The sequence below is a fragment of the Rickettsia australis str. Phillips genome, from assembly GCF_000273745.1.
In the GTDB taxonomy this organism is placed as follows: domain Bacteria; phylum Pseudomonadota; class Alphaproteobacteria; order Rickettsiales; family Rickettsiaceae; genus Rickettsia; species Rickettsia australis.
The window spans coordinates 1-42,859 of sequence record NZ_AKVZ01000026.1 but is presented as its reverse complement, the minus strand read 5'-3'; the positions used below and the strand labels follow the sequence as shown (position 1 = coordinate 42,859).

The following is a 42,859-nucleotide window of genomic DNA, read 5'->3' as shown; positions in this document are numbered from 1 at the left end:
GTGATCGTCTGCCACTACGGCTAGCATGTAAGTAGCAGTGCCGTCTGCCCTTAGTAGTACCATATCGTCTATATGAGAGTTTTCAATTACTACCTTGCCTTGTAAGGTATCATGAATTGTGATGCTGCCCTCTCTTGGAGTTTTTAGACGTATTACCGGCTTAACATCAGTAGGATAGGCGTCAGGTTCTTTATCACGCCACTCGCTATTAAAAATGAAATGCTGTTTATTTGCTAAAGCTTTTTGTCGCTGCTTTTCTATTTCTTTTTGGCTAGTAAAACAATAATATGCCTTACCTTCTTTCAGGAGTCTTAGTGCCACTTCTTTGTAAAGATCATTACGTTTAGACTGGAATATAACTTCCTCATCCCAATCAAGCCCTAGCCATTTTAGACCTGAGAATATAGCGTCTACCGCTGCTTCAGTTGATCTTTCTTTATCGGTGTCTTCAATGCGGAGCAGAAACTTACCGTTATTATGCCTTGCGAACAAGTAGTTAAAAAGGGCAGTTCTTGCCGAACCTATATGTAAAAACCCCGTCGGTGACGGAGCAAATCTAGTAATTACGTTGGTCATGTATTATCGTTTTTAAATATATACTAAGAACTTTGTCATACCGTGGCTTGATGTCCTAGTGTATGAACGTTCAAGATGTCATTCCTGCAAAAGCAGGAATGACATTAATTGAGTTTGTCTTCTTTGCTCCACAAACACATAAAATAATTTACGTCTATATCATCACTTAATTTCCATTCATTTTTAGCAGGATCATATACCAAGCCTTTCAGCTCTTTAATTTCAATGTCGGTATCCGTAAGCATTTCGTAAATTTCTGATGGTTTTAAGAATTTGCTATAATCATGAGTATTTTTAGGCACCCAGCCTAAAATATATTCAGCCACTATTATTCCAAGTGCATAAGCTTTTTTAGTGCGGTTAATCGTAGAAATTATTGCCATACCGTTTGGCTTAATATGCTTCACCAAATTTAGTATAAATTGCTGTACGTTTTCTACATGCTCAATAACCTCAAGACAAATTACCACATCATATAGCTTGTCACTTTCTAATTCTTCTATAGTAGATTGTAAATAATTTATCTTTACACTGTTTTCCTTAGCATAAGTGCTTGCCGTTTCAATATTACTTTGTAGTGCATCAATGGCTGTAACGTTAAAACCTTGAGCTGCTAAAGGTGTTGCAATTAATCCTCCACCGCAACCAACATCTAATATTTCTAGTTTGGAAATGTGTCTATTGTAATGCGTAGTTATTTTCTCTATTATATATTCAAGGCGAATAGGGTTTATTCGGTGTAATACACCGAATTCCCCGTCCTTATTCCACCAATTATGAGAAATTTTTTCAAATTTTGCTAATTCTTTTTTATCGATTGAAGACATAGTCTATGATTCTTTCCAATGCCATCCCGTGGCCCACCCACGGGATGACAAGAGGCCATACAACAAACATATATAATATACTCAGATGACTTTAATAATACTAGCCTTAATTTTAATTAGCTGCATATTTGCTCCTCTTGGCTGCATTGCCCTATGGAAGAGATATATTTATTTTGGCGATGGGCTTGCTCATAGTAGTTTTTTAGCGGTTAGCATAAGCATTATAGTACATTTCCCATTAATATATTCAGGAATAATAGTGGCAATTCTTTTTTCGTTTTTTGTGTTTATTTTTAAAAATAATTCTGAAAAAAATGCAGTTATTAATTTGATTTCTAGCTTTATGCTAGCTGTTGCTTTAGTTATTAATTATTTTACTTCTTTGCAGAATAATATAGTGAATTTGTTGTTTGGGGATATTTTATCCGTGTCTTTTAATGATTTGATTATACTAGGGATAGTGCTAATAACTATTATAAGCTTTATAGTATATTTTTATAATCAAATTCTTCTTATCATTATTAATAGAGATATTGCAGTCATAAAAGGCTTAAAGGTTAATATTATTGAGCTAATATTTTTACTTCTTCTTTCATTATCGGTATTTTTTGCTATAAAGATTGTTGGCGTAATTATGGTTACTGCTATTTTACTTATTCCTGCAATGATCGCACGGTTTGTAGCATATAGCCCCTCTCAGATGATTATAATATCAATTCTTATCTCTTTATTTATTAATTTTTGTGCCGCATTTAGCTCTTTCTACTTTGATTTACCTTTAACTCCATTGTTTATTATATTAGGTACATTTATTTATGGTTTGTTGTATTTAAAGCGATTATTATGAACAAAAATGAATTGACTAAATATGTTTAAGAACTGTTAGAACCATATGGTGCAGTAGCCGTTCGTGCAATGTTTGGTGGATATGGTATATATAAGGGTGGGGTTAAGGTAGGAATTATTAAGAGCAATGCATTATATTTTAAGTCAGACCTAAGCACTTATGAATCTTTTCAATCTTGCGGTTCTGAGCCATTTGTATATCAAAGTAAAGGTAAACTTGTAACTCTTTCATATTGGAAGGTGTTACCTGAAATTATGGAGGATCAAGAGTTATTAGGTAAGTGGTTTAAATTAGCTTTGAATGCTGCTATTAATAAGAAAAATAAATGTCATCCCGTGGCTTTACCAGCGTTGTTGCATAGCTCGTTTATGTCATTCCTGCGTAGCATTGTTGTGTAGATACCAAAACCGTCATTGCGAGGAGAGCGACGCGACATATCAATCCAGAAAAAGATTAAAAAAATTCTGATTTACAGAATTTTTAACTGGATTGTTTCGTCAAAATTTTCACTTTTTCCTCGGAATGACGGAAAACCGGTCCACGCAACAACGCCTTCCCGCCTACGCGAGAATGACATAAAACAAGCCATGCAACAAGGCTTCCAATCGTTCGCAAGGATGTTAGAATCTATCCACATTCTTCATAATCTCAAGATAGTCTATTTTACCGCTTGCAAGCAGAGGTATTTCTGAATCGGTAATAATTACTTTCGGTAAATGTAGTAAAGAAATTTGAGCTTTAGATACAGTATCTGCAACATTTTCTCTATTTATATCAGAACCGGTAGTAAGTAAAATAATTTTTTCTCCGTGCGTTTTATCGGGCATAGAAATAGCAGCGTGCAAGGAATTAGGATCAATTTCACTCGCAAGTTCTTCAATTTTTGTAAGAGATATCATTTCCCCTGCTATTTTAGCAAAGCGTTTTAAACGTCCTAAAATTGTTATATATCCTTCAGAATCGATTTTGACTATATCGCCTGTGTCGTACCATTCTTTATAAGTACGATGACCTTCTAAGTTTAGGTAACCAAGCATGATGTTAGGACCTCTGATGAATAAACGCCATCCTTCATTTAGTCCCTCTACTTTCTCAAGCTTATAATCAATTTTCGGTAATAATCTTCCTACCGTGCCTGCTTTATTATGCATAGGGGTATTGCAAGCTATAATAGGTGCGGCTTCGGTAATTCCATACCCTTCAAAAATACGTATACCGTATTTGTTAAGCCAAAATTGTCTTGTAGATTTTTTTAATTTCTCGCTACCGGCAAATATATAGCGTAATGAGTAAAAATCATATGGGTGAGCGTAATGAGCATAACCGTTTAAAAAAGTATCGGTAGAAATTAATATAGTTGCTCCGATATCGTATATAACTTCAGGAATACTGCGATAATTTAGTGGTGAAGGATATAGAAACAGCTTAATACCGTTTAAAGTTGTAATAATTGCACCTCCAAGACCAAAACAATGAAATAAAGGTAATGAGTTAAATACTATATCTTCGGGGCTAAAAGGTACTTTAGCAGTTATTTGATATCTATTAGTTTGTAAATTTCTGTGAGATAGTAATACGGCTTTAGGCTCACCTTCAGTACCCGAAGTAAAAATTATCACTGCCGGTTTTTCGTCATCACGATTACGACAAAAATAATTGTAATAAGTTTGAGAAAAATAACTTCCTATTTTTGCTTTTAGTTTTAGAGCTGTACTAATTTTTTTTTAAAATCTTCTAAATATATTATTTTAATACCGAAATCTAATAAGTTAGTTATTAATTCATGTAAATTTGCTTTCTTAATAAATTGTTTTGAAGTGTAAACTACTTTAATTTGTGCAAGTTTACAGGAGTTAATAATAGTACTTATGCCGCTGCTCCAGTTAATTATAGCAGGAACATAACTGCTAGATTGCATGGCGTAAAAAGTAATTAACGTATTCGTGGTATTAGGCAACATTAAGCCTAAATTTCTGCCAAAGATATTATTCTTTTTGATTAAATCACCTAGGATAAAAGATTTTAATATTAAATCTCGATAAGTGACCGTATTTTTTTCAAAATCATCAACTATTTTTTTCTTAAATCCATGAATTTTAGCAGCTTCTATAAGAGATGAGAATAAAGTATTTTTGTAGTCTGAACTCTCAAACATCATATCAGCCATGATATCATAAAGAGCCCTAGATATATAACTGCGTCGTTCTTGATTACTTGCAGCATCCATATTAGCGAATTTTACCGGCGGTAAAACTGTTATAGTAATTTTAGGGAATATTTTTCTTTTTAATATGTTTTTTAATTTTGATAAATGAGTAAATTGAGTTCCATCTATTCTAACTGGTAAAACGGTAGCACCTGCTTTATCGGCAATCATTCCCGGTCCTTCGTATATTTTCATTAAAGAGCCGGTAACGCTTATTCTGCCTTCAGGGAAAATTGCTACTTTCTGATTCTTTTGTACTTCTTTTACTAAAGTCTTTATTGCCATTGGGTTACTTGGATCAACCGGCAAAGTTCTTGCCATACGTAAAAACGGTTTAATCCACCATATTTTTTGTATATCGGGACTAATTGCAAAAGTCATTTCTTCCTTTAGATAAGTAGCAATTAGGGGAGGGTCAAGATATGAAATATGATTGGCTACTACTACTACTTTTTTACCTGCTTTTTGAAAATTTTCAAATCCCTTAACTTCAACCTTATACATAAGATCAAAACAGATTTGAAATATTCTTCGCAATAGTTTAAATGGAATAATTTTAACATCAGGTATTAAGCGGTAAATATATATAGTGACGATTATATTAGCTAGGCTAATAAATAATATAATCCAAGGGATAGTGAAATTTAGATAAAATAATAACGATAGAATAATTGTTGATCCCACCATGAAAATGGAATTAATGAGGTTGTTAACGGCAATAATTCGGCTACGATGAGCAGGATTTGCGTAATGCTGTAATATCGCAAAAAGGGGAACGATATATAAACCGCCTATTGCTGCTAAGAAAAATAAATCGATAACTATTCGCCAATTATGTCTTTTCGATAAAAATACTAAAATACTTTTTAGCTGAGTAGGTTCGTAGTTAACTGAGCTAATTCTACTTGCAAAGAATAAATCAATACCGAAAATACTAATGCCTAGGGCTGAAATAAATAGATATTTAACGGTAATCTCATCTTCAAATATTTTGCTACATAAAAATGAACCGATCCCAACACCAAGCGAGAAAACTGCTAAAAATAAGTTAGCAACATTCTCATCAGCTTTAAAAGTTATCTTAGCAAGTAAAGGTATTTGAGAAATTATAGCAGCTCCGATAAACCAAAACCATGAAATACCAAGTATAGCTAAATATATCTGTTTTTTTGCTTTGGCATATTTAATCATATTTATGCTTGCATCTATAATATTAAAATTTATTTTAATATCACGATTTGCATTTTTAGATTTTGGAGAAAAAAGGCTTGTAATGAAGCCGAGAAAAGCGATGGTAATTAAGGAATAAATTATCAAATTATTACTGACTGTATAATAACTGCCGATTATTATACCGATAAAAATACCAATAAAAGTTCCGGCTTCAACAAAGCCGTTAGCTCCAAGTAGTTCGTCTTTATTTAGGTGATCAGGTAATACGCTATATTTGATTGGACCGAAAAAAGTAGAGTGTATACCCATTAAGGAAATAGAACAGAACAGGATTAGCAGATTATGATGATGAAATCCGTAAATTGCAAAGGCAATTATGCCGATTTCACAAATCTTAATAATCTTAATAAGACTCGTACGTTCGTATTTATCAGCAATTTGTCCTGCTATGCTTGCGAATATTATGAAAGGTAGTACAAAAGTAGCATTAGCAATTAAAACAAGTAGATTATTATATTTACTTAAAGCTCCTGAAATACCGTAAGTAATAAGGATTACTAGAGCATTTTTTAATATATTATCATTAAGACAACCGCATAACTGCACTATAAAATTCGGTAAAAATCGTCTATCTTTGAAAAGATATAATTTGTTTGTGTCCATATTATGTTAAATATTTAAAATACCGATTTTGTTAGATTTTGATGTCATTGTTGCAAGGTTGTTGGCTTTGCCCTCATGGCTTATTTATGTCATTCCTGCGAAAGCAGGAAGCCAAAAAATAGTCTTAATATTGATAAAATAAACCTAAAAAAACAAGTTTTTTGTAGGTTTTACTGGATTCCTGCTTTCGCAAGAATGACATAGGACTCAAAACAAAACCTAAACTCTCCAAATATTAGCAATTTATATTAATATGTCAAATTGCATATAGATCAATACTTTTTAATGAGGGTTATTTAAATCTTCATAATAATCACGCATTGCTTCTCTATTAGCAGGAATATTATTATTAGATTCTTCTATATTGTGTTTGGGAATAAAAAGAGAAAAAATTTTACTGATTTTAATTATTACTTCATGTACACTCATATTGATTATCCTAAAAATTATTTTCTATTCTATCACTCTTTATAGATATAAGACCTAGTATCAATATTTTTCTTTGTTATTCTTTTCTTTTTGTACTTTCTTTCTTCTTTGTAAATTCTTTTTTAAAGCAGTTGATAAGTTATTAAATTTAGCTGTCGGTTTGTCTTTTTTCGGTTTTTCTTTAGTATCGTCGGTAGATGACATAAATAATTATCTTTTCACATTAGCATTATTATATTATATTATGGATATTTTGGAAATAAAACTATAAATAATCTATGAATCAAAGTAATATAATCTCCCCTGAGTTATTGGATGAGAAAAAAAATATTGCAAGGCAAGGGGGCGGTGAAGCTAGGATCAACGCACAACATCAAAAAGGTAAGTTAACTGCACGAGAACGCATAGAAGTATTATTAGATCCAAATAGTTTTACCGAAACTGGGATGTTTGTAGCACATAGATGCGATAATTTTGGGATGCAGGATAAAAAGTTTTTAGGTGACGGCGTTGTAACTGGGCATGGTACGATAAACGGTAGATTGGTATTTATTTACAGCCAAGATTTTACCGTACTAGGAGGTTCTCTCGGCGAATATCATGCTAAGAAAATCTGCGATATTATCGATCAAGCTATAGCAACCGGTGCTCCCGTAATAGGTATTAACGACTCAGGGGGAGCAAGAATTCAAGAAGGGGTTGATGCTCTTGCCGGATACGGTGAATTATTTCAGCGTAATGTTTTAGCGTCGGGTGTTATCCCTCAAATTACCTTAATTATGGGACCTTGTGCCGGTGGTGCAGTATATTCCCCTGCCTTAACCGATTTTATATTCATGGTTAAGCATAGTTCTTATATGTTCGTAACCGGTCCTGATGTAGTAAAAACCGTTACGGGTGAAGCAGTAAGCCAAGAAAAGCTCGGCGGTGCTAGAATGCATACCACTAAAAGCGGTGTTGCCGATCTTGCATTCAATAATGATATAGAAGCATTGCTCGAAATCCGTAAGTTCTTTAATTTCCTTCCGTCATCCAATCGTAGTCCTCTTCCTGTTCGTTCGACTGTTGATCCTGCCGATAGAGTCGATATGTCTCTTAGCACGTTAATACCTAACACTCCTAATAAGCCTTATGATATGAAAGAGCTTGTTGAGCGTATTGTTGATGAGGGAGAATTTTTTGAACTACAATCTGATTTTGCAAAGAATATCATTATCGGCTTTGGTTATATGGAAGGTTATCCAGTAGGATTTGTGGCTAATCAGCCTTTGCATTTAGCAGGATGTTTAGATATAAACGCCTCAAGAAAAGCAGCAAGATTTATTAGATTTTGTGATGCTTTCAATATTCCTATAGTAAGCCTTGTTGATGTACCTGGATTTCTGCCTGGTACATCCCAAGAGCATGACGGTATTATTAAACACGGGGCTAAGCTGTTATACGCGTATGCAGAAGCTACAGTGCCGAAGATTACCGTAATTACCCGTAAGGCTTACGGTGGTGCTTATATAGTTATGAACTCCAAGCATCTTAGAGGCGATATAAACTATGCTTGGTTTAATTCGGAAATCGCTGTTATGGGGGCAGAGGGAGCAGCCGAGATAATATTTAAGGAAGAATGTAAAGACCCTGAAGCTAAAAAACAAAAAATCGATGAATATAGAAAAGTAGTAACTTCGCCTTTTGTTGCGGCATCTAGGGGATATTTGGATGACATTATAAGACCGCAAAATACTAGATGGCGAATATGTAAGGCGTTAAATTTCCTGCGTACTAAAAAAGTAGAATTGCCTTGGAGAAAGCATGATAATTTGCCGTTGTAATGTTTAATTGTCGTTCCCGCGAAAGCGGAATCCAGAAAAAAACATATATACAGCAAATTTTTGAAATTAAAAGCTCGATTTATCTCGCTTTATGCTGGATTTCCGCTTTCGCAGGAATGACATCGACAGCAGTATAATAATACAGATTACTTTATAATAAAAACTATGAATAAACCATTATTTGATAAAATTCTAATTGCTAATCGTAGCGAGATCGCCGTTAGGATAATACGTACCTTAAAAAAGATGGGAATAAAGTCGGTTGCAGTATATTCTGAAGCAGATACAAACTCAATGTATGTGCAGTATGCAGATGAGGCTTATTATATAGGTGATTCCCCTGCAACGGAAAGTTATTTATCTATTAAAAATATTATCTCAGCAATTCGTGAAAGTGGCGCAAGTGCAGTACATCCAGGTTACGGTTTTTTATCGGAAAATCCGAATTTTGCTAATATTCTTAAAAGAGACGGTGTTGTTTTAATAGGACCGAGTGCTGGAACTATTAAAAAAATGGGTGATAAAATCGAAGCAAAAAAGATAGCAATAGAAGCCGGAGTTAGCACCGTTCCTGGTTATATGGGAACTATAAACGATGTTAAGCAAGCGGTGGATATTGCTAAAGAAATTGGTTTTCCGGTAATAGTAAAAGCGGCTGCCGGTGGCGGTGGACGTGGTATGAGAGTAGTGAATAATCCCGCTGAAATGGCAAATGCTTTTGAGTCGGCAAAGCTTGAAGCAGCAAATAGTTTTAGTGACGATAGATTATTTATTGAGAAGTTAATTCAAACTCCCCGTCATATTGAAATTCAGTTAATTGCCGACCAATACGGCAATAGTGTATGTCTCGGAGAGCGTGAATGTTCAATACAGCGTCACCATCAAAAAGTAATTGAAGAAGCACCAAGTGCTTTTATTACTGAAGATATCAGGCAAGAAATGTATCGGCAGGTAATATCCTTATCTCAAAAAGTTGGATATTATTCGGCCGGTACCGTTGAGTTTATAGTAGATAGCAATAGAAATTTCTATTTTTTAGAAATGAATACTAGGTTACAAGTCGAGCATCCTGTTACTGAGCTAATTACCGGTATAGATATCGTGGAAGAGATGATAAAAATTGCAGCCGGTGAGAAATTATCATTTACGCAAGATGACATAAAATTAAAAGGTTGGGCATTTGAATCACGAATTTGTGCCGAAAACCCAAGCCGAGGTTTCTTACCTTCTAGCGGTAGAATTATCGCTTATTCTGAACCTGCCAAGAGTCCTAATATCCGTATAGATACAGGGATTGGGCTTGGTGGTGAAGTAAGTATGTTTTATGATTCAATGATTGCGAAATTATGTACTTACGGTGAAACAAGAGAGCAGGCAATTGAGGTAATGCGTTCTGCTTTGAGTTCTTATATAATTAACGGTATTGCTCATAATATTAGTTTCTTAGAAGCGGTAATGCTACATCCACGCTTTGTTAGCGGCGATATTTCTACTGCCTTTATTCAAGAAGAATATCCTGACGGTTTTTCCGGAGCTAGTCTAACTTCAGAAGTCACTACCGTATTTTTATCAACGGCTATTTTTATTTATATATCGGAACAAAGACGTGCTTCTTTAATTTCCGGCAATATTAACAATCAGGCTAACAAAATAGGTACAAGGTGGGTAGTAACTATAGATGATAAATTATTTCCCGTATTAATTACACCTGTTGAAAACGGCTATAATATACGTCACGAAAGCGATAGAATATATATTCGTAGTAACTGGAATTTAGGTAATGAACTTTTTACGGCTATAATTAATGGTAAAAAGACAAATGTAAAAATTGAGAATATCAGAACCGGTTATTTATTATCGCATGCCGGTATTAGTGTAAAAGCCTTTGTTCGCTCTCCTCGTATATCAGAACTTGAAGCGTTGATGGTCTCAAAAGTAGTAATAGAAGAAAGCTCCGAACTTGTGGCTCCTCTAAGCGGTCAAATTGTTGCAATAAAGGTAAAAGAAGGGCAGGCAGTGACGGCAGGGCAAGAAATTATGATTTTAACTGCTATGAAAATGGAAAATCTTATTTTAGCTGAAAGAGACGGAAAAATAGCTAAAGTTTTTGTTAATGAAAAGGATAATGTTGTAAGAGGGCAGGTATTATTAGAATTTGCTTGATATACTCTGATATCGCCATTGCAAATGGGCATTATTGCGTGGACCTGCTTTTCCGTCATTGTGAGAAGAATTACACAGTAATTCGACGAAGCAATCCAGTAAAAAATTCTGATTTACAGCATTTTTTTATTATTTTTTCTGGATTGCCGCGTCGCTTTGCTCTTCGCAATGACGGAAAAGCCTATCCATGCAATAATAGAAAGCAGTCTACTATATTCATTTATTCACGTACATCCATTAAGTCAAAATTTTCTCCTAAAATACTACAGTTAGTATCTTCCTCAAGACATAAAATATTAAAGTTAGTATCTTCCTCAAGACATAAAATACTACAGTTAGTATCTTCCTCAAGACATAAAATATTAAAGTTAGTATCTTCCTCAAGACATAAAATATTAAAGTTAGTATCTTCCTCAAGACATAAAATATTAAAGTTAGTGTCTTCTTCGAGAATATATGCTATTAAGTTAAAACTTTCTTCAATACCTGAAATCTTTGATTTATCTACCTTATCAGCCATGTCTATAGCTGCAAATTGACACTCTCTTAAATAATGTTGTGCTTTTTGATAATAACTAGAGCTTTTGTGTATTTTACTATACATTTCTATAGCTTCAGCATATTTATTTAGATTGTAAAAAGAACTACCACAATTAAATAAAGCACTTTGATAGAGTGAGAAATGGTTATCAGAGATCTGACTATAATATTTTATGGCTTCTATAAAATTTCCTTGTTGAAAGTAACACTCTCCTATATTAAACAGAGCATAAGGATAAGAGGTGCTATTTTTATCTATTTTGCTATAAGCTTCTATAGCTTCTTTATATTGCTCATTTCTAAAATAATGATTTCCTTTCGTAAGATTTGGATTAGCCATGATTCCTCCGTATTTTAATTAGATTTTTTTATAAAAAAGTATATATTACCATGAAATATGATTCCCATATTTCATGGTAATATATATGTATCTAATAAATATGCAAGAGATTTTTTATTTGATGTTATTTCTAACTAAAATCAGTGATCTAAAAAACAACTAAAAATACTAATTTTATTAGTATTTTTAACTGTATTGCTTAGTCGAATTACTATTGAATAGCTCTGTCGTATCACTGCTTAAAGAAGTTTGATTTTCACCAAGCTGATTAAGGTCTTGAATAGAAAAGAATACAGAGTTAGAATAAGGAATGTCTCCTAATCTAGAATCTGTTTTAGATTTTTCAGTTTTTCAAACTTAAAATCAGAAACATAGCCCTCGTCTTCTACTATAGTATGTGTATTTATTGGAATTTTCTTTCTGCTAGAATAATCTTCTAGCAGTGCTTTAATTGCTGTGAAATTTTGTAAATCTTGTTTTAGTTGTTTTTTGAATTTAGAAAAGTTTTGCTTTATTTGTTCTAATGATAAATTCTTGTATGCATCATAATGTGATGAGATACTTGTTTTTAATATCCTATCTAATATATATTTGTGGTTAGGATTATTAGCTTTTTTACATAATGTAGAAATTTCAGTGATTTGAGTTAGTGGAAACGATATATTGCTATGTAAGTTATCTTTTTCCCATCCTTTAACATTATAGTTAGTACCGTGTTTAAGTAAATATTTTACTATTATGGTCTGCCCATGCTCTGATGCAAGCATTAAAGGTGATGCATCTTTATTGCCGTTAATTTTTACTCCTGCCTTTAATAATGTTTTTACCCCTTCTAACTTACAGTCTATTATTGCGATTTCTAGCGCTATATCCAAATTAGCATTTTTAGCTAAAAGATATTTTGCAATTTCTTTTCTATTTTTTAAATTTGTGGTACTTAACGGTGTATTTAAAACAATATTCAGTATTAACATCAAAAACGTATATTCCAACAAATTTTTTAATTACTTCAAGTTTATTTTCGTTTATTGCTTTAAAAAAGATTTGCTTATGAAGATCGTGTACAGTTTGACCGCCTTGTGTTGCTCCTTCTAAGGTTGTATTTAAATAAGTTACTACTTTTATTAAAAGATAACATGTAGTATCTGTTTTATAAGGTGCTGCTAAGCAAGCAGCAAGTCTTAATGGGTGAAAACCAAAATTACTAAAATTGACATCCGCTTTTTGTTTTTCTACACAATACTTTACTAACGTTAAATTTTGATTTTGTATTGCTTGTATTAGGCTAGAATTAGGTTCAAACGTAAGATGATTAAGTAGATATTCAGCTTGTTCATTGTTGTTTTTAAGTGCAAATTCTAATGATTTGAATTTATTTTCACTTTGCAATTCTATGACATTTAGTTTATTTAAATTCGGATCATCTAAGCTAGCTATAATATTTAATGCTGTTCCTTCTAGATGATGAAACTCATTAAAATATTGTTTTAAATATTCTAGAGTTATTACAATTTCTGTGTTTATGGTTTTTATGGTACTAGTTCCTAAACGATTTTTAATCCAAGAACCTTTTTCTCTTGGGCTCAAGGAGTAGTATTGTGACATAATGTACCTAAATTAATTTATAGCGTGCGTACTATAGATTAATATAAGTAAATTATTAATACCTTAATCGATAGTAAAATAATTTACAACTTTTTAACTTTAAGTTGTATTTGATGATTCTCTAATTCTACTTTACTTACATAATCAGGCGTAAAATTTTTAGAAAACTCGCTTAAAGTTTGTTCTGTAATAAAGTCGCCATAATTATCAATTATCTTAGATAAATCAAACTCGCTTATTATCTCAATTAAAATCCTGTCAGTTATAGAGAAATCGGCATCTTTTCGAGCCTGTTGTATGAAGCGTACAATGTCTCTTGCGTATCCTTCTTCTATTAGCTCAGCTGTTAGCTCTAAATCAAGTATTAACAAGCTACTATTATTCTCAAAACTTGCTGCTCCTTTTATATGTGAATATGGCTCTAAAATTAGCTTATATTCTTCATTATTTAAGGTTTCGCCGCATATAGTTAAACCGCCTGCGATAGCTTTCCACTCACCTTTTTTAGAAGCAGCTATAATTTCTTTCATTTTAGCGGGAAGACGTTTACCAAGCCTTGGGAAATTAATCGATAGTTTTTTGCTTGCGTAATTCTCTAGATTGTCGCGATAAATTACTGATTTAACATTAATCTCATCCTTGATCAAATCTTCAAAATCTTTGAGAGCGTTATTATGTTTACTGATAATAGTTATGCTAGCAAGCGGCTGCCTTACCCTGATATTTTCAGTACTTCTAATAAACAGGCTATTACTACAAATATCAAGCACTTTATCCATAGTAGCAACTAGCTCGTGATTTATTTCAAAGTCTGAGAGAGTAGGGTAGTTGCATAGATGGACGCTAATCTCGTCATTGTGAGGCACTGATGGGGTGTCATCCTGTGGCTTGACCACGGGATCCAAATTGTTCATTGATTTACTGGATCCTGGGATCAAGTAACGGGATGATAATGTAGACGTCTCTTCGCAATGACATAGCCCCTTATATATCGCCTCCGAAATCATAGGTACTAGTGCCGACATTGCAATCGCCATAGTCTCTAAACATGAATATAGAGTATTATAAGCATTTTGTTTATCTGCATCTTTTTCGCTTTTCCAAAATCTGGCTCTACTGCGTCTTATATACCAGTTATTCAATACTTCAAAAAATTCTAAAACTGCATGATAAGCTGTTTGCGTATCGAAATTATCTAAACTCTCTTCAATCTTACTGACTGCTATTTTTAGCTTAGATAATATATAAACATCAAGTACGTTTTCAGAAGCAAAACTAACCTCACCTTTAAGCGAATCGGCATTAGCATACATCGTAAAGAAATGATAAGCATTCCATATAGGCTTGATGAATAGACGAAGCGTATCAAATACCATCTTACCATCTTTATCGATTAGCAGTTCCTGACCTTTAACAATGTTTGAAGATAGCATCGTAACTCTTAATGCGTCAGAGCCGTATTGATCAAATAGCTCCAGCGGATCGGCGTAGTTATTAAGACGCTTTGAGAGTTTTTGGCCGGTAGCGTCTAAAATTACACCGTGGCATATACAATTTAAAAACGGCGGACGATCAAATAAAGCGGTAGATAGCACCATTAACGTATAAAACCAACCACGTGTTTGAGCTGAATACTCAACTATAAAGTCAGCCGGAAAATGATCCTCGAACCACTCTTTATTTTCAAAAGGGTAGTGAGCTTGCCCATATGGCATTGAACCGCTTTCAAACCAGCAATCAAACACGTCTTCGATTCTACGCATTGTTGATTTACCTGTTGGATCGTTGGGGTTTGGTCTTGTCAGTTCATCGATAAACGGACGATGTAAATCAGTAACTTTAACACCGAAATCTTTCTCTAATTCCTCTATAGAGCCGTAAACATCTATGCGTGGATATTTGGGATCATCTGATTTCCATACAGGCAGCGGCGTTCCCCAAAATCTATTACGGCTTATCGACCAATCACGGGCATTTTCAAGCCACTTACCGAATAAATTATCTTTAACATGATGTGGAATCCAGTTTATTTGCTGATTAAGCTCTACCATTCTATCTTTAAACTGCGTTACCTTTACATACCATGACGGAACAGCCTTATATATAAGAGGCGTATCCGTTCGCCAGCAATGAGGATAATTATGAATATACTGCTCGGTTTTTAGCCAATTTCCTTGCTCTTTCAGTTTGATTATTATTTTGTCATTTGCATCAAATACTTGCACTCCCTCTAAGTCAGGAATTTCTTTAGTGAATTTACCGCTATTATCAACAGGACAAACAAGTGAGATCCCTTGTGATTCGCAAAGTATTTGGTCATCTTCACCAAAGCCGGGAGCCATATGTACAACCCCTGTACCGTCACCTTCAACAACAAAGTCGCCGGCAAATATCTTGAAGCTGTTTGGATGATTCTCAAAATAGTCGAATAAAGGTTTATAGCGGAGTCCCTGAAGCTTTGAGCCTTTAATTATCTCAAAATTTTCTTCACCGCTAAGCCCTAATTCTTTAGCATATTTAGAAACTGACGAGGCAGCTATTATATAACAAATATTTTCTTGAGGGACTAATGCATAATCTATATCACTACCGACTGCTAGGGCTAGATTTGATGGAAGAGTCCAAGGCGTCGTCGTCCAAGTAAGGATTCTATATTCTTTATAATCACCGCCTACTGTCATTCCTGACTTCCTCGATGTCATTCCCGCGAAAGCAGTAATCTCATGCAATTTATCCCTTAGTACAAAACTCACCGTTACAGCTTTATCTGCTCGCTCACGATAAGAATTATCAAGTCTTGTTTCAAAATTAGAAAGCGGTGTTTCGCATGCCCAAGAATACGGTATGACCCGCATAGATTCATACAATAACCCCTTATTATATAGCTCTTTAAACGCCCAAAGGACGGATTCCATAAAATTCTTATTCATCGTTTTATAAGAATTTTTAAAATCTACCCATCTTGCTTGACGAGTTACATATTCTTCCCAGTCGCTTGCATATTTCATTACCGAAGCTCTGCAATGTGCATTAAACTTCTCTATACCGAAATTAGTTATTGCAAGACGCCCTGAAATACCAAGCTCTTTCTCTGATTGCATTTCAGCAGGAAGACCGTGACAATCCCAGCCGAAACGACGCTCAACTTTCTTACCTTTTATGGTTTGGTATCTAGCATATACGTCTTTAATAAAGCCGGTAAGTAAATGACCGTAATGCGGCAAACCGTTTGCAAAGGGTGGCCCGTCATAAAAAATAAATTCTGCTTCTCCATTCCTATCATCAATAGATTTTTGGAATATATTATTGTCTTGCCAAAATTTTAGTATCTCTCGCTCTATAGCAGCAAAATCAGCATTTGCACTAACTTCAGGATAATATTTAGTATTTGTCATTATTTTAGAAATTATTTTTTAAAATATATTAATTATATGCAAGAGAGGTAATAATACAAGAATTTTAATATATTACTTTTTTAGTTTTTCTTACTTACTAAATTGGGTATAATAATAGTATTAGGAAGTCTAATTTAATAATTATTAACATGTATATCAATACTTTAGCCATTACTTTTACATGACAGATCGTTCTACCACAAAAAGTTAGAGAGATTTTAAATAGCAATATTATTGCTATAGAAATTGATGATAATCATAAAGTTATATTATCTCCTGTTTCAGATGTAGGTGGGTGTATTTGCAAAATATAAAAAAATACAAAAACTTCTTTTGAAGAGGTAAGAGAAAAAGCTTGGAGAGAGAGTGTATTTTCACATTATAAAAATGTTAAGGAAATACAATGAAATATATATGTGATACAAATGTTATTGTTAGATGTTTATTTGCCGATGATAAAAATATGTTTGCACAAGTTAAAACAGGACATATTATTTTAATAATAGAGCAAACTATACTTACGGAAGTAATATTCGTTCTATCTTCTGTTTATAAAATTTCTCGCAATGAAATCTCTTCTACTTTATCGGACCTACTTGCTTACAAAGGTGTACATTGTGAAAAAGAATATTATTAAATGCTTTAGAATATTATACAAAATATAATATTCATACAGTTGATTTGTATACTACTCACTAAAGCAAAATATTTAAATATACCGTTGTACTTTGGACCCAAAATTACTCAATGTAGTCAATAAAAACTGGGTATATCTACGTGAACATTCTAACTATTGGTATATTTGAGGGGTCGAGTAATTTTTTCATCTGAGAGAAAGTGTTTACTATATTCTCTACGGCAGTATCAATGAATTGATCGGTTTCAATATAATTCTCCGATTCGTCTTGTATGTAAAAAAGAATAGAGGGGATATAAACAGATAGCAATAAACCTCTTTTAGTATAATAGTTAAAATCAAGAGATTTATCGCCGGTATAGCGCCAAATAGCATCACAACTACGGAATGCAACTTCAGTTCCTTGCATTGGGTTTAATGCAAAATAAGCGGCATTCTTACTATGAATAATAGGAAGCACGGTTTTGATCCTAATCTTTACCGCTAAAGATATTTTATCTCTTATTTTTGCCGGCTCTTCTATTGTCTTTAAGCTTTCTAGCATAATATTATCTAAATAGCTTTCAAAGAATTCTATTATTTCAGATAAACCTTCTGGAAAAACTATTAAAGCATAACCTTTTGCAAAACCGTATTTTTCTTCTGCTTCTTCAAGTAGCTTATTATTCCATTCATTAAACGGTAATAATTCTAATAAAGACTGCACGAAGCTTATTTTTTTGATATGGTGTTCTTCTTTAATGCTCATATTTTTTCACCTTGACATATAACTTAATTATAGGGTATAGTTCAATAAACCACAATATCTTTTAAGGAGAGTAATTTAAGTGATACTAGTAAATGTTCACGCAGGTAATTGTGACAATACGCTTAAGAATTTTAAGAAAAAGCTACAAAGAGAGCTTTATTTTCGTAAGATGAAAGAACAGCGTTATTATGAAACACCTTCAGCGAAGCGTGTTCGTAAAGCACAAGAAGCAGCAAGAAGACAGAGAAAATTTGCTCGTAAAAAAATGTTTGATGAATAAAATTTCAAATAATTTTAATACTAAATAAAAAGCTAGAAATATTAATATTTCTAGCTTTTTTGTTATGTAGATTGCTTCGTGATTTTTCGTCATTGCAAGGAAATTGCATAGCAATTATACGTCCGAAATCTCAGGATATTTGATGAGATTGCCACGCAGCTTATGGTTGCTCGCAATGACGATTAGGTGTCCACGCAGCAACGTTCCCGCAGTAATGACATTAAAAGTACAAATATTCCCAATTAGCTTTTTTTTGTTATAAAGAACTGTTATATCCATATAAACCGTATCTATGCTTAGTTATCTTAAACAAAATTTACGTTCTTATTTTTCTAGTAGAGTACTAATTTTTACTTTAGCAATAGCAGCTATTATTTTTGCCTGTGCTACTTTTTATGTGATATCTTTAGAATCAAAGAATTTTAGTACGATTATTGGATTTTTATTAGTTGATTTAGCAATTTTTTTAATTTTAGGTGTTTTACTAACTCAAAAATTTTTTACTCAAAATAGTAATAATGATAGTTCTAAATTACAAAATCGTATTGTAATTGCCTTTAGTTTAGTTGCAGCTATTCCAACTATAATTGTCTCAGTATTTTCTGTTTATTTTTTTAATCTTAGTGTTCAAGCTTGGTTTGATAAGAAGATTTCTACGGTTCTTGATCAATCCGTAATAGTTGCAGAATCTTATATTGCCGAGCATAAATTACAGCTAAAAGAAACGGCTCTAGCCGTTGCTGAAGATTTAAGCGATATGTATTATGATTTAATTCATAATCCCGCTTTATTTACTAAAACACTTAATACCGAAGCAGAGATGCGCTCGCTTGATGAAGCTATAGTTTTAAACAAATCTACTAATACTATAGTAGCGAATAGTTATTTAAGTTTTTCATTATCATTTGCAACTATTCCCGCACATTTAATTAAAAAAGCGGATTTAGGGGAACCGGTGGAAGTAAAATCCGATCCGACCAAAATAAGGATGCTGATTAAATTAAAAGAATATAATGATGTGTATTTATTAGTCGGTAGATTAGTAGATAATAAAATTATCGACCATGTAGATGCAACTAACGGAGCAGCTGCCGAGTATAATAGCCTTAAAAATGAAATAGATAATATACAGATCAAGTTCTCTATAATGTTTATCTTTATTGCTTTATTACTTCTTTTTGTAGCTATAAGTTTTGGGGTTATATTTACTGCTAAAATAGTAAAGCCTATTAAAAAATTAGTTACTGCAACTGACAAAGTTAAAGACGGTGATTTAACTGTACAAGTGCCTGAACATGAAGTAGATAAAGACGAAATAGGCACGCTTTATGCGGCATTTAATAGAATGATTAAGCAGCTTTCGCGTCAGCAGCGTGATTTAGTTATAGCACAGAGAGCAATGGCTTGGTCGGATGTTGCAAAAAAAGTAGCCCATGAAATCAAGAACCCATTAACTCCTATTTTACTTGCTTCTGAAAGATTGGTTAAGAAATTTAGTCCTGAAATTAAGGAGAGGGTAGAATTTGAAAATTATTTAAAAATGATTATTCGTCATACTAACGATATTAAAAATATAGTGTCTGAATTTGTGCTTTTTGCACGTCTTCCTGCTCCTAAATTTACAGAGAGTGAATTAGTTTATTTAGTTAAACATATTGTTGAAGCACGTCAATTACTTAATGATAATATTTTGTATCAATTTGAGTCTAACGTAGATCAATTTGATTTTATGTGTGATGCTACACAAATAAATCAAGTTATGATCAATTTGTTGAAAAATGCAGAAGAGTCAATAGAAGGGCGAGAATCCGGAAAAATAGAAGTTACTATAGATGCTAAAGACGATTTTATTAGTGTTATTGTAATAGATAACGGTAAAGGATTCCCGCCTGAGCTAATAGGCAAAGCTACCGAAAGCTATGTTACGACCAGCAGTAAAGGTATGGGGGTAGGGCTTGCTATAGTTAAAAGAATAGTCGAAGAACATTGCGGCATTCTAGATATAGCAAACAGAGAAGAAGAGGGAGCAATAATCGATATAAAATTCGATTTAAAAGAGCTGAATTTGAAGGTCTGGCGTTTGGGGTGCTAGAATTATACAATTGTTGCGTGGATACCTATATCATTCCCGCGAAAGCTGGAATGATATAGGTATCCACGCAACAAGACCTTGCGAGCAGCAGTAGGCTGCGTGGCAATCTAGAAAATAATTAAAAAAATTCTGTAGATCAGAATTTTTTTCTTCTTTGCTTCGTCAATTACTTACGTCATTTCCTTGCAATGACGGAAAAATCGATCCACGCAATAACGCCGACTTGATCACTTACCTAATAGGCAAAAAGTTATGAATATAGAAATTACAGAGCTTTTAGCAAAAGAACTTATTGCAGCACAATTCCCTAATTGGGCTAATTTATCAATTAAACCTGTTGAATTTAGTGGTCATGATAATAGAACCTTTCATTTAGGCGATGAAATGTTAATTAGATTACCAGGTGCAGAAAAATATGTAGATGCGGTTTCAAAAGAGCAAAAATGGTTACCAGTATTAGCTCCTAATTTGCTATTTCATATCCCTAAGCCTTTAGCTTTAGGTAAACCTTCAAAAAATTATCCTTGGAATTGGTCAATATATAAATGGATTAAAGGAAAAAGTGTAAATAGCTTTGATGCCTAGCAGTTTAAATTTATCTCTCATTGCTTCTGATCTAGTAAAATTGCTAAATGAATTACATAAGATTGATGTAACTGATGGACCTATCCCAGGTACTCATAATTTTTGGCGTGGGGTAATCTTGCAGTTTATAACCTTGAGACAAAATCAGCAATTAAAAACTTAAAAAATTTGGTTGATGCAGATAAAGCTCTATCTGTATAGGAAAAAGCATTAAATTCTCAGTGGAATAAAAAACCTGTATGGATTCATGGTGATTTTGCAAGCGGTAATATTATTATAAAAAATGGCAAACTTGATGCAATAATAGATTTTGGAGGTATGATTGTTGGCGATCCTGCTTGTGATTTAGTAATAATTTGGACTTTTTTTCAAAATGAAGCAAGAAAAGTTTTTAAAGAAAAATGAGCCTTAGATGATGATACTTGGGATTAGAGAAGAGGCTGAGCTTTGTGGAAAGCTTTAATTGCTTCACTAGATGGTCTTTATGCTGTTAAGAATTTACAAATTATTCATGATATTTTATATGAGCATGAAAAGTTATGATTGAGATAGGTATTTATTAAATACTATATCAATGAGTAATAGATATCTGCACAGTATATAATAAAGAATATTAGCATTAGTGGTGATTAGATTTTAACTAAAGTTTTGTAATGGTTATAAGCTGCAAAAAAAGGATCTAGATATAGATATATAGAACAAAAATAACAAAAATAAAATAATTTCAAAATTGTAGTTGACATGGCTGATTATATTGCATATAATTACACCTATCCAAAGCGATAAATGCAAAAAAATCGTAGCTGTTTTTAAAAGTAAATAATTAGATATAGATAGTGACAGTAAACATGTACATATCACAAAAGTGATAATTAAATCTGTCAATTTTTTAAAGTAAAACTGACAGAATCAAACTTGAGAGTTTGATCCTGGCTCAGAACGAACGCTATCGGTATGCTTAACACATGCAAGTCGGACGGACTAATTGGGGGTTTACTCTAATTAGTTAGTGGCAGACGGGTGAGTAACACGTGGGAATCTGCCCATCAGTACGGAATAACTTTTAGAAATAAAAGCTAATACCGTATATTCTCTACGGAGGAAAGATTTATCGCTGATGGATGAGCCCGCGTCAGATTAGGTAGTTGGTGAGGTAACGGCTCACCAAGCCGACGATCTGTAGCTGGTCTGAGAGGATGATCAGCCACACTGGGACTGAGACACGGCCCAGACTCCTACGGGAGGCAGCAGTGGGGAATATTGGACAATGGGCGAAAGCCTGATCCAGCAATACCGAGTGAGTGATGAAGGCCCTAGGGTTGTAAAGCTCTTTTAGCAAGGAAGATAATGACGTTACTTGCAGAAAAAGCCCCGGCTAACTCCGTGCCAGCAGCCGCGGTAAGACGGAGGGGGCTAGCGTTGTTCGGAATTACTGGGCGTAAAGAGTGCGTAGGCGGTTTAGTAAGTTGGAAGTGAAAGCCCGGGGCTTAACCTCGGAATTGCTTTCAAAACTACTAATCTAGAGTGTAGTAGGGGATGATGGAATTCCTAGTGTAGAGGTGAAATTCTTAGATATTAGGAGGAACACCGGTGGCGAAGGCGGTCATCTGGGCTACAACTGACGCTGATGCACGAAAGCGTGGGGAGCAAACAGGATTAGATACCCTGGTAGTCCACGCCGTAAACGATGAGTGCTAGATATCGGAAGATTTTCTTTCGGTTTCGCAGCTAACGCATTAAGCACTCCGCCTGGGGAGTACGGTCGCAAGATTAAAACTCAAAGGAATTGACGGGGGCTCGCACAAGCGGTGGAGCATGCGGTTTAATTCGATGTTACGCGAAGAACCTTACCAACCCTTGACATGGTGGTTGCGGATCGCAGAGATGCTTTCCTTCAGCTCGGCTGGACCACACACAGGTGTTGCATGGCTGTCGTCAGCTCGTGTCGTGAGATGTTGGGTTAAGTCCCGCAACGAGCGCAACCCTCATTCTTATTTGCCAGCGGGTAATGCCGGGAACTATAAGAAAACTGCCGGTGATAAGCCGGAGGAAGGTGGGGACGACGTCAAGTCATCATGGCCCTTACGGGTTGGGCTACACGCGTGCTACAATGGTGTTTACAGAGGGAAGCAAGACGGCGACGTGGAGCAAATCCCTAAAAGACATCTCAGTTCGGATTGTTCTCTGCAACTCGAGAGCATGAAGTTGGAATCGCTAGTAATCGCGGATCAGCATGCCGCGGTGAATACGTTCTCGGGCCTTGTACACACTGCCCGTCACGCCATGGGAGTTGGTTTTACCTGAAGGTGGTGAGCTAACGCAAGAGGCAGCCAACCACGGTAAAATTAGCGACTGGGGTGAAGTCGTAACAAGGTAGCCGTAGGGGAACCTGCGGCTGGATTACCTCCTTAAAGACTAAATTAGTATATTGCTTATATTTACATAAGTAATTATAAGTAATTACTCAGTCCAAATATTTACTGTCACTATCTTTAACTAATTGTTTGCTTTTAAGGCTATAATTTTCTTTTTTCAATTTCCTGTATCTCTTTTCAAAAACAATACTATCTTTTCTAAAAACAATTAAATTAGTGAGTAACAAAACTTATTTGCTTCTGTACTCATTAGAATTATTGTATATACTTTTTCTGAAGGTCTTTGTCCACAAAGCTCAGTAATTTTTGACATATTTTTTATATTAATAATATCTTTCTATTAAAATTTAAAATTTTGGAGATATTTGGATTAACTTATGAGAATTTCTAAATCCCAGGCAAAGATACTTTTTTCAGCATTAGATGAATGGAATAACACTGGTTTACTTGATGATCATACGACTATATTACTTAAAAACGATATAGAAATATTAAATTTTGATTGGAAGAAATTAGCTAGATATTCTTTTTGGGTTTCTTGAATATGTATAGTTATTGCTATTAATGCTATTTTGTCTGATCGTTATCTACGAGAATTATTAGAATATATTTTTAATGCTCCGTATCTGCTGAAATTTATTACCTTATCAACTTTATCGGGAGTAATTTTATTTTATTGGTTTTAAAAGACAGCAATAAAAACCAGCGCAAATTTTTAGCAATGGGGCAATATTATTTTTAGGGGTCTAACCACTGCTTGTGCTATTTATCAACTAGAAAAGCATTTGATTCAGGGAGTGGACATTTTTCCATTTTATTGCTTTTATCTTTATGCCATATTAAGATATTTCTCTAAATCAAATTTAATTTGGTGTTTTGCTTTAATTACACTAGGTAGTTGGATGGGAGCAGAAACCGGGTATATGTCAGGATGGGGAGCATATTACTTAGGTATGAATTTATCCATTACGTTTTATATTATTTGGAGGAATCTTAACATTTTCTGCTCTTGCACTAGAGGAAAATAAAAAATTCAATCATTTTACTCAAGTAACTCTTGTAGTTGGTTTATTATATTCATTTATTGCAATGTGGTTATTATCAATATTTGGAAATTATGACCCTGAAGATTATTACTTAAAGTCGATAAAGCCGATAGAATTATTTCATTGGTCTTTATTATTTGCCTTAATGTCCGGAGCAGTATCACGGTTTAAAACAAGATAATTCGAGCACTAAAGGATTTGGAGTTACTTTTTTATTTATTAATTTATATACAAGATTTTTTGAATATTTTTGGAATACAACTCATAAATCAGTATTTTTTACAATTCTAGGAATAAGCTTTTGGTGACTTGGAAGCAAAGCAGAGAAAATTTGGAATCTTACTGCAAAAAATAATTAATATATCAAGTTCTGCTTTTATAAGGAACGTATATATTCAGATAGAACTTAAAAAAAACTAGCAGCAATATCTTTGTCAGCTCTTGGATGCCGAACATTTAATAACTTTTGTCATTCTTCGTCTTGTGGACTCTTTGCTTTCTTTAGCTGCAAATTATAAGAAAGTACTTTTTAAGCAATAATATATAAATTAATTATTTTTAATTCATAAAATATCTTAATAAAATATAATAAATGTCCTACAATGGTATTAAAAAATATTAAGGATAAAATATATGAATTATTTAGGATATGGTGGTATTTCTCTTGGAACAATACTTGCAATAGCAATATCATTTAATGTGAATAAATCAATATTATGAGCTATCATTCATGGATTTTTTGGATGGTTTTATATTGTATATTATTTGTTATTTAGAAAATAGACTTCTTGCATGATCTCTTTCTAAAGGTGATTTGTACGTTAATCCAGTACTCACAAGGCATTGCCTGCGTGGATCAATTTCATCTCTGTCATCCCCGTGGCTTGACCACGGGATCCAGTTAAAAATACTAAAATTATTAGTATTTTTTATTGTTTTTATAGACCTAGTTAGCAAGTGAACTAGGTAACACAGTGAGTTTTACCGGTCTATGCAACAATACCTCCGTGCATCCTCACATATTTATATACGCTCGGTGGCAAGTGCTTTCGTGTTTTTTTCAAATCGCTCTTTCTAATATATGTTATGTAAGAAGTCTAATAATAATAATAGGAATCATCTACGAGAATAAAAGCTTTAAGTTGCTTTAAAGAGTAAAGTTTGTTAATCTCTACAAAAACATATTTGAGATTATATGATAACTACATATTTAAAGGAAAATAATTCTATAGTAAAAAATGAAGAATATATTATTAATGAATCCACATTATGGATTGATTTATTCAATATAACAGATAAAGAAAAAGTAATAGTAAAAAATACATTAAATATAGAAATACCGACTTTAAAGGACATATCGCAAATTGAGATTTCCGAGAGGTTATATGTTGAAAATGAGGCGTTATATCTAACTATTACGGAGCTCGTGAATAAAGAGCAAGAATTTCCTGAAACACATTCTATAGTATTTATTTTGTATAAAGGTTGTCTTATAACAGTTCGTTACGTAGAATTAATACCCTTTAATGACTGTATAAATAAATTTGCTAAGCAGCTTAATAACAAACATAATGCAGCAAATATTTTATTTATGTTACTTCGTAATATGGTCACAAGATTATCGAATATTGTACAGTCGATTAGTATGGATATTGATGCTTATGGACGTTTAATACTTGATAATAACATTAATGATTTGCGTATAGATCATACTAATGTATTAAAGAAAATAGGTCGAAAAGGTGATTTACTTTCTAAAAGTCGTGAGTGTTTATTTTCTTTAACTATGGCTATTCAATATATTTTAAAATCTCCACAAATAACTCAAAATAAAGCATCTAAGGATCTATTAGATACATTGCTTCGAGACGTAGACTCAATAATTAATTTTTCACAATTTATATCTAGTGAGATTGCAAGAACTCTAGATGCAGCACTAGGTATGATCGCTATTGAACAAAATAATATTATTAAAATTTTCTCGTTGGTTACTATATTTTTTCTCCCACCCACTTTAATAGCCAGTATTTACGGCATGAATTTTACTGTAATGCCTGAGCTTAAATTACCGTATGGTTATCCTATAGCCTTATTCTTAATGCTATTATCTACAATTATTACCTATAAATATTTTAAGAAACGGCAGTGGTTGTAAGTTTTTATTGATAATAGTTTGAGAGAATCTTACATAAAAATCAATTACCGTATTTTATAGTCAATTGATTTGGACTCACCTCCATCATTACTCGTCACTTTCCTATTAGTTATAGGCTTCGCTCGTTATATGAAAATCCAATTGAAGACTATATGACATTGACACTATCTTAATTAATTATTACATTACCAAAAGTTAAAATTTCTTAAATTTCAATTTAATACTAATTAGGATTTGAATATGAGCGAATTAGGTTTTAAAGTAGAAAAGACAAGTTTTATAGTAAGTGTTATTGATGCTATTGAAGAGTATATAAAAGCAGAATTTTTATTTGACTATAACCAATCAATGCCTATTGAGAATGTTGAGGTTATGAAAGAGTTTTTCAGATTAAAATCAGAATTTAGAAAATATATTAAAGAATAAAAGAAAAAATTGTAGAAATAGAGAACAAAATAGAGCGTATTAAAGTCAACCTGAAAATGAAGAAGAAAAAGAGGCTTATAACTGTAAGAGTAATGAATTAAGGCAAAAAGAAATAGAAAATGCTTATAAGAAAAAACAAGATACGGAAAGTATAGACAGTTTTAAACAATTAGATGCAAAGGTACAAGCGTTAAGAGCTAAATCATTAATAGAAAAGATGGAAGATTATTTTTTAGTTAAAGAGAAAATATTAAGTCCAGAAGAAATGAAAACTATTATTTCAAATCATGAATTATTAAATACATTAGCTAGTTATAATGATATGGCTAATGCAAATGCAGTAACAAAATTATTTGAAATTGCTCATAATTATTATGAAGATGATAAGCAAAAAGGCATAAATGAACTTGGAGCAATAAACTATACAAAAGCAACTTAGTTTTAAAGATATTGATTACGTAGTTGGTAATGAGTTAGATAAATTATGTGAGTTAATAGCAGGAAATAGTAGGATTCTTACTCTTAATAATGATCAGGTCCATAAAGGTAATGATTTTTTTGATTTAGCAATATTAGCTAGGTTAGAAGAAACTCTCAAAAAATTATCCGATGATTTCATGGTAAATGATGAGCGAATAAAATTCTATAGAACACTAACAGAGGAAAATGATAAAAAATTCTTTTTTGAAAATTGGAAGTTAATAAAATGGTTTTTTAATTCTATAACTTATAAGGAACTATTGCAGTTGTTACCTAGTAGAGATTTTTTATTAGATCTCTTAAAAGATAAAAATCTATATAAACTAGCAGAAAAAATGACTATTTCTAACAATGAGTTACTTGAAATGTCAAAAGAGGCACAAGAAAATTATTTAAAAGAAATAAAAATTGAAGATTGTTTAGATATTCATTTAGATTCTATGATAAATACTCTTAGACTTGTTCTAGAATCAAATACGACTCTTACTAATATCTCATTCAATTCTGATACTACCGTAATTATAGAAACAGGAAAATCTTTGAATATCGCTGGTCTACTAACTATAAGGTTAGGAAGTACTTTAAATATATCAGGTGAGGGTACACTAATTCTAGGATCAAATATTGTGTCAAAAAATATAATAGAAAATATAAATTATAAAGGAATAACTCCTGCAATTCTTTATTGCACTCAATTTAAATTTTACGTAAGAAAATACGGATAGTAATTCAGATATAACAATATTAGGAAATACTGACCCAGAGATTTAATACACAATATCACAAAGCTCTACAAACTCGACATTGTTGCATGAATATCCAAGTCGTCATTACTGCGAAGTTATTGTTGCGTGGACCGGTTTTAACATCATTGCAAGGAAATGACAGAGTAATTGACGAAGCAATCTAGTAAAAAATTCTGATTTACAGAACTTTTTTATTATTTTTTTGGATTGCCACGCAAGTACTACGACTGCTCGCAATGACGGACAACGTTAAGCCATTCAATAAAATCTAAATATTTCTTAGAACTATTTTACTTAATTCATAATTCAAGTGTGAGAAGTTTATCTCTTCAAATCCTTTTCTTGGAATAATAATCATTGCGAATTTTATAGCATTAAGCTTAGAATCACTAACAATAATTCTAACTAGATGTCGTATACGCCTTTTAATTTTATTGCGAACCACGGCTTTTTTATTTAGCTTTCTGCTTACTTTGATTCCTAAAAAGGTGTTATATTTTGATTCAAGGAAGATTTTTGGAAGTTTTGTAGCTATTACTAAAATAAAATATCTCTCATGAAACTTCTTTCCAAGCTTATTTATAAGCTCAAATTCTTTTTGATTTTTTAAAGAGGTAATAGACACTTTGATAAGTCAGCTTATTTTAAGCAGATAATTTATGTCTACCTTTAGCACGACGTTTTCTTAAGATTGCTCTTCCGGTTGGGGTAGCCATTCTAGCTCTAAATCCATGCCTTCTTTTTCTAACTAAATTGCTAGGTTGAAATGTACGTTTCATAATATTTATACCGAACGAAAATAAAAATTAATTGTTATAAATTATGTCATTCCGTGGCTTGACCACGGAAGCTTGTATTCCAGTCTGTATCTTGAGATCCCGTGGTCAAGCCACGGAATGACATTGTTAAATATGTGCTTTTGCTTTTTCTACGATACTTGCGAATCCGTCACTGTTATTGACGGCAAGTTTTGCCAGTACTTTACGATCTATATCGATTTCTGCTTTTTTAAGAGCTCCCATAAACTGAGAGTAAACAAGCCCATGTTCTCTTACTGCTGCATTTATTCTTTGAATCCATAAGCCTCTAAAATCACGCTTGCGATTTCTACGATCTCTATAAGCATATTGGAGAGCTTTTTCTACCTTTTCAATAGCTACTCTAAAGCAGCTATTAGCTCTACCTCTATAACCTTTGGCTAATTTGAGGATTTTTTTATGTCGATTTTTGGAAATTGTTCCTGATTTTGCACGTGTCATTGCTTTAGCTCCGAATTAAATTAATTTATGCCGTACGGTAAAAAATATTTTTTAATGTTATATCCGTCTTGAGGACAAAGTATTGTAGTGCCTCTAAGGTTACGGATTTGAGCTTTAGTGCGATGACGCATAAAATGTTTTTTACCTGCTTGCGATGCGATAACCTTGCCGGTAGCAGTAAGTTTAAAACGCTTTTTTACAGCAGATTTTGTTTTTAATTTAGGCATGATTATTCCTTATAAATTGGTATTTACTAAGATTTCACTGTAATTAGGCATACCAAAGCCACGTAACAGTATAGAAAAATAGATAATAGTTTTTTTTATTAGTTATTGCAAGATTTTTTTAAATTTTATAAACTTGCCTTATTTAGGTTGAATAAAATTAAAGCCAAATTAATTATTGATTTTTTAAGAAAAAATGCATACCCTATATACTATAAATTCAATCTAAAAATTAAAGTACTATGAAAAATACTAATTCTTTTGAAGCTCCTACTGATACTAACTTTAAGTCTTGTGTAGAAAGTGGAAACCGATTAAATTGCATATCCCTAAAAATAGCACCGTTACAGTAAATGCTGAAATGCTTAGTTTGCTTGAGGATAGCCCTTATATTAGATTTACATGTGATAAAAATCTAGGATCAGTAATATTAGAATCAGGAAAGAGTTATAAGCCTTTTATTATACTAGAGATGACTTTTTAGGCAATCTATCTATTGCAGCACTTGATTAAATTTTTATTGAGTAAACACCTCTATTAAACTCTATGATTTTTTTAAACTATTTGCTACAATAGGGGCTCTGAATACATATTAATACTGAAAATGTTCGGACAAAATCCTAAAAGAAGCATATTAAACGGTGACGGTACTAAGTTAGAGGTACAGTCCATTTTTAAGACTATACAAGGGGAGGGCATTTTTGTAGGTTGCCCTGCAATCTTTATTAGGCTTGGAGGGTGTAATCTTGCTTGTAATTTTTGTGATACGGAGTTTGAGGATTTTAAGCTAGTAGATATAGTTGAGATTTTAAATAAAGTAGAAAGCTTGGCATTAAATTCTACAAATGAAAGATCGATTAATTTGGTAGTAATAACCGGTGGCGAGCCGATGCGTCAACCTATAGAATTATTATGTCAGAAGTTATTAGACCAAGATTTTAAAGTCCAAATAGAGACTAACGGTACGTTATATCGCTCTTTGCCAAATGAAGTGTATATAATTTGTTCGCCGAAAGCCGGTAAAACCGGTTATAGTAAAATAAGAGAGGATTTATTGTCTCAAATTAGTGCGCTGAAATTCATCGTTGCTAAAAATATTTTAGAATATAATTTCATACCGGAAGTAGGGCAAACCTCTTATAATATACCGGTTTTTATTCAACCTATGGATCAAAACAACCAAAGACTTAATGACGAAAATAATGAGTTAGTAGTCAAATTAGCACTAGAAAGTGGTGCTAGGTTATCGCTGCAGACTCATAAAATTTTAGGAATTGAGTAAAGTGTTATTGGTGGCATTGCTTAGAAATAGGTTGATAATTTTAAAAGTTTACGTCATTTCCTAGCAATGACGTAAACTTTTAAATTATCAACCTATTTCTAAGCAATGCCTTATGAGTCTTTTACAAAATACTTGAATTTTATATTAATTGAAGCTATTATAATCTTTTTTTAAGTTTAAAGTGTTGAAATAATGAGTAAAATATTAGAACTTGAAGCGAAACCTCGCACGGAATTCGGTACGGGAGCAGCAAGAGCATTAAGAAGAGAAGGGCGTGTTCCGGCTATTATTTACGGCGCGGGTAAAACACCTGTTAGTATTTCTTTGAAAGAAAAAGAAATAACTAAATATTATAGAAAGCCGGCTTTTATCTCTCAGTTAATTAATGTAACGATCGATAAGAAGCAATATAAGGTATTACCAAAAGCCGTAGAGTTACATCCAGTTACGGATATAGTACGCCATGTTGATTTTGTCTTTTTAGAAGCAAAAACCCAAAAAATGGAAGTGCCTGTAGTATATGAAGGGAAAGAAAGAGCTTTAGGCGTTAAAAGAGGTGGGTACTTTAATATAGTAAAAAGAAGAGTTACTTTATTATGTGATGTTAATAATATCCCAAGGAACGTAACTATAGATGTTACTAATATGCCTATTGCTACTTCGCTAAAATCGTCAAAAATAGAATTACCGAAAGGATGTAGTTTTGTTACAAAAAAAGAATTTGTCCTTGCAACTATAATAGGGCGTAGAGGAGCAAAAACTGAAGTTGAAGGTGAACAACAAGCCCCTGAAGCAGGGAAGTAAGATAATTTTCACGATAAGGACTTGCTTAGATACTTAAATCGTCATTGCGATGATTCGTAGGTGTTGTTGATTGACTCGTTTTATGTCATTCCCGCATAGGCCAGGAATGACATCGAGTATGTTTTTCAATCCACGCGCAATGCCGTTAGAAACGAGAATGACATTCTGAATATTCATATACTTCTTCCGAATTAATATTTCTTCAAAAATTGTCCATTACTATTTATTAGGTAAATTATTATGATTCTTGTTATTGGTCTTGGTAATCCAGGAAAAGAGTATCAATATACGAGGCATAATATCGGCTTTATTGCTATAGAGAAAATAGCAAACAAATATAATTCATCATTTAGTACAAAGAAAAAATTCAATTGCGAGATTGCTGAAGCTATTAGTGATGGACAAAAGATAATTTTTATAAAGCCCACTACCTATATGAACTTGTCCGGTAAGTCAGTGATATCAGTGAAAACATATTATAATATCCACCACGCAAAAATCTTTGTTATTCATGATGATATTGATTTAGAAACAGGTAGAATAAAATTTAAAACCGGTGGCGGTAACGGCGGGCATAACGGTTTAAAATCAATTGACGGTGTGATAGGCAATAATTATAATCGCATTAGGGTTGGGGTAGGTAGACCACAAAATAATCAGGATGTAGCAGATTACGTACTTAATCATTTCTTGAAATTCGAGTATGAAACAGCAATGCAAGCTATAGATAGAATAGTTAATAATTTTGATTTAATATTAGAGAATAAGTTAGAAGAATTTAAGAATAAGATAGTATAAAAATCGTCATTGCGAGGAGATGTGAAGTCTCGACGCGGCAATCTCAGGATATTTGACGAGATTGCCACGTCGCTTCGCTCCTCGCAACGACGGGGTGGTATCCACGCAACAATGCCCCCTAGCAATGACAAAAAAACTGATCAATGCAACAAAATTTTAATTAAAAGAAAAACTGATGCCCCAAGATTTTGAAATTGTTTATGCTGAAGAAATGGATAAAGCCTATTCAGCTATAATTTGGGATGTTTTTAATCAAAGATGCAAGAGAAAAGAAAGGTTTAACAGGAGATTTGAGATCTTTTTCTTTCTCTTGCTTAGATCAAGATAAAAATTTTATTACCGGTATGCAAGAAATAAGCCTTTGGGGTAGTTGGTATATTACTTCACTGTTTGTAGATGCAAATCATAGAAACAAAAAGTATGGAAGCATATGAATGGAAAAATCTGAAGAATTAGTACGTGAGCGTTGCTATAATTTTATTGCTTTAGCGACTACGGATTTTCAGTCTAAACCTTTTTACAAAAAATTAGGATATAAGCTAGAATTTACAAGATACGGTTACGCAAAAGATTCTATAATTATTATTTACGGAAAGATTTATGATACTAAAACTAGGAATTATTGGGTTGCCGAATGTTGGTAAGTCGACGTTATTTAATGCCTTAACGGCAAGTCAGGCTGCGGATGCCGCTAATTATCCGTTTTGTACTATTGAGCCTAATAGCAGCAAAGTTTTAGTGCCTGATGAGCGTTTACAACGACTCGCAAGATTAGCAGGAAGCGAAAAAATTATTCCGTCTTATATTGAGTTTGTCGATATTGCAGGACTTGTTAAAGGAGCAAGCAAAGGGGAGGGGCTAGGTAATAAGTTTTTATCTCATATCAGGGAAGTCTATGCAATACTGCACGTACTGCGTTGCTTTGAAGATGAGGATATAACACACGTATATAACAAAGTCGACCCAATTCATGACCTTGAGGTTATTGAAACAGAGTTAATACTTGCTGATATAGAATCGGTCGAAAAGCGTTTAGCAACAAGTGAAAAACGCTTAAAGTCAGGTGATAAAACAATGGCAGAGCAAATAGAACTGTTAAAAGAGGTTTATAAAGTGCTAGCTAACGGTAAACCTGCAAGAGTGCTAAATGAAGCTTTAGGAGCTGATAATTTAAAACAATTGCAGTTAATTACTTCTAAGCCTGTTTTATATATATGTAACGTACTTGAAAAAGATGCAGTTATAGGTAATGAATTTACAAAATTAGTAGCGGCAAGAGCAAAGAAAGAAAATGCTAGAAGTGTCGTAATTTCTTCAAAAATAGAAGCTGAGATTGCTTTACTTGAAAGCATGGAAGAAAAAGAAGAGTTTTTAAAATTTATAGGCTTAAATGAAACAGGGCTTAGTAAAGTAATTAAAGAAGGGTATACTCTTTTAAACCTTAAAAGCTTTTTTACTATAGGTCCTAAAGAAGCTCATAGTTGGACTTTTAAAGACGGCACGCTTGCACCGGCTGCTGCCGGTATTATTCATACTGATTTTGAAAAAGGCTTTATTAGAGCAGAAGTTATCGGCTATGAAGATTATATAAACCTTGGTAGTGAAGCCAAAGCCAAGGAAGTAGGTAAAATGCGTTTAGAGGGTAAAGAATATAAAGTGCAGGATGGGGATATAGTACATTTTAGATTTAACGTTTAAATACTTAAAGTATTAGGTCTTATTGTGGGCTACAGAACAGTGTTGCAATATCATTCCCGCGTAGGCATTGCCGCGTCGCTTCACTTCTCGCAATGACGACCTTCAGTATCCACGACGCGGGAATGACATAAAGAAGATTTAAATGACCTAGAAATAAAAAGTAATATTATAAAAACAATTTTACCCGGTCGCTCCCTAAAAATCTAAGCTAGGCTTAATTTTATAGTGCAGCAGATTCTAGATATTGTACAGGATAAAATCGCCATGATTATTCTGTATGGCTCTTTTGCAAGAGGCGATTGGGTCCGTGATTTACCTAACGGTTACCATAGCGATACTGATATCTTGATAATTCTGAAGAAAGGTAAATATAAAGGACATGCTACTTTAAGGTTAGAAGATAATATATATAACAGATTAGAGAAGACGGGAGTAAAATAAGAAAGCAGATTATTCCATATTATTCAGAGATATAAATAATTCTTGAATCAATAGACTAGGTAAATAGTCAGTTAGAGATAGGGCATTATTTCTTCACTGAAAAAAGAAGGCATACTTTTATACGATAGTAAGGAATTTACCTTAAGCGAAGCTAAAGATTTACCTTGGAGTGAGATAAAAGAAATTGCTAAAGATTATTATGCAGAATGGTTTAGAAGCGGATGCGGATTTTTAATTGATTGCAAATATCCATTGAAAGGAGGCGAGTTAAATAAAAGTGCTTTTTATCTTCATCAAGCTACTGAAAGTTTTTACAGTAGCATTTTATTAGTTTTTTCTCATTATAAACCAAAACTCCATGATATAAAAAAGTTAGGTAGTAGAGCAGCAAATTATAATAGTGAGTTATTGCAAGTGTTTCCTATTGCAACTCCCGAACAAAAATAGTGTTTTGAATTACTAAAAAAAGCATATGTTGATGCAAGATATGATAAAAATTATAAAATTAATAAAGAGCAGTTATTGTATTTGATTGAGAGTAGCAAAATTAAAAAACATTACGGAACGAATTTGTTTGGAGCGGATTAATCGATAAGACTCGATGAACCGAAATAAAAAAATCATTTATGAAAATAATCGCTAAAATCCCGGCATGGATGCTTCTATGCTTATTTATTTTATCACCGACTACGGAAACAATTTATACTTCAGGATTACCGAGTTTAACGAAATATTTCGGCATTGACGGCGGTATCACTCAAACTACCTCTACATTATATTTTTTAGGATTTGCTCTCGGTATATTAACGCTTGGCAGATTATCGGATATTTACGGCAGAAGACCTATAGCTTTACTCGGGCTTTTTATTTATGTTGTATCTTCAATTATTAGCATTTTTGCAGTTAATATAGAAATGCTGATGATAGCTCGTTTTGTACAAGCTTTCGGTGTAAGTGTAGGTTCTGTTATTGGGCAGGCTATGGCTAGAGATTCCTATCAAGGCTCAGAGTTATCATATGTCTATGCTAGCTTATCTTCGTGGCTGTTATTTATCCCTTCTCTCGGTTCATCTATAGGTGGCTATATTATAGAATATTCAAGCTGGCATTATGTTTTTGTATTTTTTAGCCTTACCGGTACTATATTACTAGCTTTATATTATAAAGTTTTACCTGAAACAAATTCGTATATAGATTTTTCACAAAGCAGTAAATATTTTGAGGTTTTACAGGTAATTATTAAAGATAAAATCCTTTGGTTATATGCTTTTATCATCGGTGCATTTAACGGCATATATTATGGTTTTTTCATAGAAGCTCCTTTTATTTTTATTGATAAAATGAAAGTTTCGCCATCTTTTTACGGTAAATTAGCGTTTTTGTTATCTTTTGCCGCTATCTTTGGGGGGTTTTTAGGAGGATATTTAATAAAAAAACGCCATGTACACGATAAAAAAGTTATGGGTTTAGGATTTATATTTAGTCTATGTGGCTGTATATTATTTGCGGTAAATGCTTTTATATTGGAAGTTGTTGCAGCAAGTCATAGTCTTGCAATCGCTATGGTATTTGCACCGATGATGATTCACATGGTTGGTCATAATCTACTTATCCCTATGACGCTTCGTTATGCACTGGAGGATTATGCTAAAGTAACAGGTACGGCAGGATCTATATTTGGTGCGATATACTACGTAGTTATTGCTGCCGTAACTTATTTGGTTTCTAAAATACACAGCGAAACGATAAGCAATTTTGCTTTATTATGCTTTGTTTTAAGTATTAGCTCTACTGCTGCATTTTACTGTATTTGGATTTTATATAAGCAAAAGCCAGGTGTTCCTGATTAAAGATAGGAATAGTTATTATGAGCGCAGCTGTGGGCCCGTGTTGCCCGTGTGGTTCGTTTTATGTCATTCCTGTGTAGGCCCCCCCCGGGGGAATCCAGTAAAAACTATAAAAAACTTGTTTTTTAGGTTTATTTTACCAAATATGTAACTCTATATTAATATTGAAGTTATTCTCTGGATTCCTGCTTACGTGGGAATGACATTAAGAAAGTTAGAGATACCAAAAATCATTACGCTAAAATTTCATGGTTTGAGACCTCATCATCTATCCCTTCAAGGTCTATCTCTTCCTTTAAGGCTTCCATACTACAGCTACTAGATACATAAAGGCTATTCTGCTTGGCGTGGCATTTTAAGCTAGCTTCTTTAAAACTAACAATACCATTTTCAATTTCTTCTAATGTCCAATTTTTTATTTCGTGTAAAAAATTCTCTATATCTGGTTTTGCTTCTGGATTTTTTTCGATAAATGGATTAAAAAACTCCTTGATACCTGCTAATAATTCTGCTTTTCCAGGTTCTATGTCTTTTATATCTTTAGAATCTAGAGCTTGAGCTATTGGTGTATTAACTGCATTCGTGTCGTTTGCTATATTCTCTTCTTCTTCTTCAAAACCTTCATCTATTAAATCTACAGATTGATTAGCTGCTTGTTCTTTATTTAAATTATCCATTAAAGTATCACATAATCTTTGTATTTGTTTGCTATTCTCTGCTACATATTTACGTCCTATTTTTTCTAATTTTGCGATATTTTTAGGACTTACATTATCTAAACTTTCAGTCTCTTGAGTAATAGGTAATCTTATTTCAAAAAATTCATCTTCTCCGGATAAATCATTTTGAACCTCAATAGTGGAAGAATTTTCCATATTATTCATAAGCCTGCTGATTAATTTTCCTTGTACAAGCCAACCTATTACCCCGTCAAAGCAGGTTTTAGGTATGGAACTCGTAGGTTTGATGTCATTACTGAAATTGAATGCACAAACCATAGTATTGTCTAATATCTCTTTTTGCTCTTCACGTGTGAGGGTTTTCTCTTCGCGTATATGATTTTGCTCTTTATGTAGATAACCTTTTTTAAGCAACGTTAAAACTTTGTGTGCTGGTCTGTTAGCATCGAGTCCCCCATCTGCATATGCATAAGGAGTACCTGCAGCATAATTATATCCTTGCACAGCCGCTTTATCCATAATAGGTTTAAAATATGTAGGTGCAGCTGTTGTTGCAAGTAATACGTCTCTTACCCTAACATGAGAGCTATAACCGTGAAAGCTGTCAAAAATTTCCAATTTTCCACCGTTAGTAGTCAAATCATTTACTGGAATAACAAGGCGGGAAGTAGTATCATCCATTCTATTATCGCCTAAATATTTTTCTAATAATCCTTTTAAAGGCTTCTGACTATATTTATGAGTAAACAACTGCTTAACCGAACCTAGGAAATTACTAGGAAATATATCATTTGCACTTGACTTAAATATCTCAAGGGCTTCTCTAGCACTATATTTTGGTTCGTTTGAACCTGGTTCTTTCGGAATTGTTAATAATGCAGCAATAAGAGCCCCGACACTAGTACCGGCAATAATAGAAAACAGTTCAGAAATAGATTTTCCTGTTCTCTCTTCGATTTCTATAAGTACCATTAATTCAGATATACCTTTAATTCCACCGCCGGAAAGTGCAAGTACTCTATTAGTGTTTGTATTATCAATTTTTTCTGCCATAACAATACCGTAAAGATTTATATTATGCGGTAATATATAACAACAGTTACTCATTGTCAATAAATTTATCTGTATAAACTTAACAAAATTTAACTTACACAATAAAATTGTCCTACGGATTTATTGAATTCATTAGACCAAAATTTAACTGCTTTAATTAAAGTACACAATATAGGAGAACGTCATTTAAAGCTTACAAAAACTAAATCTCTTGAAAAAAAGGATTTTTCAAGAGATTTAAAGGATTTAATTGAGATAATCTACTTGGAATTTACTGAAAGCTTAAAAAATATTGAAGGGTTTTTAGCTCAAAAACAATCATCTCTCAAGAAAGTAATCAAAAAAATATTACCTAAAATTCTGCAAATTTTATGTACTAAAGTATAAAGAATAGTATGATATTGATGCTCCTGAACATATTACTGAAGCAAAATCTATAGATAACGAAGTATTAAAAGATATTACCTTGAAATTTAATCAAACTATTTCTCCTACCTCTTCTAATAAAGAGATTAAAACTTTCTTTTTCTACAAGAAAAGATATATATGTACAAATGATGATTATAGTAATCAAACTGTGGAAACCACTGCTATAGACGATAATATGAAAGAATATTTTAAACTAAGGGGAGAACATACTAATACTATACACAATTAAAAACAGTATTAATATTATAGTTTTTTTGAGGTCCAAAGATTTTATAATTTAGGTAAAATGAGTCAGGATTTAAAAATATATAGGTAGCACTATATTCATCGCTGCCGCATAAATGGCTACCTATAGCTCTTGAGTTATCTATAAAATCTAAACGATGAGATAAGCTATTTTCAGGAGCAGTAAAATATTTTGTAATATTACTATTCTTAACAATATATCTATATTTTTTATTAGCGTGGATTTGATAATCGTAGTCGTTATAGTGAATTTGCAATTCCTCTTTATAAATTAATTTATTTAAATTTTCGGGTAGAAAATACGCCATCCCCTCACCGTAACCATAATTATCTATAATTCTGTTAATTTGGTACTTTCTGAATAATCTTGAAAAAACTTCTTTTACTAAATCATTTTTTGATGGCATTTGGTATATATATATCAATGTCATACTGTTGCTTGACTACGGTCTCCAGCAGAATACCTTAAAATACTAATAATTTTAGTATTTTTTAATTGGATCCTGCAATCAAGTTAGCTAGGATGACAGAGGTGGCATGATATGACATTCAGTTCTGCAATATTTTCATCAGCAAATTAATCTCTTCGCGTAATTCTATATCGTTTTCCAGTAATTCTTCTACTTTCTTAATAGCATGCATAACCGTCGTGTGGTCTTTTTTACCGAATTTTTTACCGATATCTGCAAGACTTTTCGGCGTTAATGCTTTACTAAGATACATAGCTATTTGACGCGGTCTTGCAACTTCTCGTAATCTCCGTGACGAAGACATATCAGATAATTTAATATTATAACGGTTAGCTACTTTTTTCTGAATATCTTCAACGGTAATTATTCTTTCATTAGAACGTAATAAATCTCTTAAAATATTTTGTGTATTTTCGAGCGTAATCTCTTTTAAAGTAAAATTAGAATGAGCTATCACTTTATTTAAAGCTCCTTCAAGTTCTCTAACGTTTGAAACGATTTTAGATGCTAAAAAATCAATTACGTCTTTCGGTATTTTAACGTTCATTTGCTCGATCTTAGATTCTAGAATACCGAGTCGCAGTTCATAAGTAGTACTATGAACATCGGCAACTAAGCCCCATCCAAGGCGAGATTTTATTCGATCTTCAATATTATCTAAATCTGAAGGCGACCTATCACAAGAAATAACCATTTGACGGTTATTATCAATCAATGTATTAAAAGTGTGGAAAAATTCTTCCTGTGTACTATCTTTACCACAAATAAATTGAATATCATCAATCATCAACACGTCAACCGAGCGGAATTTCTCTTTAAACAAGATTACTTCTTTGTTACGCAGAGCTTTAACAAACTGATACATAAATTTTTCTGCCGACATGTATATTACTTTGCGGCTTGGGTTATTCTGCTTGATGTACCAACCGATTGCATGCATTAAATGCGTCTTACCGAGTCCAACCCCGCCATATAGAAAAAGCGGATTAGATTCAGAAACTGCACCTGATGATTCCGCAACAGCTCTTGCTGCTGCATAAGCTAGCTCATTTGGGGCTCCAACCACAAAATTATCGAAAGTAAAACGTACGTCAAGGGTTGAAAAGATATTTTCTGAATTAAGTTCACTACTGCCGATATCGGCAAAAGTCTTAGTAGGTAATTCTATAACTGTTTGGGTTGTTCCAGGTAGCTCTTTAGTAATTATATCAATCGACTTAATGGTATTATTATAATGTTGAAATAGTTGCAATATGACCATAGAGTACTTGGATTTTATCCAATCTCTAATAAAGTTAGTAGGAGCACAAAGAATAACGGTATTTAATGAAGACTCTATAAAATTGACTTTACTAAACCAGCTATTATATAGAGTTTCACCGTAATGATTGTAAAGATCTTGAGCCACGTGACTCCAGACATTTACATAATTATCACCTTGATCCGTTAAAATTATTTGATCAGTACTCACTTAAAACTGCCACGGTAAGTTATTTTGTTTCCAGCCTTTGTCTTGACTATTTCCTTCAAAGCCGTCACTAATATTATAACAATTTTTATAACCAATATTAGCTATAAAATTTGCCGCAATAAATGACCTATATCCTGAACGACACAGAAAAAATATTGCTGCACCTATTTTATCGTTAATAATAGATAAAAAATTATCTTCAAAATCTTTATTTAATTGTAGGCTTAGAAAGATCACCTTATTTTTATTAGCTAAATGAGGTATCCCAACTTGTTGCCACTCTTCTCTAGTTCTAACATCTACAAGGCAAGCATTATCATTTGAAATTAGTATATCATAAGCTTTTGTAGAACAGATATTTTGAACCGACATATTTACGCTTTTTTGCTGTTATTGATAACAAAAGTTAATAGAATTTTACCCATGTAAAATGGATTTATTAGAGTGTTTAATTATTAAAGCATTTTAAAATGATCTTGGTAGCTCTATAAACAAAATTTAAAATAATCTATTTTAGTTCTTTTTTGCTGCAAATTATAGGATTTGTTTTGAAATAGAAACAGCTATTGCTGTAAAAATCTTATTAATTTTCGTTAAGAAATACCTTAAAATATAAATAATTAAAATTTTGTTCATAGAACCTTAGTAACTTTAATAATATTATTATAAAAAAATTTTGCAAGATGTTATAGATGAATAAATTAAATAAAAACTCTTTACAAAAGAAACTTTTTTACCGTAGTAAAAATCGCGGTTGCAAAGAAATGGATTATATACTCGGTAGCTTTGCCGAAAAGTACCTATCCTTAATGGATGAAAAAAAACTTGAAGGCTATACTTTAATACTTGATCAAAACGATAATGACCTTTATAATTGGATTAATAATAAATCTTCTGCTCCTTCTTATCTAGATGCTGAAATAATTGATAAATTACGCAAAATAGCAAAAATATAAACTCCTGTAGAATGTTACAACAAAAATTTCCGACGGCTGCTAAATCTTTCTTTGTAATTGATAATTTTACTAAGAATCTTAAGCAAGATTTCATCTTGAGTGTGAGTAATGAAGAGGAGGCATTGCAATTATACAAGCAAGCTTTATTTTTTTCTTCTAATGAAAATATTTATTACTTTCCAAGCTATGATACTATCCCTTACGACCATACGTCACCAAATACAAATATCTTATCGAGACGTGCAGAAACATTAACCAAGCTAACAACAAATAATAATAACGGTAAATTACTCATCACTCATGTAGCAAACTTATTAAACAAATTACCGCCGAAAGATTTTTTGTCTAAATATTTTTTGAAATTATCACCTAAAATGAAATTTACTACGGATGAGCTTGCTATGTTTCTAGTAGAAAATAGTTTTACCAGAAATGCGAATAGCATCGATGTTGGGGAATTTGCGGTTAGAGGCGAAATCATTGATATAATATTGCCTGGTCCTAAAGCTTATAGAATTAATTTTAGCTGGGATTATATTGAATCAATAAAAGAATTTGATATTGATACGCAAATTTCAACTAGATCTTGTATGGAACTCGTTATTAGTCCTGCAAATGAGATAGTTTTAAATTCTGAAACAATTGGTAATTTTAAGAATAATTACTTACGAAATTTTGGAGTTAATCATACTGATAATCCTTTATATGAGGCGGTAATATCTGGCAGAAAATTCGCAGGATATGAACAATTACTCCCGTTATTTTACGATTCTTGCTCTAGTTTAGTAGATTACCTAAACAATCCTATTTTCATATTCGATAATCTGTCAAAACAATCCATTTTAGAGTTTGAACATAGTTATAATGATTTTTATTCCGCAAGATCAGAGACAAATAAACTTAAATTTAATAGTTTCTATCCCACTCTTTCACCGACTAGCTTATATTTTACCGCTTCTGAAATAACGGAATTACTAGAACAAAAAAATAATATACTACTTACTTTTGAAAACTCAGAGCAAGCTAGCTTAATTGAAAATATAG

43 protein-coding genes, 1 rRNA gene and 5 pseudogenes are annotated in these 42,859 nt (G+C 32.7%); 31 read left to right on the top strand and 18 right to left on the bottom strand.

All coding sequences use genetic code 11. From position 1 onward, the window contains the following. On the bottom strand, positions 1–576 hold a 576-nt coding region (locus A452_RS0104600), incomplete at its 3' end, for a glutamate--tRNA ligase (protein ID WP_017208599.1). A 104-nt stretch (positions 577–680) separates the two neighbouring features. Next, positions 681–1,403, bottom strand: a complete 723-nt coding sequence (gene ubiG, locus A452_RS0104595) for a bifunctional 2-polyprenyl-6-hydroxyphenol methylase/3-demethylubiquinol 3-O-methyltransferase UbiG (protein WP_014412495.1) — start codon at positions 1,401–1,403, stop codon at positions 681–683. A gap of 85 nt (positions 1,404–1,488) precedes the next feature. On the opposite strand from ubiG, the gene A452_RS0104590 reads away from it, so the two are divergent. Together A452_RS0104590 and A452_RS0104585 are read left to right on the top strand one after the other, a co-directional pair. Further along, complete coding sequence (locus tag A452_RS0104590; protein ID WP_014412496.1) at positions 1,489–2,250, top strand: metal ABC transporter permease; 762 nt, start codon at positions 1,489–1,491, stop codon at positions 2,248–2,250. Between the two features lie 68 nt (positions 2,251–2,318). Beyond that, the gene (locus tag A452_RS0104585; protein WP_014412497.1) at positions 2,319–2,648 is read left to right on the top strand and encodes a TfoX/Sxy family protein; all 330 of its coding nucleotides are present in this window, start codon (positions 2,319–2,321) and stop codon (positions 2,646–2,648) included. Positions 2,649–2,870: 222 nt separating this feature from the next. Here the strand turns inward: A452_RS0104585 and A452_RS08415 are convergent. The 3 genes and pseudogenes from A452_RS08415 to A452_RS11155 form a co-directional block, all read right to left on the bottom strand. Beyond that, positions 2,871–6,292, bottom strand: a pseudogene (locus A452_RS08415) (acyl-[ACP]--phospholipid O-acyltransferase). 282 nt (positions 6,293–6,574) lie between these two features. Further along, complete coding sequence (locus tag A452_RS11160; RefSeq protein ID WP_014412499.1) at positions 6,575–6,721, bottom strand: hypothetical protein; 147 nt, start codon at positions 6,719–6,721, stop codon at positions 6,575–6,577. Positions 6,722–6,781: 60 nt separating this feature from the next. Beyond that, positions 6,782–6,925, bottom strand: coding sequence for a hypothetical protein (locus A452_RS11155; RefSeq protein WP_014412500.1), 144 nt, complete (start codon positions 6,923–6,925; stop codon positions 6,782–6,784). A 74-nt stretch (positions 6,926–6,999) separates the two neighbouring features. Here A452_RS11155 and A452_RS0104565 point away from each other — a divergent pair, with 74 nt between their 5' ends. Then, a complete protein-coding gene (locus A452_RS0104565) occupies positions 7,000–8,544 on the top strand; it encodes an acyl-CoA carboxylase subunit beta (RefSeq protein WP_014412501.1) in 1,545 nt (514 codons plus the stop codon). A 165-nt stretch (positions 8,545–8,709) separates the two neighbouring features. After that, positions 8,710–10,707: an acetyl-CoA carboxylase biotin carboxylase subunit gene (locus tag A452_RS0104560; RefSeq protein ID WP_014412502.1), complete on the top strand. Its 1,998-nt coding sequence runs from the start codon at positions 8,710–8,712 to the stop codon at positions 10,705–10,707. 220 nt (positions 10,708–10,927) lie between these two features. On the opposite strand, the gene A452_RS0104555 is transcribed toward A452_RS0104560, so the two are convergent. From A452_RS0104555 to ileS, 4 genes and pseudogenes are all read right to left on the bottom strand, one after another. After that, on the bottom strand, positions 10,928–11,587 hold the full coding sequence (locus A452_RS0104555) for a tetratricopeptide repeat protein (protein ID WP_014412503.1): 660 nt from the start codon (positions 11,585–11,587) through the stop codon (positions 10,928–10,930). A 572-nt stretch (positions 11,588–12,159) separates the two neighbouring features. Continuing rightward, a pseudogene (locus A452_RS12835) lies at positions 12,160–12,561 on the bottom strand (ankyrin repeat domain-containing protein); the annotation flags it as partial. Continuing rightward, a complete protein-coding gene (locus A452_RS0104545) occupies positions 12,503–13,192 on the bottom strand; it encodes a hypothetical protein (protein WP_231289999.1) in 690 nt (229 codons plus the stop codon). The gene A452_RS0104545 and the pseudogene A452_RS12835, both read right to left, overlap by 59 nt. Positions 13,193–13,275: 83 nt before the next feature. Further along, positions 13,276–16,587, bottom strand: coding sequence for an isoleucine--tRNA ligase (ileS, locus tag A452_RS0104540; protein WP_014412506.1), 3,312 nt, complete (start codon positions 16,585–16,587; stop codon positions 13,276–13,278). A gap of 403 nt (positions 16,588–16,990) precedes the next feature. Here ileS and A452_RS0104535 point away from each other — a divergent pair, with 403 nt between their 5' ends. Further along, positions 16,991–17,224 carry a PIN domain-containing protein gene (locus A452_RS0104535; RefSeq protein WP_014412507.1) on the top strand — a complete coding sequence of 78 codons (234 nt, stop codon included), beginning with the start codon at positions 16,991–16,993 and terminating at the stop codon, positions 17,222–17,224. 136 nt (positions 17,225–17,360) lie between these two features. Here the strand turns inward: A452_RS0104535 and A452_RS0104530 are convergent, their stop codons facing one another. Next, positions 17,361–17,972 (bottom strand): COQ9 family protein, encoded by a 612-nt coding sequence (locus A452_RS0104530; RefSeq protein ID WP_014412508.1) that lies wholly within the window; start codon positions 17,970–17,972, stop codon positions 17,361–17,363. A gap of 79 nt (positions 17,973–18,051) precedes the next feature. Between A452_RS0104530 and rpsU the strand changes: the two genes are divergently transcribed. The 13 genes and pseudogenes from rpsU (at position 18,052) to A452_RS12070 (ending at position 28,136) form a co-directional block, all read left to right on the top strand. Next, the gene (rpsU, locus tag A452_RS0104525; protein WP_012148483.1) at positions 18,052–18,252 is read left to right on the top strand and encodes a 30S ribosomal protein S21; all 201 of its coding nucleotides are present in this window, start codon (positions 18,052–18,054) and stop codon (positions 18,250–18,252) included. A 292-nt stretch (positions 18,253–18,544) separates the two neighbouring features. Further along, positions 18,545–20,344, top strand: coding sequence for a sensor histidine kinase NtrY-like (locus tag A452_RS0104520; protein WP_014412509.1), 1,800 nt, complete (start codon positions 18,545–18,547; stop codon positions 20,342–20,344). A gap of 97 nt (positions 20,345–20,441) precedes the next feature. Continuing rightward, positions 20,442–20,543, top strand: a pseudogene (locus A452_RS13005) (lytic transglycosylase domain-containing protein); the annotation flags it as partial. A 53-nt stretch (positions 20,544–20,596) separates the two neighbouring features. Continuing rightward, entirely contained in the window at positions 20,597–20,929 is a 333-nt protein-coding gene (locus tag A452_RS12575; protein WP_014412510.1) for a phosphotransferase, read from the top strand. Further along, a complete protein-coding gene (locus tag A452_RS10860; RefSeq protein WP_017208598.1) occupies positions 20,922–21,092 on the top strand; it encodes a hypothetical protein in 171 nt (56 codons plus the stop codon). The genes A452_RS12575 and A452_RS10860 overlap by 8 nt, the downstream gene beginning before the upstream one ends. An 80-nt stretch (positions 21,093–21,172) precedes the next feature. Continuing rightward, positions 21,173–21,334 carry a phosphotransferase gene (locus A452_RS12080; protein WP_331270657.1) on the top strand — a complete coding sequence of 54 codons (162 nt, stop codon included), beginning with the start codon at positions 21,173–21,175 and terminating at the stop codon, positions 21,332–21,334. A gap of 506 nt (positions 21,335–21,840) precedes the next feature. Continuing rightward, positions 21,841–23,340: ribosomal RNA gene (locus A452_RS0104510) — 16S ribosomal RNA — on the top strand. A 341-nt stretch (positions 23,341–23,681) separates the two neighbouring features. After that, entirely contained in the window at positions 23,682–23,846 is a 165-nt protein-coding gene (locus tag A452_RS11150; RefSeq protein WP_014412511.1) for a hypothetical protein, read from the top strand. 547 nt (positions 23,847–24,393) lie between these two features. Continuing rightward, on the top strand, positions 24,394–24,531 hold the full coding sequence (locus A452_RS12075) for a hypothetical protein (protein ID WP_014412512.1): 138 nt from the start codon (positions 24,394–24,396) through the stop codon (positions 24,529–24,531). 1,014 nt (positions 24,532–25,545) lie between these two features. Beyond that, positions 25,546–26,505, top strand: a complete 960-nt coding sequence (locus A452_RS0104495) for a magnesium transporter CorA family protein (RefSeq protein WP_014412513.1) — start codon at positions 25,546–25,548, stop codon at positions 26,503–26,505. 240 nt (positions 26,506–26,745) lie between these two features. Further along, positions 26,746–27,032, top strand: a pseudogene (locus A452_RS13000) (hypothetical protein). 116 nt (positions 27,033–27,148) lie between these two features. Then, entirely contained in the window at positions 27,149–27,370 is a 222-nt protein-coding gene (locus tag A452_RS0104485; RefSeq protein WP_014412515.1) for a hypothetical protein, read from the top strand. Between the two features lie 178 nt (positions 27,371–27,548). After that, positions 27,549–28,136: a hypothetical protein gene (locus A452_RS12070; RefSeq protein WP_014412516.1), complete on the top strand. Its 588-nt coding sequence runs from the start codon at positions 27,549–27,551 to the stop codon at positions 28,134–28,136. A 289-nt stretch (positions 28,137–28,425) separates the two neighbouring features. On the opposite strand, the gene rnpA is transcribed toward A452_RS12070, so the two are convergent. The 4 genes from rnpA to rpmI all read right to left on the bottom strand — a co-directional run bounded on the left by rnpA (position 28,426) and on the right by rpmI (position 29,643). Beyond that, complete coding sequence (gene rnpA / locus A452_RS0104475; RefSeq protein WP_014412517.1) at positions 28,426–28,782, bottom strand: ribonuclease P protein component; 357 nt, start codon at positions 28,780–28,782, stop codon at positions 28,426–28,428. 19 nt (positions 28,783–28,801) lie between these two features. Beyond that, a complete protein-coding gene (gene rpmH / locus A452_RS0104470; protein ID WP_014412518.1) occupies positions 28,802–28,936 on the bottom strand; it encodes a 50S ribosomal protein L34 in 135 nt (44 codons plus the stop codon). 126 nt (positions 28,937–29,062) lie between these two features. Continuing rightward, positions 29,063–29,416: a 50S ribosomal protein L20 gene (gene rplT, locus A452_RS0104465; RefSeq protein ID WP_014412519.1), complete on the bottom strand. Its 354-nt coding sequence runs from the start codon at positions 29,414–29,416 to the stop codon at positions 29,063–29,065. Between the two features lie 20 nt (positions 29,417–29,436). After that, positions 29,437–29,643 (bottom strand): 50S ribosomal protein L35, encoded by a 207-nt coding sequence (gene rpmI / locus A452_RS0104460; RefSeq protein WP_014412520.1) that lies wholly within the window; start codon positions 29,641–29,643, stop codon positions 29,437–29,439. A 601-nt stretch (positions 29,644–30,244) separates the two neighbouring features. Here rpmI and A452_RS0104450 point away from each other — a divergent pair. The 9 genes from A452_RS0104450 to A452_RS0104410 all read left to right on the top strand — a co-directional run bounded on the left by A452_RS0104450 (position 30,245) and on the right by A452_RS0104410 (position 36,513). Next, positions 30,245–30,922, top strand: a complete 678-nt coding sequence (locus A452_RS0104450; RefSeq protein WP_014412522.1) for a 7-carboxy-7-deazaguanine synthase QueE — start codon at positions 30,245–30,247, stop codon at positions 30,920–30,922. Positions 30,923–31,114: 192 nt separating this feature from the next. After that, positions 31,115–31,726: a 50S ribosomal protein L25/general stress protein Ctc gene (locus tag A452_RS0104445; protein WP_014412523.1), complete on the top strand. Its 612-nt coding sequence runs from the start codon at positions 31,115–31,117 to the stop codon at positions 31,724–31,726. A 240-nt stretch (positions 31,727–31,966) separates the two neighbouring features. Continuing rightward, positions 31,967–32,524, top strand: a complete 558-nt coding sequence (pth, locus tag A452_RS0104440; protein ID WP_014412524.1) for an aminoacyl-tRNA hydrolase — start codon at positions 31,967–31,969, stop codon at positions 32,522–32,524. Between the two features lie 242 nt (positions 32,525–32,766). After that, the gene (locus tag A452_RS08395) at positions 32,767–32,958 is read left to right on the top strand and encodes a GNAT family N-acetyltransferase (protein ID WP_017208596.1); all 192 of its coding nucleotides are present in this window, start codon (positions 32,767–32,769) and stop codon (positions 32,956–32,958) included. Continuing rightward, positions 32,959–33,168 (top strand): GNAT family N-acetyltransferase, encoded by a 210-nt coding sequence (locus tag A452_RS08390; RefSeq protein ID WP_231290000.1) that lies wholly within the window; start codon positions 32,959–32,961, stop codon positions 33,166–33,168. Further along, the gene (ychF, locus tag A452_RS0104425) at positions 33,125–34,222 is read left to right on the top strand and encodes a redox-regulated ATPase YchF (RefSeq protein WP_014412525.1); all 1,098 of its coding nucleotides are present in this window, start codon (positions 33,125–33,127) and stop codon (positions 34,220–34,222) included. Before A452_RS08390 ends, ychF begins: the two co-directional genes overlap by 44 nt. Positions 34,223–34,447: 225 nt before the next feature. Beyond that, positions 34,448–34,663, top strand: coding sequence for a nucleotidyltransferase domain-containing protein (locus A452_RS09815; protein ID WP_231290002.1), 216 nt, complete (start codon positions 34,448–34,450; stop codon positions 34,661–34,663). Between the two features lie 252 nt (positions 34,664–34,915). Then, entirely contained in the window at positions 34,916–35,110 is a 195-nt protein-coding gene (locus A452_RS12065) for a HEPN domain-containing protein (RefSeq protein WP_231290004.1), read from the top strand. A 179-nt stretch (positions 35,111–35,289) separates the two neighbouring features. Next, entirely contained in the window at positions 35,290–36,513 is a 1,224-nt protein-coding gene (locus A452_RS0104410) for a Bcr/CflA family efflux MFS transporter (RefSeq protein ID WP_014412526.1), read from the top strand. Between the two features lie 230 nt (positions 36,514–36,743). Here the strand turns inward: A452_RS0104410 and A452_RS0104405 are convergent, their stop codons facing one another. Then, positions 36,744–38,243 (bottom strand): patatin-like phospholipase family protein, encoded by a 1,500-nt coding sequence (locus A452_RS0104405; protein WP_025999577.1) that lies wholly within the window; start codon positions 38,241–38,243, stop codon positions 36,744–36,746. Positions 38,244–38,366: 123 nt separating this feature from the next. On the opposite strand from A452_RS0104405, the gene A452_RS0104400 reads away from it, so the two are divergent. Then, the gene (locus A452_RS0104400) at positions 38,367–38,630 is read left to right on the top strand and encodes a hypothetical protein (protein ID WP_014412528.1); all 264 of its coding nucleotides are present in this window, start codon (positions 38,367–38,369) and stop codon (positions 38,628–38,630) included. Between the two features lie 79 nt (positions 38,631–38,709). After that, the gene (locus A452_RS08380; protein WP_014412529.1) at positions 38,710–38,901 is read left to right on the top strand and encodes a hypothetical protein; all 192 of its coding nucleotides are present in this window, start codon (positions 38,710–38,712) and stop codon (positions 38,899–38,901) included. Here the strand turns inward: A452_RS08380 and A452_RS0104390 are convergent. The 3 genes from A452_RS0104390 to A452_RS0104380 all read right to left on the bottom strand — a co-directional run bounded on the left by A452_RS0104390 (position 38,888) and on the right by A452_RS0104380 (position 41,231). Then, entirely contained in the window at positions 38,888–39,325 is a 438-nt protein-coding gene (locus A452_RS0104390) for a DUF6314 family protein (protein ID WP_017208595.1), read from the bottom strand. The genes A452_RS08380 and A452_RS0104390 overlap by 14 nt on opposite strands. Before the next feature lie 142 nt (positions 39,326–39,467). Then, complete coding sequence (gene dnaA, locus A452_RS0104385; protein WP_014412531.1) at positions 39,468–40,859, bottom strand: chromosomal replication initiator protein DnaA; 1,392 nt, start codon at positions 40,857–40,859, stop codon at positions 39,468–39,470. Then, complete coding sequence (locus A452_RS0104380; protein ID WP_014412532.1) at positions 40,860–41,231, bottom strand: rhodanese-like domain-containing protein; 372 nt, start codon at positions 41,229–41,231, stop codon at positions 40,860–40,862. A gap of 320 nt (positions 41,232–41,551) precedes the next feature. On the opposite strand from A452_RS0104380, the gene A452_RS0104375 reads away from it, so the two are divergent. After that, entirely contained in the window at positions 41,552–41,815 is a 264-nt protein-coding gene (locus A452_RS0104375) for an FAD assembly factor SdhE (RefSeq protein WP_014412533.1), read from the top strand. A gap of 11 nt (positions 41,816–41,826) precedes the next feature. After that, positions 41,827–42,859, top strand: a pseudogene (locus A452_RS08375) (transcription-repair coupling factor); the annotation flags it as partial.

Excerpts from the sequence above, each read along its gene's own strand:
- ubiG (WP_014412495.1), bottom strand. The coding sequence starts at position 1,403 with ATGTCTTCAATCGATAAAAAAGAATTAGCAAAATTTGAAAAAATTTCT.
- A452_RS0104590 (WP_014412496.1), top strand. The coding sequence starts at position 1,489 with ATGACTTTAATAATACTAGCCTTAATTTTAATTAGCTGCATATTTGCT.
- A452_RS0104585 (WP_014412497.1), top strand. The coding sequence starts at position 2,319 with ATGTTTGGTGGATATGGTATATATAAGGGTGGGGTTAAGGTAGGAATT.
- A452_RS11160 (WP_014412499.1), bottom strand. The coding sequence starts at position 6,721 with ATGAGTGTACATGAAGTAATAATTAAAATCAGTAAAATTTTTTCTCTT.
- A452_RS11155 (WP_014412500.1), bottom strand. The coding sequence starts at position 6,925 with ATGTCATCTACCGACGATACTAAAGAAAAACCGAAAAAAGACAAACCG.
- A452_RS0104565 (WP_014412501.1), top strand. The coding sequence starts at position 7,000 with ATGAATCAAAGTAATATAATCTCCCCTGAGTTATTGGATGAGAAAAAA.
- A452_RS0104560 (WP_014412502.1), top strand. The coding sequence starts at position 8,710 with ATGAATAAACCATTATTTGATAAAATTCTAATTGCTAATCGTAGCGAG.
- A452_RS0104555 (WP_014412503.1), bottom strand. The coding sequence starts at position 11,587 with ATGGCTAATCCAAATCTTACGAAAGGAAATCATTATTTTAGAAATGAG.
- A452_RS0104545 (WP_231289999.1), bottom strand. The coding sequence starts at position 13,192 with ATGTCACAATACTACTCCTTGAGCCCAAGAGAAAAAGGTTCTTGGATT.
- ileS (WP_014412506.1), bottom strand. The coding sequence starts at position 16,587 with ATGACAAATACTAAATATTATCCTGAAGTTAGTGCAAATGCTGATTTT.
- A452_RS0104535 (WP_014412507.1), top strand. The coding sequence starts at position 16,991 with ATGAAATATATATGTGATACAAATGTTATTGTTAGATGTTTATTTGCC.
- A452_RS0104530 (WP_014412508.1), bottom strand. The coding sequence starts at position 17,972 with ATGAGCATTAAAGAAGAACACCATATCAAAAAAATAAGCTTCGTGCAG.
- A452_RS0104520 (WP_014412509.1), top strand. The coding sequence starts at position 18,545 with ATGCTTAGTTATCTTAAACAAAATTTACGTTCTTATTTTTCTAGTAGA.
- A452_RS12575 (WP_014412510.1), top strand. The coding sequence starts at position 20,597 with ATGAATATAGAAATTACAGAGCTTTTAGCAAAAGAACTTATTGCAGCA.
- A452_RS10860 (WP_017208598.1), top strand. The coding sequence starts at position 20,922 with ATGCCTAGCAGTTTAAATTTATCTCTCATTGCTTCTGATCTAGTAAAA.
- A452_RS11150 (WP_014412511.1), top strand. The coding sequence starts at position 23,682 with ATGAGAATTTCTAAATCCCAGGCAAAGATACTTTTTTCAGCATTAGAT.
- A452_RS12075 (WP_014412512.1), top strand. The coding sequence starts at position 24,394 with ATGTGGTTATTATCAATATTTGGAAATTATGACCCTGAAGATTATTAC.
- A452_RS0104495 (WP_014412513.1), top strand. The coding sequence starts at position 25,546 with ATGATAACTACATATTTAAAGGAAAATAATTCTATAGTAAAAAATGAA.
- A452_RS0104485 (WP_014412515.1), top strand. The coding sequence starts at position 27,149 with ATGGAAGATTATTTTTTAGTTAAAGAGAAAATATTAAGTCCAGAAGAA.
- A452_RS12070 (WP_014412516.1), top strand. The coding sequence starts at position 27,549 with ATGGTAAATGATGAGCGAATAAAATTCTATAGAACACTAACAGAGGAA.
- rpmH (WP_014412518.1), bottom strand. The coding sequence starts at position 28,936 with ATGAAACGTACATTTCAACCTAGCAATTTAGTTAGAAAAAGAAGGCAT.
- rplT (WP_014412519.1), bottom strand. The coding sequence starts at position 29,416 with ATGACACGTGCAAAATCAGGAACAATTTCCAAAAATCGACATAAAAAA.
- rpmI (WP_014412520.1), bottom strand. The coding sequence starts at position 29,643 with ATGCCTAAATTAAAAACAAAATCTGCTGTAAAAAAGCGTTTTAAACTT.
- A452_RS0104450 (WP_014412522.1), top strand. The coding sequence starts at position 30,245 with ATGTTCGGACAAAATCCTAAAAGAAGCATATTAAACGGTGACGGTACT.
- A452_RS0104445 (WP_014412523.1), top strand. The coding sequence starts at position 31,115 with ATGAGTAAAATATTAGAACTTGAAGCGAAACCTCGCACGGAATTCGGT.
- pth (WP_014412524.1), top strand. The coding sequence starts at position 31,967 with ATGATTCTTGTTATTGGTCTTGGTAATCCAGGAAAAGAGTATCAATAT.
- A452_RS08395 (WP_017208596.1), top strand. The coding sequence starts at position 32,767 with ATGTTTTTAATCAAAGATGCAAGAGAAAAGAAAGGTTTAACAGGAGAT.
- A452_RS08390 (WP_231290000.1), top strand. The coding sequence starts at position 32,959 with ATGGAAAAATCTGAAGAATTAGTACGTGAGCGTTGCTATAATTTTATT.
- ychF (WP_014412525.1), top strand. The coding sequence starts at position 33,125 with ATGATACTAAAACTAGGAATTATTGGGTTGCCGAATGTTGGTAAGTCG.
- A452_RS0104410 (WP_014412526.1), top strand. The coding sequence starts at position 35,290 with ATGAAAATAATCGCTAAAATCCCGGCATGGATGCTTCTATGCTTATTT.
- A452_RS0104405 (WP_025999577.1), bottom strand. The coding sequence starts at position 38,243 with ATGGCAGAAAAAATTGATAATACAAACACTAATAGAGTACTTGCACTT.
- A452_RS0104390 (WP_017208595.1), bottom strand. The coding sequence starts at position 39,325 with ATGCCATCAAAAAATGATTTAGTAAAAGAAGTTTTTTCAAGATTATTC.
- A452_RS0104380 (WP_014412532.1), bottom strand. The coding sequence starts at position 41,231 with ATGTCGGTTCAAAATATCTGTTCTACAAAAGCTTATGATATACTAATT.
- A452_RS0104375 (WP_014412533.1), top strand. The coding sequence starts at position 41,552 with ATGAATAAATTAAATAAAAACTCTTTACAAAAGAAACTTTTTTACCGT.